Annotated in this window: 53 protein-coding genes, 1 pseudogene and 1 riboswitch (2 of these 55 only partly in view); of the genes and pseudogenes, 30 read left to right on the top strand and 24 right to left on the bottom strand. The window is 72.0% G+C overall.

What is annotated here, in order from left to right; translation table 11 throughout:
- Positions 1-481 carry the 5' portion of a Uma2 family endonuclease gene (locus ACFY9S_RS03920; RefSeq protein ID WP_391122452.1) on the bottom strand. Its footprint begins 86 nt before the window's first position, so only the first 481 of its 567 coding nucleotides appear in the window; its start codon is at positions 479-481; its stop codon lies off the left edge, out of view.
- Positions 482-612: 131 nt separating this feature from the next.
- Here ACFY9S_RS03920 and ACFY9S_RS03915 point away from each other — a divergent pair, with 131 nt between their 5' ends.
- The 4 genes from ACFY9S_RS03915 (at position 613) to eda (ending at position 3,500) form a co-directional block, all read left to right on the top strand.
- Positions 613-1,368 (top strand): MerR family transcriptional regulator, encoded by a 756-nt coding sequence (locus tag ACFY9S_RS03915; protein WP_391122449.1) that lies wholly within the window; start codon positions 613-615, stop codon positions 1,366-1,368.
- Complete coding sequence (locus ACFY9S_RS03910; RefSeq protein WP_391122446.1) at positions 1,365-1,955, top strand: hypothetical protein; 591 nt, start codon at positions 1,365-1,367, stop codon at positions 1,953-1,955. Before ACFY9S_RS03915 ends, ACFY9S_RS03910 begins: the two co-directional genes overlap by 4 nt.
- A gap of 43 nt (positions 1,956-1,998) precedes the next feature.
- Complete coding sequence (gene yaaA, locus ACFY9S_RS03905; protein ID WP_391122443.1) at positions 1,999-2,781, top strand: peroxide stress protein YaaA; 783 nt, start codon at positions 1,999-2,001, stop codon at positions 2,779-2,781.
- Between the two features lie 62 nt (positions 2,782-2,843).
- The gene (gene eda / locus ACFY9S_RS03900; RefSeq protein ID WP_391122440.1) at positions 2,844-3,500 is read left to right on the top strand and encodes a bifunctional 4-hydroxy-2-oxoglutarate aldolase/2-dehydro-3-deoxy-phosphogluconate aldolase; all 657 of its coding nucleotides are present in this window, start codon (positions 2,844-2,846) and stop codon (positions 3,498-3,500) included.
- Here the strand turns inward: eda and ACFY9S_RS03895 are convergent.
- The 3 genes from ACFY9S_RS03895 to ACFY9S_RS03885 are packed head-to-tail and all read right to left on the bottom strand — an operon-like array spanning position 3,475 to position 6,661.
- Positions 3,475-5,046, bottom strand: coding sequence for a bifunctional RNase H/acid phosphatase (locus tag ACFY9S_RS03895; protein ID WP_391122437.1), 1,572 nt, complete (start codon positions 5,044-5,046; stop codon positions 3,475-3,477). The genes eda and ACFY9S_RS03895 overlap by 26 nt on opposite strands.
- A 20-nt stretch (positions 5,047-5,066) precedes the next feature.
- Positions 5,067-5,810, bottom strand: coding sequence for a C4-type zinc ribbon domain-containing protein (locus ACFY9S_RS03890; RefSeq protein WP_391122963.1), 744 nt, complete (start codon positions 5,808-5,810; stop codon positions 5,067-5,069).
- The gene (locus ACFY9S_RS03885) at positions 5,807-6,661 is read right to left on the bottom strand and encodes a Nif3-like dinuclear metal center hexameric protein (RefSeq protein ID WP_102912881.1); all 855 of its coding nucleotides are present in this window, start codon (positions 6,659-6,661) and stop codon (positions 5,807-5,809) included. Before ACFY9S_RS03885 ends, ACFY9S_RS03890 begins: the two co-directional genes overlap by 4 nt.
- A gap of 199 nt (positions 6,662-6,860) precedes the next feature.
- Between ACFY9S_RS03885 and ACFY9S_RS03880 the strand changes: the two genes are divergently transcribed.
- Together ACFY9S_RS03880 and ACFY9S_RS03875 are read left to right on the top strand one after the other, a co-directional pair.
- Positions 6,861-8,153 (top strand): hypothetical protein, encoded by a 1,293-nt coding sequence (locus tag ACFY9S_RS03880; protein WP_391122434.1) that lies wholly within the window; start codon positions 6,861-6,863, stop codon positions 8,151-8,153.
- Positions 8,154-8,249: 96 nt separating this feature from the next.
- Positions 8,250-8,459, top strand: a complete 210-nt coding sequence (locus ACFY9S_RS03875; RefSeq protein WP_391122431.1) for a hypothetical protein — start codon at positions 8,250-8,252, stop codon at positions 8,457-8,459.
- 78 nt (positions 8,460-8,537) lie between these two features.
- On the opposite strand, the gene ACFY9S_RS03870 is transcribed toward ACFY9S_RS03875, so the two are convergent.
- The 6 genes from ACFY9S_RS03870 to ACFY9S_RS03845 all read right to left on the bottom strand — a co-directional run bounded on the left by ACFY9S_RS03870 (position 8,538) and on the right by ACFY9S_RS03845 (position 15,739).
- Positions 8,538-9,482 (bottom strand): 3-oxoacyl-ACP reductase, encoded by a 945-nt coding sequence (locus tag ACFY9S_RS03870; RefSeq protein WP_391122428.1) that lies wholly within the window; start codon positions 9,480-9,482, stop codon positions 8,538-8,540.
- A gap of 10 nt (positions 9,483-9,492) precedes the next feature.
- On the bottom strand, positions 9,493-10,569 hold the full coding sequence (locus tag ACFY9S_RS03865; protein WP_391122425.1) for an alcohol dehydrogenase catalytic domain-containing protein: 1,077 nt from the start codon (positions 10,567-10,569) through the stop codon (positions 9,493-9,495).
- Between the two features lie 32 nt (positions 10,570-10,601).
- Positions 10,602-11,459, bottom strand: coding sequence for a MaoC/PaaZ C-terminal domain-containing protein (locus tag ACFY9S_RS03860; protein WP_391122422.1), 858 nt, complete (start codon positions 11,457-11,459; stop codon positions 10,602-10,604).
- Positions 11,460-11,670: 211 nt separating this feature from the next.
- Positions 11,671-12,411 carry a methyltransferase domain-containing protein gene (locus ACFY9S_RS03855; protein ID WP_391122419.1) on the bottom strand — a complete coding sequence of 247 codons (741 nt, stop codon included), beginning with the start codon at positions 12,409-12,411 and terminating at the stop codon, positions 11,671-11,673.
- A gap of 378 nt (positions 12,412-12,789) precedes the next feature.
- A complete protein-coding gene (locus ACFY9S_RS03850; protein WP_391122416.1) occupies positions 12,790-14,298 on the bottom strand; it encodes a DHA2 family efflux MFS transporter permease subunit in 1,509 nt (502 codons plus the stop codon).
- A 4-nt stretch (positions 14,299-14,302) separates the two neighbouring features.
- Complete coding sequence (locus ACFY9S_RS03845) at positions 14,303-15,739, bottom strand: cytochrome P450 (RefSeq protein WP_391122413.1); 1,437 nt, start codon at positions 15,737-15,739, stop codon at positions 14,303-14,305.
- 267 nt (positions 15,740-16,006) lie between these two features.
- On the opposite strand from ACFY9S_RS03845, the gene ACFY9S_RS03840 reads away from it, so the two are divergent.
- From ACFY9S_RS03840 to ACFY9S_RS03810, 7 genes are all read left to right on the top strand, one after another.
- Entirely contained in the window at positions 16,007-17,746 is a 1,740-nt protein-coding gene (locus ACFY9S_RS03840) for an MFS transporter (protein WP_391122410.1), read from the top strand.
- A gap of 105 nt (positions 17,747-17,851) precedes the next feature.
- Positions 17,852-18,502 (top strand): class I SAM-dependent methyltransferase, encoded by a 651-nt coding sequence (locus tag ACFY9S_RS03835; protein WP_391122407.1) that lies wholly within the window; start codon positions 17,852-17,854, stop codon positions 18,500-18,502.
- A gap of 484 nt (positions 18,503-18,986) precedes the next feature.
- Positions 18,987-19,274, top strand: a complete 288-nt coding sequence (locus ACFY9S_RS03830) for a hypothetical protein (protein ID WP_391122404.1) — start codon at positions 18,987-18,989, stop codon at positions 19,272-19,274.
- Between the two features lie 63 nt (positions 19,275-19,337).
- Positions 19,338-20,291: an N-acetylmuramoyl-L-alanine amidase gene (locus ACFY9S_RS03825; RefSeq protein WP_391122402.1), complete on the top strand. Its 954-nt coding sequence runs from the start codon at positions 19,338-19,340 to the stop codon at positions 20,289-20,291.
- Between the two features lie 157 nt (positions 20,292-20,448).
- A complete protein-coding gene (locus ACFY9S_RS03820) occupies positions 20,449-21,291 on the top strand; it encodes a hypothetical protein (protein WP_391122399.1) in 843 nt (280 codons plus the stop codon).
- A 98-nt stretch (positions 21,292-21,389) separates the two neighbouring features.
- The gene (locus ACFY9S_RS03815) at positions 21,390-22,400 is read left to right on the top strand and encodes an LLM class F420-dependent oxidoreductase (RefSeq protein ID WP_391122396.1); all 1,011 of its coding nucleotides are present in this window, start codon (positions 21,390-21,392) and stop codon (positions 22,398-22,400) included.
- Between the two features lie 46 nt (positions 22,401-22,446).
- Entirely contained in the window at positions 22,447-22,740 is a 294-nt protein-coding gene (locus ACFY9S_RS03810; RefSeq protein WP_391122393.1) for a hypothetical protein, read from the top strand.
- 121 nt (positions 22,741-22,861) lie between these two features.
- Here ACFY9S_RS03810 and ACFY9S_RS03805 read toward each other — a convergent pair whose 3' ends face one another.
- From ACFY9S_RS03805 to ACFY9S_RS03795, 3 genes are read right to left on the bottom strand one after another with little or no spacing between them, the layout of a single operon-like run.
- Positions 22,862-23,929: a prenyltransferase gene (locus ACFY9S_RS03805; protein WP_391122390.1), complete on the bottom strand. Its 1,068-nt coding sequence runs from the start codon at positions 23,927-23,929 to the stop codon at positions 22,862-22,864.
- Positions 23,926-24,675, bottom strand: a complete 750-nt coding sequence (locus tag ACFY9S_RS03800) for a methyltransferase domain-containing protein (RefSeq protein WP_391122387.1) — start codon at positions 24,673-24,675, stop codon at positions 23,926-23,928. Before ACFY9S_RS03800 ends, ACFY9S_RS03805 begins: the two co-directional genes overlap by 4 nt.
- Positions 24,669-26,255: a glycosyltransferase gene (locus tag ACFY9S_RS03795; RefSeq protein WP_391122384.1), complete on the bottom strand. Its 1,587-nt coding sequence runs from the start codon at positions 26,253-26,255 to the stop codon at positions 24,669-24,671. Before ACFY9S_RS03795 ends, ACFY9S_RS03800 begins: the two co-directional genes overlap by 7 nt.
- Positions 26,256-26,465: 210 nt before the next feature.
- On the opposite strand from ACFY9S_RS03795, the gene ACFY9S_RS03790 reads away from it, so the two are divergent.
- Positions 26,466-27,125: a TetR family transcriptional regulator gene (locus ACFY9S_RS03790; protein ID WP_102912559.1), complete on the top strand. Its 660-nt coding sequence runs from the start codon at positions 26,466-26,468 to the stop codon at positions 27,123-27,125.
- A gap of 339 nt (positions 27,126-27,464) precedes the next feature.
- Here ACFY9S_RS03790 and ACFY9S_RS03785 read toward each other — a convergent pair whose 3' ends face one another.
- Entirely contained in the window at positions 27,465-27,698 is a 234-nt protein-coding gene (locus tag ACFY9S_RS03785) for a ferredoxin (RefSeq protein WP_391122380.1), read from the bottom strand.
- A gap of 2 nt (positions 27,699-27,700) precedes the next feature.
- A complete protein-coding gene (locus tag ACFY9S_RS03780; RefSeq protein WP_391122377.1) occupies positions 27,701-29,152 on the bottom strand; it encodes an aldehyde dehydrogenase family protein in 1,452 nt (483 codons plus the stop codon).
- 159 nt (positions 29,153-29,311) lie between these two features.
- Between ACFY9S_RS03780 and ACFY9S_RS03775 the strand changes: the two genes are divergently transcribed.
- The 6 genes from ACFY9S_RS03775 to ACFY9S_RS03750 all read left to right on the top strand — a co-directional run bounded on the left by ACFY9S_RS03775 (position 29,312) and on the right by ACFY9S_RS03750 (position 36,137).
- Complete coding sequence (locus ACFY9S_RS03775; protein WP_391122374.1) at positions 29,312-30,337, top strand: MBL fold metallo-hydrolase; 1,026 nt, start codon at positions 29,312-29,314, stop codon at positions 30,335-30,337.
- A gap of 105 nt (positions 30,338-30,442) precedes the next feature.
- Positions 30,443-30,581: riboswitch (cobalamin riboswitch) on the top strand.
- 110 nt (positions 30,582-30,691) lie between these two features.
- Complete coding sequence (locus tag ACFY9S_RS03770) at positions 30,692-31,906, top strand: prenyltransferase/squalene oxidase repeat-containing protein (protein ID WP_391122371.1); 1,215 nt, start codon at positions 30,692-30,694, stop codon at positions 31,904-31,906.
- The gene (locus ACFY9S_RS03765) at positions 31,903-32,529 is read left to right on the top strand and encodes an SCO2322 family protein (protein WP_391122368.1); all 627 of its coding nucleotides are present in this window, start codon (positions 31,903-31,905) and stop codon (positions 32,527-32,529) included. Before ACFY9S_RS03770 ends, ACFY9S_RS03765 begins: the two co-directional genes overlap by 4 nt.
- Complete coding sequence (locus ACFY9S_RS03760) at positions 32,522-33,613, top strand: CbiQ family ECF transporter T component (protein ID WP_391122365.1); 1,092 nt, start codon at positions 32,522-32,524, stop codon at positions 33,611-33,613. The genes ACFY9S_RS03765 and ACFY9S_RS03760 overlap by 8 nt, the downstream gene beginning before the upstream one ends.
- Complete coding sequence (locus ACFY9S_RS03755; protein ID WP_391122362.1) at positions 33,610-35,301, top strand: ATP-binding cassette domain-containing protein; 1,692 nt, start codon at positions 33,610-33,612, stop codon at positions 35,299-35,301. The genes ACFY9S_RS03760 and ACFY9S_RS03755 overlap by 4 nt, the downstream gene beginning before the upstream one ends.
- Positions 35,301-36,137: an ECF transporter S component gene (locus tag ACFY9S_RS03750; RefSeq protein WP_102910316.1), complete on the top strand. Its 837-nt coding sequence runs from the start codon at positions 35,301-35,303 to the stop codon at positions 36,135-36,137. Before ACFY9S_RS03755 ends, ACFY9S_RS03750 begins: the two co-directional genes overlap by 1 nt.
- Positions 36,138-36,341: 204 nt before the next feature.
- Here ACFY9S_RS03750 and ACFY9S_RS03745 read toward each other — a convergent pair whose 3' ends face one another.
- Positions 36,342-37,577, bottom strand: a complete 1,236-nt coding sequence (locus ACFY9S_RS03745; protein WP_391122358.1) for a cytochrome P450 — start codon at positions 37,575-37,577, stop codon at positions 36,342-36,344.
- A 218-nt stretch (positions 37,578-37,795) separates the two neighbouring features.
- On the opposite strand from ACFY9S_RS03745, the gene ACFY9S_RS03740 reads away from it, so the two are divergent.
- Positions 37,796-38,965 carry a steroid 3-ketoacyl-CoA thiolase gene (locus ACFY9S_RS03740; RefSeq protein ID WP_391122355.1) on the top strand — a complete coding sequence of 390 codons (1,170 nt, stop codon included), beginning with the start codon at positions 37,796-37,798 and terminating at the stop codon, positions 38,963-38,965.
- On the opposite strand, the gene ACFY9S_RS03735 is transcribed toward ACFY9S_RS03740, so the two are convergent.
- Together ACFY9S_RS03735 and ACFY9S_RS03730 are read right to left on the bottom strand one after the other, a co-directional pair.
- The gene (locus tag ACFY9S_RS03735; RefSeq protein WP_391122961.1) at positions 38,949-39,128 is read right to left on the bottom strand and encodes a DUF397 domain-containing protein; all 180 of its coding nucleotides are present in this window, start codon (positions 39,126-39,128) and stop codon (positions 38,949-38,951) included. The genes ACFY9S_RS03740 and ACFY9S_RS03735 overlap by 17 nt on opposite strands.
- Complete coding sequence (locus tag ACFY9S_RS03730; RefSeq protein ID WP_391122352.1) at positions 39,115-39,942, bottom strand: Scr1 family TA system antitoxin-like transcriptional regulator; 828 nt, start codon at positions 39,940-39,942, stop codon at positions 39,115-39,117. The genes ACFY9S_RS03735 and ACFY9S_RS03730 overlap by 14 nt, the downstream gene beginning before the upstream one ends.
- A gap of 93 nt (positions 39,943-40,035) precedes the next feature.
- Between ACFY9S_RS03730 and ACFY9S_RS03725 the strand changes: the two genes are divergently transcribed.
- The 4 genes and pseudogenes from ACFY9S_RS03725 to ACFY9S_RS03710 form a co-directional block, all read left to right on the top strand.
- A complete protein-coding gene (locus tag ACFY9S_RS03725) occupies positions 40,036-40,464 on the top strand; it encodes an ATP-binding protein (RefSeq protein WP_391122349.1) in 429 nt (142 codons plus the stop codon).
- Positions 40,465-40,616: 152 nt separating this feature from the next.
- A complete protein-coding gene (locus ACFY9S_RS03720) occupies positions 40,617-42,125 on the top strand; it encodes a cobalamin-dependent protein (protein ID WP_391122346.1) in 1,509 nt (502 codons plus the stop codon).
- A gap of 61 nt (positions 42,126-42,186) precedes the next feature.
- Positions 42,187-42,840 (top strand): leucine efflux protein LeuE, encoded by a 654-nt coding sequence (gene leuE / locus ACFY9S_RS03715; protein WP_391122343.1) that lies wholly within the window; start codon positions 42,187-42,189, stop codon positions 42,838-42,840.
- Positions 42,841-42,888: 48 nt separating this feature from the next.
- Positions 42,889-43,113: pseudogene (locus ACFY9S_RS03710) on the top strand (ATP-binding protein); the annotation flags it as partial.
- A 25-nt stretch (positions 43,114-43,138) separates the two neighbouring features.
- On the opposite strand, the gene ACFY9S_RS03705 reads toward ACFY9S_RS03710, so the two are convergent.
- Both ACFY9S_RS03705 and ACFY9S_RS03700 read right to left on the bottom strand, forming a co-directional pair.
- On the bottom strand, positions 43,139-43,549 hold the full coding sequence (locus ACFY9S_RS03705; RefSeq protein WP_391122340.1) for a peptidoglycan-binding protein: 411 nt from the start codon (positions 43,547-43,549) through the stop codon (positions 43,139-43,141).
- A gap of 80 nt (positions 43,550-43,629) precedes the next feature.
- Positions 43,630-45,678, bottom strand: coding sequence for a phosphatase PAP2 family protein (locus tag ACFY9S_RS03700; RefSeq protein ID WP_391122337.1), 2,049 nt, complete (start codon positions 45,676-45,678; stop codon positions 43,630-43,632).
- Between the two features lie 355 nt (positions 45,679-46,033).
- On the opposite strand from ACFY9S_RS03700, the gene proP reads away from it, so the two are divergent.
- Positions 46,034-47,419 (top strand): glycine betaine/L-proline transporter ProP, encoded by a 1,386-nt coding sequence (gene proP, locus ACFY9S_RS03695; protein ID WP_391122334.1) that lies wholly within the window; start codon positions 46,034-46,036, stop codon positions 47,417-47,419.
- Between the two features lie 85 nt (positions 47,420-47,504).
- Positions 47,505-48,176, top strand: a complete 672-nt coding sequence (locus ACFY9S_RS03690; RefSeq protein ID WP_391122331.1) for a class I SAM-dependent methyltransferase — start codon at positions 47,505-47,507, stop codon at positions 48,174-48,176.
- Between the two features lie 102 nt (positions 48,177-48,278).
- On the opposite strand, the gene ACFY9S_RS03685 is transcribed toward ACFY9S_RS03690, so the two are convergent.
- Positions 48,279-48,671 (bottom strand): hypothetical protein, encoded by a 393-nt coding sequence (locus tag ACFY9S_RS03685; RefSeq protein WP_102910306.1) that lies wholly within the window; start codon positions 48,669-48,671, stop codon positions 48,279-48,281.
- 96 nt (positions 48,672-48,767) lie between these two features.
- Between ACFY9S_RS03685 and ACFY9S_RS03680 the strand changes: the two genes are divergently transcribed.
- Positions 48,768-49,175 (top strand): DnaJ family domain-containing protein, encoded by a 408-nt coding sequence (locus ACFY9S_RS03680; protein WP_391122327.1) that lies wholly within the window; start codon positions 48,768-48,770, stop codon positions 49,173-49,175.
- Positions 49,176-49,220: 45 nt separating this feature from the next.
- Here ACFY9S_RS03680 and ACFY9S_RS03675 read toward each other — a convergent pair whose 3' ends face one another.
- Together ACFY9S_RS03675 and ACFY9S_RS03670 are read right to left on the bottom strand one after the other, a co-directional pair.
- Positions 49,221-49,895: a hypothetical protein gene (locus ACFY9S_RS03675; RefSeq protein ID WP_391122324.1), complete on the bottom strand. Its 675-nt coding sequence runs from the start codon at positions 49,893-49,895 to the stop codon at positions 49,221-49,223.
- Positions 49,896-49,899: 4 nt separating this feature from the next.
- On the bottom strand, positions 49,900-50,595 hold the full coding sequence (locus tag ACFY9S_RS03670; protein ID WP_391122321.1) for a hypothetical protein: 696 nt from the start codon (positions 50,593-50,595) through the stop codon (positions 49,900-49,902).
- 171 nt (positions 50,596-50,766) lie between these two features.
- Between ACFY9S_RS03670 and ACFY9S_RS03665 the strand changes: the two genes are divergently transcribed.
- On the top strand, positions 50,767-51,258 hold the full coding sequence (locus tag ACFY9S_RS03665; protein WP_391122319.1) for a GNAT family N-acetyltransferase: 492 nt from the start codon (positions 50,767-50,769) through the stop codon (positions 51,256-51,258).
- Between the two features lie 2 nt (positions 51,259-51,260).
- On the opposite strand, the gene ACFY9S_RS03660 is transcribed toward ACFY9S_RS03665, so the two are convergent.
- Positions 51,261-53,312 carry a DHA2 family efflux MFS transporter permease subunit gene (locus ACFY9S_RS03660; RefSeq protein ID WP_391122316.1) on the bottom strand — a complete coding sequence of 684 codons (2,052 nt, stop codon included), beginning with the start codon at positions 53,310-53,312 and terminating at the stop codon, positions 51,261-51,263.
- A gap of 159 nt (positions 53,313-53,471) precedes the next feature.
- On the opposite strand from ACFY9S_RS03660, the gene ACFY9S_RS03655 reads away from it, so the two are divergent.
- Positions 53,472-54,936, top strand: the 5' portion of a protein-coding gene (locus ACFY9S_RS03655; RefSeq protein ID WP_391122313.1) for a peptidoglycan-binding protein. The gene runs 128 nt beyond the window's last position; only the first 1,465 of its 1,593 coding nucleotides appear in the window; its start codon is at positions 53,472-53,474; the stop codon falls past the right edge of the window.

Below are 54,936 nucleotides of genomic sequence, written 5' to 3'. Positions count from 1 at the left end.
CGTAGTCGTTCTTCTCCAGCCCGGTGAACAGGGTTACCGAGGAGGCGTCGCGGTCGACGAGCAGGTAGAAGGGGATACCACCGCGGGCGTAGCAACGGCGTTTGGTCACACGGTCGATATCCGACCTGGTGAAGGTCACCTCCAGCACCATGGTGACTCCTTCGCAGGGCATCCATGGGGGCGCTCCCCGGAAGAGCCGTGGTGCGTGAGCAACGATCGTGCCATCCGGAATGACATGGTCCTGAGGATGCCCGTCCGCGTGCCCCAGCTTCAGGCCCTTGTTCCCCGAGAACTGGATGTCGAACTCGGAGCACTGGTGGAGCTGGCGCACGATCCTGCTGACGCAGTGCTCATGGTGCCCGTCCGGCAGCGAGGTAAGGACGAACTCGCCCTCGATCAGCTCCGCCCGGAAGCCCTCCGGGGTGTCCAGATCGACGAACCAGTCCAAGAGCAGCTTCTGCGTGTACGCGTCCTGCGCCATGGTGATGATGGCCCTCCGATGATCACTGACCAGAGTGGGACCCGGCGGAGGTCACGTCCGCGGGACGGGAGGTCGTTCCCTCGATCGTGTTCTCTTGACCTTGCCGCAGCGTCAACGTCTTCACTGGTCGTATGCGGATCGGAGAACTCGCCGCCGTCGTCGGCGTCACCACGCGGGCCGTGCGGCACTACCACCATCTGGGGCTGCTGCCCGAGCCCGAGCGGCGGGCCAACGGGTATCGGGAGTACGGGTTGCGGCATGCCGTCGTGCTGGCGCGGATCCGGCGGCTGACCGAGTTGGGACTGGGGCTCGCGGAAGTGCGGGACGTGCTCGCGGACGACGCCGGGAAGGACCTCGTCGAGGTGCTGACCGAGCTGGACGAGGATCTGGCGCGGCAGGAGGAGGCGCTGCGGGAGCGGCGGTCGCGGTTGCGGTCGCTGCTGGACGCGGAGGGCGGGGTGCCCGCGGAGGGGCCCGTGTCGCCCGAGTTGGCCGCGTTGTTCGCCGGGACCGCGCATCTGTCGGATTCGCCCATGGCCGTCAAGGACCGCGAGATCATGGCGTTCCTGGAGACCGCCATGCCGGCGGGGGCACGGGAGCAGATGGTGTCCTCGATCGGGGAGGCGCTGGGGAGTCCGGGGGCCGTGGCACGGGCCGGTGAGGCCTACGCGCTGCTCGACGCGCTCGCCTCTGCCGAGCCGGATGACCCGCGCGTCGACGAGGCGGCCCGGGCGCTCGCCGGCTGCATCCCGCCGGGGCTGTTCCCGGAGGCCGGTGAGCTGGACCGGGACGACGGCTTCCTGCGCGCGTTCTACGACGACCTCTCCCCGGCTCAGGCGGAGGCCGTCCGCCGTGCGCTGCGGATCCTCGCCGAGGAGCGGCGATGAGGGTCGGGGGGCTGCTGGTGCGGCACGAGGTGCGGTTGCTCGCGAGTCTTGTCCTGTGGGTGGCCCGGCGTACGCACGGGACCGGCGGGGGCCGGGCTTTCGGGTATGCGGGCGGGCAGGGGGCGATGATGGCCGGGTTCGGCTTCGTGTGCCTGGTCGAGACGGTCGCGATGTCCGTGCTGCTGCGGGACTGGCCCGCCGTGCACGCGGCGGTTCTCTTCCTGGACGTGTACACGATCGTGTTCGTCGTCGCACTGCACGCCTCGTCCGTCGTACGTCCGCATGTGCTGGACGAGGACCGCGGCGCGCTGCGGATCCGGCGATACGTCCATGTCGACCTGTGCGTGCCGCTGGAGCGGATCGCCTCCGTGCGGCGTGAGCTGCGGATGACGCACGAGCGGGTGGACGGTGAGCTGAGCGTCGAGGTCGGCTCGCAGACCACCGTCACGATCGAACTGACGGAGCCGGTCACGCACGCCAGCTTCCTCGGGCGGCAGCGTGATGTGCGGGTCGTCCGCTTCCACGCCGACGACGCCGACGGCCTCGTCCGCGCCGTCGGCGGCGCCCTCGGCCGGGCCCGCGTGTGAGCTCCCCGTACGCTGTCGGCGGAGTTCGATCGAAGGAGTACCCGTGCTCGTCCTGCTGCCGCCGTCCGAGGGCAAGGCCTCTTCCGGCCGCGGTGCCCCGCTGAAGCCCGAGTCGCTGTCCCTGCCGGGGCTGTCCGCCGCGCGGGAGGCGGTCCTCACCGAGCTGGTCGAGCTGTGCTCCGGCGACGAGGAGAAGGCACGCGAGGTGCTGGGGCTGAGCGAGGGGCTGCGGGGCGAGGTCGCCAAGAACGCCGGCTTGCTCACCGCGGGGACCCGGCCGGCCGGGGAGATCTACACGGGCGTGCTCTACGACGCGCTCGGGCTGGCGTCCCTCGACACGGCCGCCAAGCGGCGTGCGGCGCGCTCACTGCTCGTGTTCTCGGGCCTGTGGGGTGCCGTGCGGGTGACGGACCGGATCCCGTCGTACCGGTGCTCGATGGGTGTGAAGCTGCCGGGGCTCGGGGCGCTGGGCGCGCACTGGCGTACGCCGATGGCGTCGGTGCTGCCGGAGGTGGCCGGGGGTGGGCTGGTGCTGGATCTGCGGTCCGCCGCGTACGCCGCCGCCTGGAAGCCGAAGGGCGAGGTGGCGGGGCGCACGGCGTCGGTGCGGGTGCTGCACGCACCGACGCGGAAGGTGGTCAGTCACTTCAACAAGGCGACGAAGGGACGGATCGTGCGCGGTCTGCTGACCGCCGGGGCCGACCCGAAGGGACCGGCCGAGCTGGTGGAGGCGTTGCGGGATCTCGGGTACGTCGTGGAGGCGCAGGCGCCCGCGAAGGCGGGGCAGTCGTGGTCGCTGGATGTACTGGTGGACGAGGTGCACTAGCGGCTGTTGCAACATGCGCAATGACCTTTGCGCTCTGTGCAGACCGGCGGCAGGATGACGCCATGGCCTCCCCTTGCCCTCCCCTGCACGCCTCCGTGCTGGACCTCGCGCCCGTCGTCCCCGTCGTCGTCGTCGAGGACGCCGCCGACGCCGTACCGCTGGCGCGGGCCCTGGTGGCCGGCGGGCTGCCCGCGATCGAGGTGACGTTGCGGACGCCGGCGGCTCTGGAGGCGATCCGGCAGATCGCGCGGGAGGTGCCCGGGGCCGTGGTCGGGGCCGGGACGGTGATCGGCCCGGAACAGGTCGCGCAGGCGGTGTCCGCGGGGTCCCGCTTCCTGGTCAGTCCTGGTTGGACGGACGTCCTGCTGGCGGCGATGCGGGCGTCCGGGGTGCCGTTCCTGCCGGGGGTGTCGACCGCGTCCGAGGTCGTGGCGCTGCTGGAGCGCGGGGTGCGGGAGATGAAGTTCTTCCCGGCGCAGGCCGCGGGCGGCACGGCGTATCTGAGGTCGCTGTCGGGGCCGTTGCCGCAGGCGCGGTTCTGCCCGACGGGCGGGATCGGGCCGGACTCCGCCCCGGACTATCTGGCGCTGCCCAACGTGGGCTGTGTGGGCGGGAGCTGGATGCTGCCGCAGGACGCCGTCGCGGCCCGCGACTGGGGCCGGGTCGAGGCGCTGGCCCGTGCGGCGGCGGCGCTCAGCGCAGGTGGGACGTGTCGTTGAGGAGGCGGACGCTGGCGTTGCCGTCCGCGTAGTACGCGACGACCGAGAGGGACGCGGCGGACAGTTCCATGCGGAACAGGGACTCCGGCGGGGCGCCCAGGGCGAGCCGGACGAGCGTCTTGATCGGGGTCACGTGCGTGACGAGCAGAACCGTTCGGCCCGCGTGGGCCGCGACCAGCTTGTCGCGGGTGGCGGCGAGCCGGGTGGCCGTCGCCGCGAAGCTCTCGCCGCCGCCGGTGGGTTCGGCGTCCGGGGAGGCCAGCCAGGCGTCGAGGTCGTCGGGGTGGCGCTCGCGCACCTCGGCGAAGGTGAGTCCCTCCCAGGCGCCGAAGTCGGTCTCGCGCAGCCCGTCGTCGATGCCGACGTCGAGCCCGAGCCGGGCGGCGACGATCCCGGCGGTCTCCCGCGTACGGGCGAGCGGCGACGACACGACGGCCTGGATGGTGCCCCGCCGGGCCAGCATCGCGGCGGCCCGCTCGGCCTGCTCCCGGCCGGTGGCGGAGAGGGAGGGGTCGGTTCCGCCGCTGCCGGAGAACCGCTTCTGGGGCGTCAACGGCGTCTCGCCGTGGCGCAGCAGTACGAAGGTCGCCGGGGCTCCCATATCGGCGGGGGCCCAGCCGGGCGCGGCGACGACCTGGGCGGCCCGGGCATCGGCACCGGCACTGGCACCGGCACCAGCACCAGCACCAGCACCAGCACCAGCACCCGCAGTCGCAGCACCGCCGACAGCCTCCGCCGCACGCCCGGCCCGGGCATCGACACCGGCACCGGCACCAGCACCCGCAGTCACAGCACCGCCGACGGCCTTCGCCGCACGCACATCGGCGTCAGCCGTCGCCGAGCCGGAGACGGCCCCGTCGGAGACCGCCCCGCCGTCGACGGTCCACACATCCGCCTCGGCCCCAGCCTCGGCCGTCGTACCCCGCGTATCGGGCGGCGCCGCGGCCCGCGCGGCATCCGGGTCCGTGCCGGACGCCGTCGCCGACGCGCGGCCTGCGGCCAGAGCTCCGCGCACCCGCGCCGCACCCGCCGCGGCGTCACCGGGTGGGCCGGAGGGGGCGACGGCCTCAGCGCGCCCGGCACCCCCGGCGGCCGTGTCCAACTCGGCCGTGGAGGTCGACTCCGACCACCGCTCGCCCCTGGCCCCCGCGTCCATCGCCTCGTTGGCCAGCCGGTCCGCGTGCTTGTTCCGCGCCCTCGGCATCCACTCGTACGTCACCTGTCCGGGCGGGAAGACCCGGGCAGCCTGCGCCGCCAGTGGCTTCATGTCGGGGTGCTTGATCTTCCAGCGGCCCGACATCTGCTCGATGACGAGCTTGGAGTCCATCCGGACGTGGACCGTCGCGGCCGGGTCCAGTTCCCGGGCGGCGAGCAGGCCGGCGAGGAGACCGCGGTACTCGGCGACGTTGTTCGTGGCGACGCCGATGTACTCGGCGGTCTCCCGCAGGGTCTCCCCCGTCGCCGCGTCGCTGACCACGGCCCCGTAGCCGGCGGGCCCCGGGTTGCCCCGTGAGCCGCCGTCGGCCTCGACGATGAACTCCCGCACCGGAAGGGCTCCCTGAAGGCCTAGAGACCGGACTCGGACGTACGCACCAGGATGCGGCGGCAGTTCTCGCAGCGGATCACCGTGTCGGGCGCGGCCTTGCGGATCTCGGCCAGCTCGGTGATGGCGAGCTCCTGCCGGCAGCCCTGGCAGCTGCGTGCGTACAGCTTCGCCGCGCCGACGCCGCCCTGCTGCCCGCGCAGCTTGTCGTAGAGCTTCAGCAGGTCGGCGGGGATCGAACCGGCGATGACCTCGCGCTCCTTGGTGACCGTGGCGATCTCGCCGTCGATCTGCTCGAAGGCGGCGTCGCGGCGCGCGGTCGCGTCGTCGACCTTCGACTGGACGGAGGTGACGCGCTCGGTCAGCTCGGCGACCCGCTCCTGCGCGGATTCGCGGCGCTCCATGACCTCCAGCACGACGTCCTCCAGATCACCCTGCCGCTTGGCGAGGGAGGTGATCTCGCGCTGGAGGTTCTCCAGGTCCTTGGGGGAGGTGACGGCACCCGAGTCGAGGCGCTGCTGGTCGCGGGCGGCGCGCTGACGCACCTGGTCCACGTCCTGCTCGGCCTTGATCTGCTCGCGGGCGGTGTCGCTCTCCTCGGTCTGCGCGGCCACGAGCAGGTCGCGCAGCTGGGTGTGGTCCTTGGTCAGCGACTCGATCTCCGCGTGCTCGGGCAGCGACTTGCGCTTGTGCGCGAGCTGCTGGAGGCGGACGTCGAGGTCCTGGACGTCGAGGAGTCGGATCTGGTCGGCGGGCGCGGCGTTCAGTTCGGGGCTCCAAGGGGGTCGGAAGTGGCAGAGGCCGCGTGCGCGGTCCAGGGGTCGGTGACCGTCTTCGAGACGTGGACGCGCAGGTCCCATCCGTGCCGGTCGGAGATCTCGTCGAGCTGGCTCGCGGCCAGCTCGCACCAGGGCCACTCGGTGGCCCAGTGCGCCGCGTCGAGCAGCGCGAGGGGGCTGTGCGCGCGGGCCTCCGACACGGGGTGGTGGCGCAGGTCCGCGGTGAGGAAGGCGTCGACGCCGGCCGCGCGCACGTGGTCGAAGAGGCTGTCGCCGGAGCCGCCGCTGACGGCCACCGTGCGGACGAGCGCCTCGGGGTCGCCGGCGACGCGGATGCCCTGCGCGGTGGCGGGCAGCCGCTCGGCGGCGCGGGCGGCGAACTCGCGGACGGTCATCGGGTGGTCGAGGGCGCAGAGGCGGCCCAGCCCCCGGCGGCCCTCGGGGTCGGTGGGGTCCGGGACGAGCGGCCCGGTGACCCTGAGGTCCAGGGCACCCGCGAGGGCGTCGGAGACACCCGGGTCGGCGGTGTCGGCGTTGGTGTGGGCGACGTGCAGCGCGATGTCGTTCTTGATGAGGGTGTGGACGACACGGCCCTTGAAGTGCGTCGCCGCGACCGTCGTCGTGCCGCGCAGGTAGAGCGGGTGGTGGGTGACGAGCAGGTCGGCGCCCAGTTTCACCGCCTCGTCGACGATCTCCTGGACCGGGTCGACGGCGAACAGGACGCGCGTGACCTGCTGGTCCGGGTCGCCCGCGACGGTGCCGACCGCGTCCCAGGACTCGGCCCGCTCGGCGGGCCACAGGCTCTCCAGCGCGGCGATGACTTCAGACAGACGGGGCACGGGAGCAAGGCTACCCGCCTGATCTGTGGCGTTGTACCGCCACCGCCCGCTACCGGCACCCCTGGCCCCGCTCAGCACAATCGCCACCTTTTCCTCAGGCGAATCGTTCCTGGAACACCCTTATGTGTGAAGTCTGCCGCGGGGGAATTCCCCGCGTGTGCGTGCGAAACCTACGTTCGTCACTGGAGGTGACCGAACGATGACGGCCTGTGTGATCGAGCCTTCGGCGGGACACGAGGACGCGGACGAGGACGGGTCCCGGCCGCCAGGCTGCACGCTCACCGCGGACGGCGCCTACGGCGCGCGTCTCGCGTCGGCCGGCGGCTCCTGGTTCCCGGAGCGCTGGACCCTGGACGGCCATGAGCCGTACGCGGTGCCCCTGCCGCGCAACCAGCCGGAGGAACCCGGCACGGAGGTGCAGCCGATGGGCGACGGCCGGGTCCTCATCCACCGGGTGGTGGCGGGGCGGCACGCCTTCGCGCTGCTGTACCCGACCGGGCCCGGCACCGGTGAGCTGCCCCTGGGCGCGGTCGAGTGCCGGGACGAGACCGCCCGGCTGCGGCTGCTGCCGCCCGCCCCGGGCGGCGAGCGGGCCTACGCCCTCGCCGTCGGGCCGCGCACGACGTCGGTGTGGCTGGTGGCGGGCGGCGCCTTCGGCCCCGAGCGGCTCGCCGAGCTGCCCGGCCGCTGCTCGGGCGGGGTCTGGCTGGACCGGACGGCACGGCTGCTGGCGCTGGACCGGGAGACCGGCGGCCGTGTCAAGACCGTCGTGGTGGACCTGGAGGGCGGCGAGGTGTCGCCGCTGCTGCAGATCGCCGCCGAGAGCGACGACCGGCTGCTGCTCGCCGACCACGACAGCGGGCTGCTGATCGTCCGCTCGGACGCGCCCTCGCCGGGACGGGGCCGGCTGGGCTGGGGTGTCCTCGGCAGCACGCTGCCGGTGCGCTTCCCGGAGTGCCTGCGGGTGCGGGACTGCTCCGTGACACCGTTCGCGATCCAGCCGGGGCAGGTGCTGACGCCGGAGAGCTGCGCGGTGGCGCTGCGGGTGGACGGGCCGAGGGGCAGCTGGGTCGGGGTCTGGCGGCCCGCCGAGCGGCGGGTGCACCATCTCCGGGCGCCCGAGGGGTGGCTGGCGGGCACGGGCCTGTGGACGCCGGAGGGGGTGCTGCGGCTGCCGTACGCGACGGAGGCCGTGCCGTGCGGTGTGGCGCGGGTGAGTCCGCCCGGGGCGGTACCGCCGGAGCCGGACCCGGCGCCCCCGGTTCCGGAACCCCCCGGGGACCCCGAGCAGCCCCAGCACCCCCAGCACTCCGGACAGCCCGTGCACCCCGAGCAGCACCCCGAGCACCCCGAGCACCGTGGACACCCCGAACACCCCGCGGAGCACGAACCACCAGCCTCACCTGCGCAGTCCGCCCCGCCTCCCACCCCTTCGGCGCCCCGCCCTGTGCCCCTTCAGGAGGCGCCGTTGGGACGCCTTGTAACGAACTAGTGCCGGTTGGCGTGGCCGCCTGGATCCGAGGTCAGGGGTGCCGGTTAGACTCACCCGGCTGTAAAAAAGATCATGTTGACGGGGTGAATTCCACCGATGAACGACGCCAGCACGACCCAGCCGCGTACTGCCCCCAAGGACTCCGACGAGTTCCGTCCAGGGGGGACCTCCACCGTCCCGCAGACCTCCTCCTCCGGCCCCGGCCGGCACCGTGGTGAGGTCTCCACGCAGGACGGCGAGAGGGCTCCGCGCGGGCGCCACCGCAAGCCGGTGGCGGAGACCGAGCAGGCCGTGACCGCGGCCTGACGGCACGCCGGTCACCAGACGGCGAACGGCCCTTCCCGCCACAAGCGGGGAGGGCCGTTCCATGTCACCGACCGTAACTCACCCGCGTCTCAGCCCCAGCACCTCCGCCGCCGCGAACGTCTCCCCCGCGGGCCGGTCCGCGTAGTACGGCCCGAGGACGGATTCCAGTTCGTCGTACGTGAAGGTGTCCTGCTTGCTGTCGAACCTGGCGGCGACCCGCGGCCGTTCGACGACGGCGACCATCCCGCCGTGCACCACGAGGAGCTGCCCGTTGACGTGGGCGGCGGCGGGCGAGGCCAGATACCCGACCAGCGGGGCGACATGCTCGGGGGCGAGCGGGTCGAGGCCCGTGCCGGAGGGCTGCTCGACGCCCGCGAAGACGTCCTCGGTCATACGGGTGCGGGCGCGGGGGCAGATGGCGTTGGCCGTGACGCCGTACTTGCCGAGGGCGAGGGCGGTGGAGGTGGTGAGGCCGACGATGCCGCCCTTGGCCGCCGCGTAGTTGGGCTGCCCGGCGGAACCGGCGAGGAACGCCTCCGAGGAGGTGTTCACGATCCGTCCGAACACCGGCTCCCCGGCCCGCTTGGAGCGCTCCCGCCAGTGCGCGGCGGCGAACCGGGTGGTGTTGAAGTGACCTTTGAGATGCACGCGGAGGACGGAGTCCCACTCGTCCTCGGTCATCGAGAAGACCATGCGGTCGCGCAGGATGCCCGCGTTGTTCACGAGGATGTCGAGCGTGCCGAACGCGGCGACGGCCGACTCGACGAGCGTGCGCGCCTGGTCGAAGTCGGAGACGTCGCCGGTGTGCGCGAGGGCGGTGCCGCCCGCCGCACGGATCTCGGCGGCGACCTCCTCGGCGGGTCCCGCGGAGGACTCGCCCCTCCCGTCGCGGCCGGGCTGCCCGTAGTCGTTGACGACCACGGCTGCACCGAGCCGGGCGAGTTCCAGCGCCTCGGCCCGGCCGAGCCCGCGGCCCCCGCCGGTGACGATCGCGGACAGTCCCTGGAGCGGCAGCGGCGGCATGGGTCACTCCTCACATCTCGATGCACGTACGCAGGGCGGTCCCGGTCCGCATCTGGTCGAGGGCCTCGTTGATGCCGGCGAAGGGGACCCGGTGGGTGATCAGGCCGGCCAGGTCGATCCGGCCCGCGCGCCACAGGGCGATGGTGCGTTCGTAGGAGCGCAGCACGTCACCGCCGCCGTACATGGAGGGCAGGATCCGCTTCTCGTCGAAGAAGAGCTCGAACATGTTGAGCTGGAGGAAGTCGTCCATGGCGCCCGCGCCGACCACGACGAGGGTGCCGCCGCGCCGGGTGTTGTCGTACGCGGTGCGTGCCGTGGCGGACTTGCCGACGACCTCGAAGACGTAGTCGAAGCCCTCGCCCGCGGTGATCTGCTTTTTGGCGTCGGCGAGTTCGTCGGGCGCGACGGCCCGGGTGGCGCCGAAGCGGACGGCCGCCTCACGCCGGGAGACGACCGGATCCACGGCGACGATCTCCGCGGCGCCCTGGAGCCGGGCGCCCTGGATCACGGAGATGCCGACGCCCCCGCAGCCGATGACGGCCACCGACGAACCGGCCTGAAGGCCCGCCGTGTTGAGCGCGGCGCCGAGTCCTGTCGTCACCCCGCAGCCGATGAGGGCGGCGATGTCGAAGGGCACGTCGTCGGGTATCGGCACCGCGCAGCCGGCGTCGACGACGACCTCCTCGGTGAAGGTGCCGGTGCCGGCGAAGCCGAAGACGTCCCCGCCGGGGCGCTTGAAGTTGGGGGTGCCCGCGTTCATGAACCCGGCCAGGCACAGCTCGGTCTGGCCGCGCTTGCAGGCGGGGCAGGAACCGCAGGAGGGCAGCCAGCACACGACGACCCGGTCACCGGCCCGCAGATGGCTCACGCCCTCGCCGACTTCGAGGATCTCCCCCGCCCCCTCGTGCCCGGGGACGAACGGCGCGGGCTGCGGGAGCACCCCGCTCATCGCGGACAGGTCCGAGTGGCACAGCCCCGTGGCGCGCACCCGGATCCTCACCTTGCCGGGCCCGAACCCCACCGCCTCGACGTCGTCGAAGACCTCCAGCTTGTCCTGGCCGATCTCGTGCAGTACGGCTGCGCGCATGGTGCGGGCTCCCCTCGTACGGCGGTCTGGTCTCAGGTGTGTTCGACGACGGTGTCGGCGAGGACGGGCGCGTCGGCTCTCTCGGCCGCGCTGACGGCGACCCGGGTGGATCCGGGTGTGTGCCACATGCGGATCCGCAGTGTCTCCCCCGGGTAGACGACCCCGGCGAACCGGGTGGCGTAGGACCGCACCCGGGTCACGTCCCCGCCGAGCAGCGTGTCGACGACGGCCTTGAGCGTGATGCCGTAGGTGCACAGGCCGTGCAGGATGGGCCGTTCGAATCCGGCGACCTTGGCGAACTCCGGGTCGGCGTGCAGGGGGTTCCAGTCGCCGGAGAGGCGGTAGAGCAGGGCCTGGTCGTCTCGGACCGGCCGCTCCACGGTCCGGTCGGGTTGGCCGGTGGGGGGTTCGAGGCGGGCGGAGGGGCCGCGGTCGCCGCCCCAGCCGCCCTCGCCGCGGATGAAGATCTGGGCGTCGTTGGTCCACAACGGGCCCTCGGCGTCGGCGACTTCGGTGCGCAGCACGAGGACGGCCGCCGTGCCCTTGTCGTACACGGCGGCGATCCGGTGGGTGGCGGTGGCGGTGCCGGTCGCCGGGATGGAGCGGTGGACGAGGAGGCTCTGGCCGCCGTGCAGGACACGGGCCAGCTCGACCTCGATGCCGGGCATGGAGAGACCACCGGTCACCCCGGGTTTTCCGGCGCCCGCGACGGTGGCGAAGCTCGGCAGGACGTGCAGCCGGGACTCCAGGGTGTAGCGCAGTTCGTCGGGGTCGGTGGCGGGGCTGCCCGCGCCGATGCCGAGGTGGTAGAGCTGCACGTCCTTGTGGTCCCAGGAGAGCTCGGCGGTCCGGGGTCCGGCGGCGAGCGCCTTGGCTGCGTCGATGGGCATGGGGCTCCTGATCGCCGGAGGAATGACCTCGGTACGGCCGTCCGCACCGCCGGCCGCACCGAGGCCGTCTGGGGCCGGGCCGGGACGCGAACTGAAACGCGTTCCAGTCCCGCGCCCTCTGTATAGCCGAGGCCCCGGCACTTGTGAAGGCTCCTGACGCCGTGTCAGATCGGCGTGGCCTCGACGCCCTCGTCAGGACTGGCTCCGCGCGTTACGCCCGCCGGAACAACGCCGTCCAGAGGAAGGACTTCCCGAAGCGCTCGGACTCCTCCGGCTCGTCGCGCATCCGCCGCAGTTCGAGTTCGGTCAGGCCGGAGAAGATCTCCCGCAACGCCTCGGGCGTGTACGCGAGGCCGCCGTGCAGCCCGGCCCCCTCCCGGTAGAAGTCGGTGTCGGACAGTTCCGACCCCATCCCGCCGGGCCCGGCGGCGAAGCACGTGAGGCCGAAGAGCCCGCCGGGTGCCAGGAGTTGCTCCAGGAGGGCGAGATAGCTGACCCTGCGGTGCGGCGGCAGATGGTGGAAGCAGCCGGAGTCGTAGACGAGGTCGTACGGGCCGGTGAGGTCCCTGCCGGCGAGCGCGAACGCGTCCCCAAGGTGGAACCGCACGTTCTCGGCTCCCGTCTCGCGGGCCCGTTCCCTGGCCCAGTCGACGGCCGTCGAGGACAGGTCGACCGCGTCGACGTCGAAGCCGCGGGCCGCCAGGTACAGCGCGTTGCGCCCCGGCCCGCACCCCAGATCGAGCGCCCGTCCGCCGCTGAGCGACCCCCGCTCCACGGCGGCAACCAGGCTTTCGTCCGGTCGGGCCGCGAAGAACGGCACCGGCCGGGAACGGTCGGTGTAGAAGTCGTCCCACCAGGCGGCACCGCGCCCGGTCCACCGATCGGCCTCGGGTGCGAACAGGTCGTCGAGCAGGGCGAGCACGTCGTCGACGGTGCGTATGTTCCGGTCCATCCGGTCTCCCTTCCGCATCCGTTGACGGTAGGCGCGAAGGCGCTGAAAGGCCAGGTCAGGGCGGGTTACCCGACATCGGCGAGAGGCCGCGTCCGGGCCGCCGCCGGGCGGGGAGGGGCCCCGGCGACGGGTCACCCCGCCCCCGGGCCGAAACAGCGGCGGCGCACCCGTGGCGGGTCGTCACGCCCCGATTCCGGGCCGCGCCGGTCGCGCTGATTTCAGACGGCGCACTCATTTCAGGCGGCGTACTGCGGTCAAGCGGCGTACTGCCGCCAAGCGGCGCACTGTTGCGCAGGCGGCGTACTGCTTTCAAGCGCGCCACCGTCTTCAGGCGGCGCACCGATTCAGGCGGCGCACCGATTCATGAGGCGCACCGATTCAGGCGGCAGCCTCCCGCTCCCCCGCGGTCCGCGGCAGCCACAACCACATCAGTGCCACCCCGGCCGCCAGCACCCCGGCCCCCACCCGGAACGCGAGCGCGTAGCCCTCCGTCAGGGCCTGGGGAGTCGCGCTGCCCGCCGACTCGGCCGCCGCCAGGGTGGACATGACCGCCAGGCCCAGGGAACCGCCCATCGTGCGGGACGTGTTGACGAGGCCGGAGACCAGGCCCGCCTCCTGGGGGGCGGCGCCGGACGTGGCCAGGGAGGCCAGAGGGGTCGCGGCCAGGCCCGCGCCGAGCATCATGAGGACGCCGGGGACGAGGATCGCCGTGGCGTAGGAGCCGTCGGACGTCATCGTGGACTGCCAGGCGAAGCCGGCCACGGCGACCACGGTTCCGAGCACGGCGACGTTGCGCGGGCCGATCGGCCGCATCAGCCGGGGCGCGAGCTTGGAGCCGAGGATGACGGCCAGGGAACTCGGCACCAGGGCCAGGCCGGCCTCCAACGGGGTGTAGCCGAGGACGTTCTGCGCGTACAGGGTCATGAAGAACCACATGCAGAACATCGCCGAACCGCACAGGAACATCGAGACGTTCGCGGAGGAGACCGAGCGGATGCGCAGGAGGCCGAGCGGCATGAGCGGACTCGCCGTGCGGGCCTCGACCGCGAGGAACGCCCCGAGCAGGGCCGGACCGGCGAGCAGCGGCAGCAGGGTGGCCGGTGCCGTCCAGCCCGCCGCCTCCGTCTGGGAGATGCCGTAGGCCAGCGTGCCGAGCCCGGCCGTGACGAGCAGCGCGCCGGGCAGGTCGAGCCGACGCCCGTCACCGGCCCGGCCCTCGACGAGGAACCAGGCGGCCGCGCCCAGCACCACGGCCCCGACGGGCACGTTGATCAGCAGTACCCACCGCCACGACAGCGTCTCCACCAGCAGCCCGCCGACCAGGCCGCCCGCGGCGCCGCCGCCGGCCCCGACCGCCGTCCACGTTCCGATGGCCCGGGCCCGGGCCGCTCCCTCAGGGACCGACGCGGTGAGGATCGTCAGCGTCGAGGGCGCCAGCACGGCCGCGCCGAGGCCCTGCACGCCCCTCGCCACCAACAGCTGCCAGTCGTCCTGCGCCAAACCGCCGGCCGCCGAGGCCAGGGTGAACAGGCCGAGCCCCACGAGGAACATGCGCTTGCGGCCGTAGAGGTCCCCGGCCCGGCCGCCGAGCAGCATGAACCCGGCGAAGGCGATGGCGTAGGCGTTCACGACCCACTGCAGGCCCTGCTCGCTGAGCCCGAGTCCGGTCCGCATGGACGGCAGGGCCACGTTGACGACCGAGACGTCCAGCACGACGAGGAACTGCCCGGCACACGTGAGCGCCACGACGAGCCACATCGGCGGCGCCCCGCCCGGACACAGCCGGGACGGCCGGGGCATGCGGAAGGGGCGGGACCGGCGGGACCGGCGGGACGGGCTGGATGGGCTGGCGGTGGCGGTGTCGGCGGATTCAGGCATGGGTGTCATGCTCTCAACCGCCTTGCGCCCCTTGCATCGGGATTTCACCTGGCCGGTCCGGTCCCTCGGCCCCGGGACCTTCCAGAGGCCGGCCCGGCTGGGGGCGGTTCCGGGGGTGGACGGTCATCCGCAGGCTGCGCGGCCGTACGGTGAGCCGGGCGACCTGGCGGATGACCTGGCCCTCGGCGAGTTCCAGCCGTACCGAACGCAGCATCGTCGCGAGCGCCGTGACCATCTCGGTGAGGGCGAGACGGTCCCCCATGCACTTGTGCTTGCCGTCCCCGAAGGGCAGGAACGCGCCCGGCGGAGGCTCCTTCTGCGCGGGGTCCGTCCACCGGTCCGGGTCGAAGGCGAGCGGGTCGGGGAAGCGCTCGGGATCGCGGTGCAGGGCGTGCTGGCAGTAGGCCAGCTCGGTGCCGGCGGGCAGCGTCCACTCGCCGAGCCGGGTCTCCTGGGTACAGCGGCGGGTGACCAGCCAGCCGGGGTGGTGCAGCCGCAGGGTCTCGGTGATCACCCGGTTCAGGTACGGCAGCCGGGTCACGTGGTCGAAGGTGACCGACCGTTCGCCGAGGACTTCGTCCAGCTCGGCCAGGACCCGGGCCTCGATGCCCGGGTGGCGGGCGAGTTCGTACAGCGCCCAGGACATGACCGACGCGGTGGTCTCGGTGCCCGCCACGGCCAGGGTGAGGATCTCGGAGCAGATCTGGTGCCCGGTCAGCGGCTCACCGGTCTCCTCGTCGACGGCGCGCAACAGCATGGAGAGCATGTCCCCGGTGTCGTGCCCGGAGGCCTGCAGTTCCTCGACGGCGGCGTTGACGGTGGCGCGTACTCCGGCCTGGGCCCGGTCGAAGCGGCGGTTGAAGGGCAGCGGCAGGCGCTCGGCCCAGTCGGGCAGCATGATGCGCACACCGACGTCGTTCAGCACCACCGACAGGTCGCTGCGCAGCCGGCGGAAGACGGCGTCGTCGAGGCTGCCGGCGAACACCGTCTTGGCCAGCATGTCGAGACTGAGCCCGACCATCGCCTCGCGTACGTCGAGGCTTCGCCCGGGCTCCCAGCCGGCGACCGTGGCCGTCACCTCGGCGCGCATGATGTCGACGTACCGGCTGATCTCGGTGTGGGCGAACGCCGGTTGCAACTGGCGGCGTTTGCGTACGTGGTTGCGGCCGATGGCGGTGACGACACTGTCGCCCAGCAGCTGGCCCAGCTTGTCGTAGAGCCGGCCCTTGTCGAGGGTGGGGCCCAGCGCCTTGAGCATCTGGTGGATCAGGGCCGGGTCCTGGACCACGACGGTGCGCGTCCCCGGTTGCAGGATGATCTCGACCAGTGGTTCCCGCGTCTCGCGCAGCGAGTCGATGAAGCCGAGGTTGTCGCGCATCTTCAGAGCGTGGCCGATGAACGGAAACGATCCTGCGGCCCGGGGTATGGGGGGAGGCGCAGTGGACGTCACGGGTCATCCCTTCAGGGCAGTCGTGGACGCCCCTATGACTTCCCTGGACTTTCGCCGGCGCAATCCCGCCGCGAAGGTGTCCTGCGCCACGCCCGACGCCGGCCGGGGACACAGGCCTCGGGACCCGGGCCCGCCACGCAACCTCCCGGCAACACCAAGAGAAGGTCAAGTTTTCGTTAGGGTGCCGAAGCAACGGAATAGTTGCCTGGACATACGAGGTTCAGACTCCACGTAACCCGACGCTCCCCGGCCCGGAGGCCCTCCTCGATGACGCAGACGACGACAGACCGCCCCGCCGGCAGAGCGAGCGGGGCCGTGGTCCCGGTGCTCGCCTTCGCGGGCATCGTTGTCGCGGTGATGCAGACCCTGCTCGTTCCGGTGATCAAGGATCTGCCGCAACTGCTGGACACCGCACCCAGCGACGCCACCTGGGTCCTCACCTCGACCCTCCTGTCGGGAGCGGTGGCCACCCCCATCATGGGCCGCCTCGGCGACCTCTACGGCAAGCGCCGCATGCTGATCCTCAGCCTGGCGGTGATGGTCGTCGGCGCCCTGGTCAGCGCGCTCACCAGCGATCTGCTGATCATGATCACCGGCCGTGCGCTGCAGGGCTTCGCGATGGGCGCGATCCCGCTCGGCATCGGCCTGATGCGCGACACGCTGCCCCGGGAGAAGCTCGGCTCGGCGATGGCGCTGATGAGTTCCTCCATAGGCGTCGGCGGCGGCCTCGCCCTGCCCGCCGCCGCTCTGGTCGCCCAGCACAGCGACTGGCACGCCCTGTTCTACGGCGCCGCCGGCCTCGGCGTCCTCGCCATCGCCCTCACCCTGCTCGTCGTGCCCGAGTCCCCGATGCGCGCCCAGGGCTCCTTCGACCTGCCGGGTGCGATCGGCCTGTCCGCCGGGCTCGTCCTGTTCCTGCTGCCGATCACCAAGGGCAGCGACTGGGGCTGGGCCTCCGGCACCACCCTCGGCCTGTTCGCCGCCTCGGCGGTCGTGCTCGTGCTGTGGGGCGTGATGGAGCTGCGCCTGAAGGCCCCGCTGGTCGACCTGCGCACCACGGCCCGCCCGGCCGTCCTCTTCACCAACCTCGCCTCGATCATGGTCGGCGTCTCCTTCTACGTCGTCTCCCTGGTCCTGCCCCAGCTGCTCCAACTGCCGAAGTCCACCGGCTACGGCCTCGGCCAGTCGATGGTCGTCGCGGGTCTGCTCGTCGCGCCGCTGGGCCTGACGATGATGTTCACGGCGCCCGTCTACGCCCGGCTGTCCGCGAAGTACGGCCCCAAGGTCACCCTGATCCTCGGCCTGCTGATCATCGCGATCGGCTACGGCGCCGGCCTCGGGCTGATGAGCGCCGCCTGGCAGAGCCTGGTCATCTCGGTCCTGCTGGGCGCGGGCATCGGCCTTGCCTACTCCTCGCTGCCCGCCCTGATCGTCGGCGCGGTCCCGGCGTCGGAGACGGGCGCGGCGAACGGCCTCAACACGCTGATGCGTTCCATCGGCACGTCGGTGTCGAGCGCCGTGGTCGGCATGGTGCTGGCGAACACCGCGGACAACGTCGGCGGCGTCGAGATCCCGACCATGCACGGCTTCCGGGTCTCCTTCCTGATCGCTACGGGCGCGGTGGCCGTGGGCCTGCTCCTGGCGCTGTTCCTGCCGGGCGGACGGCCGTCGGACAAGCCGCGGTTGCGCGCGAGCAGCGAGGAGGACGCGGCGCTGGAGCGCGCCGAGCGGGTCCTGCGCGGCTTCCGCGGCCGGGTACTGGCCGCCGACGGTGTTCCGGTCGCCCGCGCCAAGGTCACGCTGATCGACCGCCGCGGCCGCCAGGCGGGCGCGACGCTCTCCGCCGAGGACGGCAGCTACGCGCTCGCCGTCCCCGCGCAGGGCGCCTACGTCGTGGCCGCACGTGCCACGGGGCACGGTCCGCTCGCCTCGTCCGCGACCCACGCGGGCGACGAGCGTCCGGTCGACCTGGACCTGCCGCTGCCGGGCGAGACGGTCTCCGCCTGACTCGCCCCCCACCCCTGCTACTCACCGGTACCCCCTGTCGCCCTGCGGCAGGGGGTGCGGCACGATGGGCGCCCTGACCGTCGTACGACCGAGAGGGGAGCCCCCATGCCCGCGGCCCCGAAGCCCGAGATCCTGGCCGCGTTCGAGGCGGCGAAGGGCTTCATGCCCGTCGGTGAGGGCCTGGCGTTGTACGCGGCGGCCGTGGAGGCCGGGCGGCTCGGGCTGCCGCTGCTGGAGGTCGGCACGTACTGCGGCCGGTCCACGATCCTGCTCGCCGACGCCGCCCGCGAGGCCGGGATCAGCGCGCTCACCGTCGACCACCACCGCGGCAGCGAGGAGCAGCAGCCTGGATGGGAGTACCACGACCCGGAGACCGTCGACCCGGAGATCGGGCTGATGGACACGCTGCCCACGTTCCGCCGCACGCTCCACGGGGCGGGCCTGGAGGAGCACGTGGTGGCGCTGGTCGGGCGTTCCCCGCGCATCGCCGCGTTCTGGCGTACGCCGCTGGGGTTCGTCTTCATCGACGGCGGCCACACCGACGAGCACGCCACCGCCGACTACGAGGGCTGGGCCCCGCACGTCGCCGAGGGCGGCCTGCTGCTCATCCACGACGTCTTCCCCGACCCGCGGGACGAGTTCACCGGCCAGGCCCCGTACCGCGTCTACCTCCGGGCGCTGGCGTCCGGCGCCTTCACGGAGGTCTCGGCGACGGACTCGCTGCGGGTCCTGCGCCGCACCGGCCCGGGCATCTGAGAGAACGGCTGAGCGTACGGATCCCGCCTCGCACCGGCCCGGGCATCCGAGGGAACGGCACGCGACACAGCCGGGCATCCGAGAGAACGGCTGAGCGTACGGATCCCGCGCCGCACCGGCCCGGGCATCCGAGGGATCGGCACGCGACACAGCCGGGCATCCGAGAGAACGGCTGAGCGTACGGATCCCGCGCCGCACCGGCCCGGGCATCCGAGGAAACGGCACGCGACACAGCCGGGCATCCGAGAGAACGGCTGAGCGTACGGATCCCGCGCCGCACCGGCTCGGGCATCCGAGGAAACGGCACGCGACACAGCCGGGCATCCGAGGAAACGGCTGAGCGAGCCAATCCCGCCCCGCACCGGCCCGAGCATCCGGGGAAACGGCTGGGCGGGTGAACTGCGCCCTCCGCACCCCTCCCGGTCGGCCCACGGGCGGCGTGGCGCGGCGGCGGGCGACCGCTGCTGCCCAAGGATCCGGGCGCGTGGCACACACCTTCGCAGAGCTCGTGGAGAAGCAGCGCGCGGCGGACGAGGCGTACGCCCGCGTGCGTCATCTGCAGGACGCGTACGGGCCGCCGACCCAGACCAAGTGGAGCGACCAGCAGACCACCACCTGGGAGACGGCCTGGCGTGCCTGGCGGGATCTCGCCCGGGACGTCCAGGCGGCGGTGACCGGGTACGCGAAGCAGGAGGGCACCCCGCGCCAGGAGGTGGAGGCGCGGGTGAAGGAGGCGGTACGGCACGGGGAAGGCGGCGGGAACGGGACGTAGCCGCCGTCCGATCGGGCCGTCCTCGGCCCGTCGCACCCGCTGACGGCCGCTAGGGTGGCGGGCGTGTCGTACGCAGGCCCGGACTTCGAACCTCCCCAGAACCGCCGCCCCCGCCGCGGCCCCCTGACCGTCGCGCTCGCCGCGCTGGTGCCGGGGGCGCTGCTCGGCTGGCTGGTGTACGAGACGGTGGGCGGCCCGGGGGACGACGGGGATTCGGGGCGGGCGGCCGTACGATCCTCCCCGCCCGCCGCGTCGAGCGCCGCGCCCTCCGACGACGCCAAGGAGTCGAGCGCCTCCCCGGAGCCCACGGACACTCCCCCGGCGTCCGCGCCCGCCGCCTCCGGCCCGCTCAAGGGCAAGGTCGTCGTCATCGACCCGGGGCACAACCCGGGCAACTTCCGGCACGCGTCCGAGATCAACCGCCAGGTGGACATCGGGACGAACCGGAAGGAATGCGACACCACGGGCACGTCCACCAACGACGGTTACACCGAGGCGAAGTTCACGCTGGACGTGGCGCACCGGATGCGCACGCTCCTTCAGGAGCAGGGCGCCACGGTGAAGCTGACGCAGGACGGCGACCGGCCGTACGGGCCGTGCGTTGACGAGCGGGCCCGGATCGGCAACCAGGCGAAGGCCGACGCCGTCGTATCGATCCACGCGGACGGCTCGGGCGCCGGCAACCGCGGCTTCCACGTGATCCTGCCCGGTGCGGTCAGGGCGGGCGCCGCGGACACCCGGGCGATCGTCGCCCCTTCGCGCGATCTCGGCGAGAGCGTCGCCGGCCGCTTCGTAGCGGTCACGGGCACCGCGCCGTCCAACTACGTCGGCGACGGCGGCGGTCTCGTCACGCGTAAGGACCTGGGCGGTCTCAATCTGTCAACGGTTCCCAAGGTGTTCATCGAGTGCGGCAACATGCGCGATAGCAAGGACGCGGCGCTGCTCACCAGCGGCGCGTGGCGACAGAAGGCGGCGCGAGGGATCTCCGAGGGAATCGTGAGTTTTCTGCGCGGGTAGTCCCGGACCGGCAGATCCCGGCGGACACCCCGACCGGGCGGACGATAGGGTCCTCCTACGATGAGGGGCCACCCCCGCGCTTCACACCGAGTCCGGACGGCGGCATGGTGACAGCGACGCCTCTACCGACGATGAGACGACCTACGAAGGACCTGAAGTGAATATCCGCTCCCTCACTCGGGGCGACGGCGTGGTGATCGGAGCAGCGGTATTGCTGTTGATCGCGTCGTTCCTCGACCTCTACTCGTTCGACAATGTCCCCGACAGCGTCGACCTCCCCAGCCTGTGGGGCAGCGGCCCGGTCGTGTTCAGCGTCGTGCTGGCCGGGATCATCGGCGCCGCCCTCGTCGTCGTCGCGCGGGGTCTGCCGCAGGCCCCGAAGATCGCGAGCCTGGAACTCGCCCCGTTCGGCATCGCCTTCACGGTGTTCGCCGCGTGGAGCGCGCTCGGCAACATCTTCGACGTGCCCGGCGGCTTCGACAACATCGGCGAGAACGGCAGCGTCAACGCCCCGAGCCCCGGCATCGGCATGATCCTCGCCCTCATCGCCACGCTGCTGATGGCCGCCGCCGCCCTCGCGACCCCCCTCGTCCCGGCACTCAAGGGCGCCCTGCTCCCGGCCCCCCGCCCGGCCGCCCCGCAGCCCTACGGCGCCCAGCCTCCCGGTGGTTACGGCTACCCGGGCGCGCAGCAGCCCGGCGGTTACGGCCAGCCGCAGCCGGGGCAGCCCGGGCAGCCGTTCGGCGGGCAGCCCCAGCAGGCTCAGGCCCAGCCGCAGCAGCCGCCGCAGCAGCCTGCGGGGGACTTCTCCCCGTTCTGGTTCGCGGTGCCGGTGCCGCGGCCGCTGTTCGCGGAGGACGGCTCGCCGACGCCGATCGCCGAACTCGCCCCGGGTACCTGGTACCTGGCCGTCGAGCAGCGCGGTGCGACCCTCGTCGCCCAGACACAGGACGGCCGCCGCGGCGTCCTGCAGGACACGTCGGGCATCCAGCGCGGCTGAGCCTCTCAGCGCCTCTCGGCCCCTCGCCCTTCCGGGCGGGGGGCCGTTGTCGTACAGTCGGCGTCCCCCGTCAGCTGACACACCGTCAGGAGGCAGGCATGCGGCTCGGTCTCGCGCTCGGCTACTGGGGCCGCGGCCCCTCCCTGGGCCACGTGCCCCTGGCGCAGGAGGCGGAGCGGCTCGGCTACGACTCCGTGTGGACGGCGGAGTCCTGGGGCTCGGACGCGTTCACCCCGCTCACCTGGATCGCGGCCCACACCTCCCGCATCCGGCTCGGCACGGCCGTCGCACAGATGGCGGCCCGATCGCCGGCCACGACCGCGATGCACGCCCTGACGCTGGACCATCTGTCCGGCGGCCGCATGATGCTGGGCCTCGGCCTGTCCGGCCCGCAGGTCGTCGAGGGCTGGTACGGCCGCCCGTTCCCCGCCTCGCCGCTCACCGCCACCCGCGAGTACGTCGACGTCCTGCGGCAGGTGCTGCGCCGCGAGGCCCCCGTCGAACTGGCGGGCCGCTTCCACTCCCACCCCTACCGGGGCCCGGACGCCACGGGCCTCGGCAAGCCCCTCAAGCCGATCACGCACCCGCTCCGTCCGGACCTGCCGATCCTGCTGGGCGCGGAGGGGCCGAAGAACGTCGCCCAGACGACGCGGATCGCCGACGGCTGGCTGCCGCTGTACTGGTCGCCGACCCGGCCGGAGGTCTACGGCCCGGCCCTGGCGGAGCTGTCCGAGGGGTTCCTGGTCGCGCCGATGGCACAGGCCCGGGTCTGCGACGACGTCGCCCAAGGCCTGCTGCCCGTCAAGGCGATGCTGGGCTTCTACATCGGCGGCATGGGCCACGCGGCCCGCAACTTCCACGCCGACCTGATGGCCCGCATGGGCTACGAGGCCGAGGCCCGCCGCATCCAGGAGCTGTTCCTCGCCGGCCGCAGGGAGGAAGCCGTGCTGGCGGTCCCCGACGCCTTCGCCGACGAGATCTCCCTGGTCGGTCCGCGCGAACGGATCGCCGAGCGGCTGGAGTCGTGGCGCAAGGGCCCGGTGACGGACCTCCTCGTGCTCAGCCCCGACCCGCACACCCTGCGGGTACTCGCCGAGTTGAACTCCTGAGCGAATCCCCTGGTTTCATCCAGAGTTCAAGGGCAATCCGGAAGGTATGTCCCCTCGATATCGCAACGGTGCGAATCAAGTCGGCACGATCGTGGCGGTCGTGGCCGACATCATGGCCCTGATCCTGGGTCTCTGGATCCTGATGTACCTGCTGGACGCCAACCCCGGCAACTCGTTCGTCCAGTTCATCCACGACGCGGCCCGCTGGCTCGCCGGCTGGTCGCACGACCTGTTCACGTTCGACGAGGCCTGGGCCCGAGTGGTCTGCGGCTACGGCCTGGCAGCGGTGGTGTACCTGTTCGTCGGCCACGCCATCGCGAACCGGGCCCAGCGTCACTGAACACGCCTTCAGGGGCTCGTCCTCAGGGGCGCGGGCCGTGTTCGACATGCGGCTCCGCCGCGTGGGCGCGATCAGCCGCGCACCACCCGCGCCCGCACAACTGGCGAAACCCCCCGAACTCCTAGGCGCAGCAGTCCGACTCAAGTCCCACAGGCAAGTCCCCGCCGAACACCTGACACGTGGCCTCGTGGCCCCCGAGCGCGGCCACGGCCAGCAACAACGACCCCGCGGTCCACGTGGTCAGCTCCCGAGGCCAGACCGCGTCGTCGTCGAAGACGTACCCCGTCCAGTACAGCCCGCTCTCCGGATCCCGCAGATGCCGGATCGACTGCAGGATCTCCAGTGCCCGGTCGGACTCCCCCATCGCCCAGAGCGCTAGCGCGAGTTCGGCGGACTCGCCCCCCGTCACCCACGGGTTGGGAACCACACACCGCACGCCCAGCCCGGGGACGACGAACCGGTCCCAGTCCTCCTCGATCCTGGCCTTGGCCTCCGCACCGGTGAGCGCACCGCCGAGCACCGGGTAGTACCAGTCCATCGAGTACCGGTTCTTGTCCAGGAACCGCTCGGGGTGGCGCCGTATGGCGTGCCGCAGCGCACCCGCCGCCAACTCCCAGTCGGGTTGCGGCTCTTCCCGCTGCTCGGCGATGGCGAGTGCGCAGCGCAGCGCGTGGTGGATGGAGGAACTCCCCGTCAGCAGGGCGTCCGTCGTCTCCGTACCGTCGTCGTCGCGCCGCCAGCCGATCTGCCCGTCGGGCTGCTGGAGGCGGAGCACGAACTCCACGGCCGCGTACACCGCCGGCCACATCCGGTCCAGGAACGCGTCGTCACCGGTGGAGAGGTGGTGGTGCCAGACGCCGACGGCCATGTAGGCGACGAAGTTGGTCTCCCGGCCCCGGTCGGTGACCGCGTCGGGCTCGCCGTCGGTGTAGGCGGCGTACCAGGAGCCGTCCTCGTTCTGGTGCCGGGCCAGCCACAGGTAGGCGCGCTCGGCGGCCTCGTGTTCTCCGGCCGTGTCGAGGGCCATGGCCGCCTCGACGTGGTCCCACGGGTCGAGGTGGTGTCCCCGGAACCAGGGGATGGCGCCGTCCTCGCGCTGCACGGCGAGGATGCCGGCGACGGTCGCGGCGGCCTCCTCCGCGGTGAGGACCCCGGGCAGGACCAGATGTTCCGTCCGGGGAGTGGTCACTTGGTGTCCGCCCCGGTGTCGGCCAGACGCGGCAGGTGCGGCTTGGTCGCGTACGCCACGAAGCTCTTGCCGATCAGCGGGTTCAGCGCCTGCTCGGCGACCTGGGTGGCCAGCGGTTTCTTCATGATGTCCCAGACGAGCAGCTTGTGGTACGCCCGCACCGGCAGCGCCTTGTCGTTGTCGACGCCGAAGGCGCACTTGAGCCACCAGTAGGGCGAGTGCAGGGCATGGGCGTGGTGCGAGCCGTACGGCTCCAGGCCGGCCTCGCGGATCTTCTCCACCAGCTCGTCGGCCTTGTAGATGCGGATGTGGCCGCCCTCGACCTCGTGGTAGGCGTCGGAGAGGGCCCAGCAGACCTTCTCGGGCCCGTAGCGCGGGACGGTGACGGCGATGCGCCCGCCGGGCTTCAGCACCCGCACCATCTCCGCGAGGACGCCCTTGTCGTCCGGGATGTGCTCCATCACCTCGGAGATGATCACGACGTCGAAGGACTCGTCGGGGAAGGGCAGCGCGAGGGCGTCGCCCTCCATGGCCGTGGCGGTGGCGCCCTCGGGGGCCTCGCCGGCCTCCTTCATCGCGGCGAACCACTTCGCGACCTCGCGGATCTCCTCGGCGTTCTGGTCCAGCGCCACGACCTGCGCGCCACGCCGGTAGCACTCGAAGGCGTGCCGGCCGGCACCGCAGCCCAGGTCCAGGACGCGGTCGCCCGGGGCGAGCGGGAACCGGGAGAAGTCGACGGTCAGCACGTGGCCCTGCTTTCGGAGTTGACGCCTTCTACATCTGCCGGGGCCGCGGGGACAGCACCCGCTGTACCCGCCGGGGCTACGCCCACAGCACCTGCCGTACCTGCCGGGGCCGCAGGGCCAGCACCACCTGCTGTACCTGCCGGGGCCGCGGGGACAGCACCACCTGCTGTGCCTGCCGGGGCCGCGGGGACAGCACCACCTGCTGTGCCTGCCGTGGCTACGGCCACAGCACCCGCCGAGGGGGCCGAACGGCCGGACGCCCGCGGGACGGTGCGAGCCCCGGCCCGGTCGATCGCCTCGCGGTAGCGGGCCACCGTGCCCTCAGCGGCCCTGGCCCAGGTGAAGTTCCGCAGGACCCGTTCACGCCCCGCCGCGCCGAGGCGGGCGCGGAGCTCCGCGTCGCCCAGCAGCCGGCCCAGGCCCGCGGCGAGCGCGCCCGCGTCGCCGGGCGGTACCGCGAGGCACGTCTCGCCGTCGCGGCCGGCGACCTCGGGTATGGCGCCGCCGGTCGTGGCGAGCAGGGGCGTGCCCGTCGCCATGGCCTCGGCGGCCGGAAGGGAGAAGCCCTCGTAGAGCGACGGCACGCACGCGACCTGCGCCGAGCGGACCAGGTCGACGAGTTCCGCGTCGGAGATGCCCTTGACGAACTCGACGGCCCCGGCGAGGCCGTACCGCTCCATCGCCTGGGCGACCGGCCCTTCGGTGGGCCGCTTGCCGACGACGACGAGATGGGCGCCGGGGTGCTCGGTCCGCACCTTGGCCACTGCCTCGACGAGATGCACCAGACCCTTCAGGGGCACGTCGGCGCTGGACGTCGTCACGATCCGGCCCGGCACGACCGGCACCGAGGGGTCCGGCGAGAACAGGTCGGTGTCGGCGCCGATGTGGACCACGTGGATGCGGTCCCGCCGGACGCCGAGGTGGTCGATGATCTCCTGCTGCGAGGTGCCGGACACGGTGAGCACGGACGGCAGCCTTCGCGCGACGCGCTTCTGCATGCGTGTGAAGGCGTACCAGCGCCGCACCGACAAGCGCCGCTTGCGTCCTTCCGCGGCGTCCAGCTCCAGCCGCCGGTCGACGGTGATGGGGTGGTGGATGGTCGTCACCAGCGGTGCGCCGACATCGCCCAGCAGGCCGTAGCCGAGGGTCTGGTTGTCGTGCACGACGTCGAACTCGCCGCGGCGGGCGCGCAGATGGCGGCGGGCGCGCAGCGAGAAGGTCAGCGGTTCCGGGAAGCCGCCCGTCCACATCGTCGCGACTTCCAGCGCGTCGATCCAGTCGCGGTACTCGCCGCGCCCCGGCGTGCGGAAAGGATCCGGCTGGCGGTACAGGTCGAGGCTGGGCAGCTCGGTGAGGCTCAGCCCGTCGTGGCCCTCGTCGAGGACGGGGTACGGCTGGGCGCCGATGACCTCGACGCGGTGGCCGAGGCGGGCCAGTTCGCGGGAGAGGTGCCGGACGTAGACGCCCTGTCCGCCGCAGAACGGGTTCCCTTTATAGGTGAGGAGCGCGATGTTGAGCGGTCGCAAGCCGTCGGCAGCGGGGCCCTCCGTGGCCCCGGCCTCCCTGGCCTCAGCGGTCACTCTCGGCCCCCTTCTCCCTGCACTGTCCCGCGAGATTACGCCGGGACGCTAATCTAGAACAAGTTTCAGACTTGATCGTTCGGAGGCTCTGAATCTACCGGCAGGTAGGGGTGCTGTGAGCAGTGGATCAGGTGATTCACGCCACGACGGCACCGTGCCATGCTGTGTGATCACTCGTCCTCACGGACGGTCACGGAACGGGACCGACCCATGCCCGCGGAAGCCAAGGTGAGCGCCAAGGTGAACAAGCCGGCCAAGGTGGAAGCCAGAGCGGCAGCCCCCGTCTCCCCGCCCCTCACGGAGCGGCAGGAGGCCCGCCGCCGCCGCATCCTGCACGCGAGTGCGCAGCTGGCCAGCCGGGGCGGCTTCGACGCGGTGCAGATGCGCGAGGTCGCGGAGTCCTCGCAGGTGGCGCTCGGCACGCTGTACCGCTACTTCCCTTCCAAGATCCATCTGCTGGTCGCCACCATGCAGGACCAGTTGGAGCACATGCACGGCACGCTGCGGAAGAAGCCCCCGCAGGGCGAGACGGCGGCCGAGCGGGTCGCGGAGACACTGATGCGGGCCTTCAGGGCACTGCAGCGCGAGCCGCATCTGGCCGATGCGATGGTCCGCGCGCTGACCTTCGCCGACCGCAGCGTGAGCCCGGAGGTCGACCAGGTCTCCCGCCAGACGACGGCGATCATCCTGGACGCGATGGGCCAGGAGAACCCGACCCCGGAGCAGCTCTCGGCGGTCCGGGTCATCGAGCACACCTGGCACTCGGCGCTGATCACCTGGCTGTCGGGCCGCGCCTCGATCGCCCAGGTGAAGATCGACATCGAGACGGTGTGCCGTCTGATCGACCTGACGGCACCGGCCGCTCCGTAGGCCCCCGGACACGACGAGGACCTACGAGACGGGTTCCCTTCGCCGGCATGGTCCGGATCAGGTACTGGGGGTCGCCTTCCGGGCGCCCGGCCTTACGGCCCTGCGTCCTTCCGGCCTCTCAGCCCTACCGTCGCAGTCGGCACCAGCGGAAGCCGAAACTTCCCGCCGACGTCGGCCGCTCCGGTCGGACTCCCTCACTCGCCTCGTAGGCCGATTTCCAGGATAAAACGCCAGCAAGGGAATGCAACCCCGACTATCCAAGATTTTTCGGGCGCTGCGGGCGCTACCGGCTCTACGGGCACTACGGGCCCTACCGGGCGCCAACGGCCCTACCGGGCGCTACTCCTCCGGCGGGAACACCGCCTCCCCGCTGTCACGCAGCGTGATCGTGATCGCCTCCGCCGGGCAGCATTCGGCCGCCTCCAGCACCCGCTCGTTCGCGTCCATGTCCGGGGCGGCCGGACGGGACTGGCGGGCGGCGTCCAGGCGGAAGCCGTCCGGCGCGTGGTGGAGGCACTGCGCGGAGCCGATGCACAGGGAGCGGTCGACCTCGACGTGCCAGCGGTCGCCCATCGCTACGCCTGCGCCGGGAGGTGGATCATCTTGTGCTCCAGGTACTCGCCGTACCCCTCGGGCCCGAACTCCCGCCCCAGGCCCGAGCTCTTGTAGCCGCCGAACGGGCCGAGCATGTCCAGGCTGAAGGTGTTGACGGAGTACGTGCCCGTGCGGACCTGACGGGCGATGTCGATGCCGTGCTCGACGTCGGCGGTCCACACGCTGCCGCTGAGCCCGTAGTCGGAGTCGTTCGCGATCTTCACGGCGTCGGACTCGTCGTCGTAGGGCAGCAGGCAGATCACCGGGCCGAAGATCTCCTCGCGGGCGATGCGCATGGAGTTGTCGACGTCGCCGAAGAGGGTCGGCTCGACGTACCAGCCGCGGTCCAGGCCGGCCGGGCGTCCGCCGCCGGTGAGGATCTTGGCGCCCTCCTCCTGACCGATGCGGATGTAGTCGAGGTTGCGCTGCTGCTGCCGCCGGGCCACCAGCGGGCCCACCTGGGTCGCCGGGTCCAGCGGGTCGCCGACCTTCAGGGCGCCCGCCGCGGCGGCGAAGGCGTCGGCGAACTCGTCGTAGCGGGAGCGCGGCAGGAGGATGCGGGTCTGGGCGACGCAGGCCTGGCCGTTGTTCATCCAGGCCGCCGGGGCGATGCCCGCGACGGCCGTCCCGACGTCGGCGTCGGGCAGGACGACGGCCGCGGACTTGCCGCCCAGTTCGAGCGTCACGCGCGTGAGGTTGCGGGCGGCCACCTCCATCACGCGCTTGCCGGCCGCGACCGACCCGGTGAAGGACACCTTGTCGATGCCGGGGTGCCCGACCAGGTACTCACTGACGTCCCGGTCGGCGGGCAGGATCGACAGCACGCCCTCCGGCAGCCCGGCCTCGCGGGCGATCTCGCCGAGCAGATAGGCGTCGAGCGGCGACTCGGGCGACGGCTTGAGGACGACCGTGCAGCCGGTGAGCAGGGCCGGGGCGAGCTTGGCGGCGGCGACGAACTGCGGGACGTTCCATGGGGCCACGGCGGCCACGACCCCGACGGGCTCGCGGCGTACGAGGATCCTGCCCAGCACACCGTCGCGCTGCTCCTCGTAGGTGAAGTTCCGGGCGACGGTGATCGCCGAGTCCCAGACCAGCACCGCGCCGAGCGCCTGGGCGAGGACGCTCCAGGAGTACGGCGAGCCGTTCTGGGCGGAGATCACGCGGGCCATCTCGTCGTGCCGGAGGGCGATGGCGTCCTTGATCCGGCCCACGACCTCGATCCGCTCGTCGAGGCTCATGCGCGGCCAGGGCCCCTCGTCGAACGCCCGCCGGGCCGCCGCCACGGCCCGGTCCACATCCGCCGTCGAGGCGTGCGGGACGCGCCCGATGACCTCCTCGGTGTGCGGTGAGACCACCTCGATGACGTCCTGGCCCAGGGGGTCGGTCAACTCCCCGCCGATGAACAGCTGTCCGTGTTCCACGAGCTCGGTCATGGCCGACTGCCTCCCCGGGGACGCTCTCTGACGATGCATCAGGTAAGCCCACTGATACCAGCCCCGCCCCGAGGAGTCCACGGACCGCGCACCACGAGGAGACTCCTCGCTGTAACCCGTTCTAGTTATAGTGACGGGGAGCCGGCGACAGGGGAGCCCATGACACAGGTGACCGACCACGGCGGAGGCGTCCGGTCCCTCCGGGTCCCGATCCCGGACAACCCGCTCGGCCACACGCTGGTGTACGTCGTCGACACCGACCGCGGCCCGGTGCTGATCGACACCGGCTGGGACGACCCGGAGTCCTGGGACACCCTCGCCCAGGGCCTCATGGCCTGCGGCACCTCGGCGGCCGAGATCCACGGTGTGGTCATCACCCACCACCACCCGGACCACCACGGCCTGTCCGGCCGGGTCCGTGAGGCGTCGGGCGCGTGGATCGCGATGCACGCGGCGGACACCGCGGTCGTACGGCGGACCCGGGAGGCCCGTCCCGAGCGCTGGTTCTCCTACATGGTGGCCAAGCTCGCCGCGGCCGGCGCTCCCGAGGAGCACATCGCCCCGCTGCGGGCGCCCCGGTCCCGCGCCCTGCCCGGCCTCTCCCCCGCCCTGCCCGACCGCGACATCGTCCCCGGCGAACTCCTGGAGCTGCCCGGCCGCCGCCTGCGCGCGATCTGGACCCCGGGGCACACACCGGGCCACGTCTGCCTCCACCTGGAGGAGACCCACCCGGCCCAGCTCCCTGGCCGTGGCCGCCTGTTCTCCGGCGACCACCTGCTGCCCGGCATCACCCCGCACATCGGCCTGTACGAGGACCCCGAAGAGACCACTGTCACCGACCCCCTGGGCGACTACCTCGACTCCCTGGAGCGCGTCGGCCGGCTGGCCCCCGCCGAGGTCCTCCCGGCCCACCAGCACCCGTTCCCGGACGCCGCCGCCCGCATACGCGAGTTGCTCACCCACCACGAGTCCCGCCTGACCGCCCTGCTCGCGCTGCTCGCCGAGCCCCTCACTCCCTGGCAGCTCGCCGAGCGCATGGAGTGGAACCGCCCCTGGGACCAGATCCCGTACGGTTCCCGCACCATCGCCGTCTCGGAGGCCGAGGCGCATCTGCGGCGGCTGGTGAAGCTGGGCCGGGCGGAAGCGGTGCCGGGGAGCGACCCGGTGACGTACGCGGCGGCGTGAAGACGGCGCAAGCGCAGGGCAACGCGAGGAGCGGGGGCATCGGCCGGGCCGACAGCGGGGCACGTCGGCACCCCGGCGGCAGCCCGGCCGCCCCCTCGGCCGAATTTCACGTGCAGGTACAGTAAGCGGGTCGTCATCACACCGTACGGGGGGAAGCCGGTGCAATTCCGGCGCTGACCCGCAACCGTGAAACCGTCCACCGCGGCGGTGAGCCGGATCGCCTCGTACGGTTTCGTGACCGGCTCACGTGCCCGGCAGACCGCCGGTGCGCGGCACCGTCGAGGTTTACGGAGCCGAGCCGCCGGGATGTCCCGTGCTGCCCGGCTCCCCCACAGGGAGAGGCACCCGCCGATCATGAACGTCCGCCGCAGCGCCGCGGTCCTGGCCGCCGTCGCCGTGATCGGCGCCGCCACCCCGGCCGCCGCCGACCCGTCCCCGTCGCCGTCCCAGGCGTTCCCCTCCGCCCTGTACGGCGACAAGGACCCGAAGTTCGACGGCGTCTGGCGTCAGTCGCTCGCGCTGCTCGCGCAGGACACCGTGGGTGTGAAGCCGGCGGCGAAGTCCGTTGAGTGGCTGACACGGCAGCAGTGCGAGGACGGCGGCTTCGCCTCCTACCGCTCCGATCCCACCACCGCGTGCGACGCCAAGACCATGCTCGACACCAACGCCACGTCGGCGGCCGTGCAGGCCCTGGCCGCGCTCGGCGGGCACGACGACACCACGCGCAAGGCCGTCGGCTGGCTGAAGTCCGTCCAGAACGAGGACGGCGGCTGGGGCTACTCGCCCGGCGGGGCCAGCGACACCAACTCGACGTCGGTCGTCATAGGCGCGCTCGCCGCCGCGGGCGAGAAGCCGGAGCAGGTCGAGAAGGACGGCAGGTCGCCCCACGACGCGCTGCTGAAGCTCGCCCTGCCGTGTGGCGGGGACGGCGACGGCGCCTTCGCGTTCCAGCCGGACAAGAAGGGCAAGCTCGCCGCCAACGCGGACGCCACGGCGGCCGGTGTGCTCGGCACGCTGGGCAAGGGCATGGTCGTCGAACCCGGCGAGAAGTCCGACGCGACCTGCGAGAAGGCCGCGACGCCACAGCAGGCGGCGGCGAACGGCGCGGGCTACCTCACCGCCGCCCTCGCCAAGGACGGCAACCACCTCATGTCCGCCCTGGCCGGTGCCGAGCCGCAGCCCGACTTCGGCAACACCGCCGACGCGGTCGTCGCGCTCGCCGCGCGGGGGGACACCGAGCAGGCGGAGAAGGCCGTGCGGTGGCTGGAGAAGAACTCCGCGTCCTGGGCCGCGCAGAGCGGCCCGGCCGCCTACGCCCAGCTGATCTTCGCCGCCCACGCGACGGGCACGAACCCGCGTGACTTCGGCGGCGCGGACCTCGTCAAGCAGCTGGGCGCGACGGGCCCGGCCCCTCAGACCGCCGAGAAGACCAAGACAAACGCCTCGGACGAGAAGGAGGACTCCGGCTCGGACTTCTTCGGGGTCTGGTGGTACGTCGGCGTCTGCCTGGTCGCCGGCATCGGCATCGGGTTCCTGTTCACCGGCCGCAAGAAGCAGCGGCAGCTGTGATCCGCAGGGCCCTTCTCCTCCTCCTGGCCGCGCTCCTGCTGTGCACGGGGGCGGGCCAGGCCCAGGCCGCCGGTTACCGGTACTGGTCGTTCTGGGAGCGCGACGCCGGCCGCTGGGTCTACGCCACCCAGGGCCCGTCCCTGGCCCGCCCCTCCGATGGCGACGTCCAGGGCTTCCGCTTCGCGGTGAGCGAGGACTCCGCGAGCGCGGTCCGGCCGCGCGGCACGGCCGACTTCGCGTCGATCTGCGCGAAGACGCCCGCGCTGGAGGGCAGGAAGCGGGTGGCCCTGGTCATCGACTTCGGCACCCCCTCGGACGCCCCGGGGGGTGAATCCCCGCCCGCCGCCCGCACGGCCTGCGCCCGGGTCTCCCCCGACGCGACGACGGCCGAGGCCCTGGCGGCGGTGGCCAAGCCACTGCGTTACGACACCAACGCCCTCCTGTGTGCGATATCGGGCTATCCGGAGAAGGGCTGCGGCGAACAGGTCTCCCAGAAGCAGCAGCCTGCGGCGGAGAAGAGCTCCCCGTCGGACGGCGGGCCGTCCCTGGGCCTGGTCGCGGGTATCGCCGTGGTGGTGCTCCTGGGAGGGGCGGCGATCTGGCAGGTACGACGGCGTGGCTAGCGGTATCCGGCGCCGGAACCGTGCCCAACTGCACCCCGGCGCCTGGTGGCTCTGGGCGCTGGCCCTCGGCACCGCCGCCACCCGCACCACCAACCCCCTGCTCCTCGCCCTCCTCATCACGGTCTCCGCCTACGTCGTGGCCACCCGCCGCCCCGACACCCCGTGGTCCCGCTCCTACGGCGCCTTCGTCAAACTCGCCCTCGCCGTGATCCTCATCCGCCTCGTCTTCGCGATCGTGCTCGGCTCCCCCATCCCGGGCACGCACACCCTCCTCACCCTCCCCGAAGTGCCCCTCCCCGCCTGGGCCCAGGGCATCCGGCTCGGCGGCGAGGTGACCGCGGAGGCCCTCACCTTCGCCCTGTACGACGGTCTGCGGCTGGCCACCCTCCTCATCTGCGTGGGCGCCGCGAACGCCCTCGCCAACCCCTCCCGTCTCCTCAAGTCCCTCCCGGGCGCCCTGTACGAGATGGGCGTCGCGGTCGTCGTCGCCCTCACCTTCGCCCCGAGCCTGATCGCCGACGTCCAGCGGCTGCGCGCCGCACGCCGTCTGCGCGGGCGCCCGGACCGGGGCATCCGGGGCCTGCTGCACGTGGGACTCCCGGTCCTGGAGGGTGCTCTCGAGCGTTCCGTCGCCCTGGCCGCCGCGATGGACGCCCGCGGCTACGGCCGTACCGCACAGGTCCCGCCCGGCGTACGCCGCACCACAGCCGCCCTCACCCTCGGCGGCCTGCTCGGCGTCTGCGCGGGAACGTACGGTCTCCTCACGGCCGAGGGCGCCGCCTACGGTCTCCCCGTGCTCCTCGCGGGTCTCGCCGCCGCCCTCGCCGGCCTCAAGCTCGGCGGCCGCCGGTCACTGCGCACCCGCTACCGCCCGGACCGCTGGGACGTGCGCGCCTGGCTGGTCGTCGCCTCCGGCGTCGCGGTGGCGGCCCTGCTCGCCCTCGCCGCGGTCCGCGACCCCGCCGCCCTGCACCCGGGCGTGGTCCCCCTGGTCGCTCCCGCCCTCCCCCTCTGGCCGGCCGCGGCCGTACTGCTCGGCCTGCTGCCCGCGTTCGTCGCCCCTGATCCCAAGGAGCTGTCGTGATCCGCTTCGAGGACGTCTCCGTGACCTACGACGGGGCCGCCGAGCCCACCGTCCGGGGCATCGACTTCGAGGTCCCGGAAGGTGAACTCGTCCTGCTGGCGGGCCCGTCCGGCGTCGGCAAGTCCACCGTCCTGGGCGCGGTCAGCGGACTCGTCCCGCACTTCACCGGCGGCACCCTGCGCGGCCGGGTCACGGTCGCCGGGCGCGACACCCGCACCCACAAGCCGCGCGAACTGGCCGATGTCGTGGGGACGGTCGGCCAGGATCCGCTCTCCCACTTCGTCACGGACACCGTCGAGGACGAACTCGCCTACGGCATGGAGTCGCTGGGCCTTGCCCCGGACGTGATGCGCCGCCGCGTCGAGGAGACGCTCGACCTGCTGGGTCTGGCCGGTCTGCGCGACCGGCCGATCGCCACGCTCTCCGGCGGCCAGCAGCAGCGCGTGGCGATCGGCTCGGTCCTCACCCCGCACCCGGGCGTCCTCGTCCTGGACGAGCCGACCTCCGCGCTGGACCCGGCGGCCGCCGAGGAGGTGCTGGCCGTCCTCCAGCGGCTGGTCCACGACCTCGGCACGACGGTCCTCATGGCCGAACACCGCCTGGAGCGCGTCATCCAGTACGCCGACCAGGTCGTCCTGCTTCCGGCCCCGGGCGCACCCCCCGTCCTGGGCGACCCGGCCGAGGTGATGGCCGTTTCCCCGGTGTACCCGCCGGTGGTGGCCCTGGGCCGCCTCGCTGGCTGGGCCCCTCTGCCCCTGACGGTCCGCGACGCCCGGCGCAGGGCGGCGGATCTACGCGCACGACTCGGGGTACGCGAGGGCATCGAACCTCAGGGGCGCGGGGCTGTGATCGATATGCGGCTGCCGCCGCGCGGGCGCGACAAGCCACGGACAACCCGCACCCGCGAGCGGCCGGCACGGACCGGCCCCATAGGCGAAGTACGAGCCCTCTCCGTACTCCGCGGCCGCGTCCAGGCCCTGAGCGACATCGACCTGACCATCACCCCCGGTGAGACCATCGCCCTCATGGGCCGCAACGGCGCCGGAAAGTCCACCCTGCTCAACGCCCTGGTCGGCCTCGTCAAGCCCAGCTCCGGAACCGTCCGCCTCGGTGAGGCCACCCCTCACCGCACCGCACCGAGGGACCTCGTCCGCAAGGTCGGCCTGGTCCCCCAGGAGCCGCGCGACCTGCTCTACGCCGACACCGTCGCCGCCGAGTGCGCGGCGGCGGACCAGGACGCGGGCGCGGACCCCGGCACCTGCCGCGCCCTGGTCACCGAGCTGCTGCCCGGCGTCTTGGACGACACCCACCCCAGGGACCTCTCCGAGGGGCAGCGGCTCGCCCTCGCGCTGGCCGTCGTGCTGACCGCCCGGCCCCCGCTGCTCCTGCTGGACGAGCCGACCCGGGGCCTGGACTACGCGGCGAAGGCGCGGCTGGTCACGGTGCTGCGCGCGCTGGCCGCCGAGGGGCACGCCATCGTCCTGGCCACGCACGACGTGGAGCTCGCGGCCGAGATCGCTCACCGGGTGGTGCTGCTGGCCGAGGGCGAGGTGATCGCGGACGGCCCGACGGCCGATGTCGTGGTCTCCTCGCCGTCCTTCGCCCCGCAGGTCACCAAGATCCTCGCGCCCCAGCACTGGCTCACGGTCTCGCAGGTCCGCGAGGCCCTGCGCCCCGAGGCCGGCTGATGGGCACCTCGGCCACGATCCAGCGACAGGCCCGGGCCGTCCGTCTCGGCCCCCGCTCCCTCGCCGCCCTGGCGCTGGTCAGCGCGGTGGGCGTCGCCGGCTTCGGCTGGCCCTTCCTCGCCCCGCCCGGCTCGCGGATCGGCGCGCACGCGCAGGACGCGCCCTGGCTCTTCGCGGGCCTGCTGGTGCTGCTGGTGGCGGTCGTGGCGGCCGCGATCTCGGAGTCGGGTCTGGGCCCGAAGGCGGTCGCGATGCTCGGCGTGCTGGCCGCCACGGGAGCGGCCCTGCGGCCGATCGGCGCCGGTACCGCCGGGATCGAGCCGATGTTCTTCCTGATGGTGCTGAGCGGCCGGGTGCTCGGCCCGGGCTTCGGGTTCGTCCTCGGCTCGGTGACGATGTTCGCGTCCGCGCTGCTCACGGGCGGGGTCGGGCCGTGGCTGCCGTTCCAGATGCTGGCGATGGGCTGGTTCGCGATGGGCGCGGGCCTGCTGCCGGGCCCGGACCGGCTGCGCGGCCGGGCCGAACTCGGGATGCTCGCCTGTTACGGCTTCGTGGCCGCGTTCGCCTACGGCACGGTGATGAACATGGCGGGCTGGCCCTTCATGAGCGCCCTCGCCTCGAACGTGGCCTTCGATCCGCACGCGGCGGTCGCCGCGAACCTGGCCCGTTTCGTCGCGTACTGCGTCGCGACGTCGCTCGGCTGGGACCTGGGGCGGGCCGTCGTCACGGTCGTCCTGACGCTCGCCCTCGGCCCGGTGGTCCTCAGGGCGCTGCGCCGGGCGACGCGCCGGGCGGCCTTCGAGACGCCGGTCACGTTCGAGGCGCCCCGGCAGTGAGGCCCCCCACATGACCCGCGTCACGTACGAAGCGGGTTCGTAGACGTCCGGTCCCGGTCAGACGCCCGGTGCCGCGCCGGACATGCGGCCCGGCCTAGTAAGACAGGGCTTTGCCGGTACGGGCGGGCCCTGTTTCCCTGGACGACCAGGCGACGGCCCCCTGATCCCCGGGGCCGTCGCCTGTGCCATGTCCGGACCGGTACGTCAGCCCGTGCTCACCGGAAGCTCCTTCACTCCGTTGATCCACGCCGAGCGCAGCCGGCGCGGGTCCCCGACCAGCTTCAGCCCGGGCATGGCGTCGGCGATCGCGTTGAAGATGAGGTTGATCTCCAGCACCGCGAGGGACTTGCCCAGGCAGTAGTGCGGACCGCCGCCGCCGAAACCGAGGTGCGGGTTGGGGTCGCGGGTGACGTCGAAGGTCTCCGGCTCGTCGAAGACCTCGGGGTCGTGGTTGGCCGAGGCGTAGAACAGGCCCAGCCGGTCCCCCTCGCGGATGCGCTTGCCGCCGAGTTCGGTGTCCTGGGTGGCCGTGCGCTGGAAGGCGGCGACCGGGGTCGCCCAGCGCACGATCTCCTCAGCCGCCGTCTCGGGGCGGTCGCTCTTGTACAGCTCCCACTGGTCGGGGTGGGTGAGGAAGGCGTGCATGCCGTGGGTGATGGCGTTGCGGGTGGTCTCGTTGCCCGCGACGGCCAGCATCAGCACGAAGAAGCCGAACTCGTCGGAGCTGAGGTTGCCCTCGTCCTCCGCCGCGACGAGCTGCGTGACGATGTCGTGGGCCGGGCACTGTTTGCGGTCGGCGGCCATGTTCATCGCGTAGGCGATGATCTCCGTGGCCGACTCGGCGCTGACCTCCTCGGTGATGGCGTACTCGGGATCGTCGTACGCGATCATCTTGTTGGACCAGTCGAAGATCTTGTCCCGGTCCTCCTGCGGGACGCCCATCAGCTCGGCGATCGCCTGGAGGGGCAGCTCGCAGGCGACCTGGGTGACGAAGTCGAACGGCCCGGAGTGCGCGCGGGCGTTTTCGACGATGGAGTGGGCCCGGTCGCGCAGCCGCCCTTCCAGCGCCCGGATCGCCCGGGGCGTGAACCCGCGCTGCACGATCTGCCGGACCCGGGTGTGCTCCGGCGGGTCCATGTTCAGCAGGATCAGCCGCTGCGCGTCGATGGAGTCGCGCTCGATGTGCTCGTTGAAGCGGATGATCGCCGTGTTGAGGGACGACGAGAACAACTCCGGGTGCGTGGAGACGTACTTGACGTCGGCGTGCCGGGTGACGGCCCAGTAGCCCTCGTCCTGGAAGCCGGCGAGTCCGGCCCGCTGCGCCACCCAGCAGACCGGTTCGGCCCTGCGCAGCTCGGCGAACTCCGGCAGGGGCACGCGGTGGTGCAGCAGGTCGGGGTCGGTGAAGTCGAACCCGTCGGGCAGCGCGGGACAGGGCATGGGCGGCTCCCACCACTCGTACCGACTCTGAGGTCTGACGGCCCATCAGCTGTGCGGAGTTGCGGTGACGGTAGTAACGGGTTCTACAAGTAGCAAGAGGCACGGCCCCGCCAATTGCCCGCACGACTATTGCGGTCACCGAGCAGCCCTCAGCACACTACTCACAGAACTAGAACGCGTACTAGCTCCGCTGAGCCTCCCGGAGAGGACCCGCACCCATGGCTGCCGAACCCGTGATCGTCGAAGCCGTACGCACCCCCATCGGCAAGCGCGGCGGCGCGCTCGCCAACCTGCATCCCGCCTACCTCCTCGGCGAGACCTACCGTGAACTCCTCGGCCGCACCGGCATCCCAGCCGACTGCGTCGAGCAGATCGTCGGCGGTACCGTCACGCACGCCGGCGAGCAGTCCATGAACCCCGCGCGCTCGGCCTGGCTGACCATGGGGCTCCCGTACGAGACGGCAGCGACGACCGTCGACGCGCAGTGCGGATCGTCCCAGCAGGCCTCGCACATGGTGGCCAACATGGTCGCGGCGGGCGTGATCGACGTCGGCATCTCGTGCGGGGTGGAGTCGATGTCGCGGGTGCCGCTGGGGTCGGGGTCGAAGCACGGGCCGGGCAAGCCGTTCCCCGACGAGTGGAACGTGGACCTGCCCAACCAGTTCGAGGCGGCCGAGCGCATCGCCCGCCACCGGGGCCTGACCCGCGAGGACGTCGACGCGCTCGGTCTCGCCTCGCAGGAGCGGGCCGCGCACGCCTGGGCGGAGGAGCGCTTCAAACGGGAGACGTTCGCGGTTCAGGTCCCCACGACCGAGGCGGAGCAGCACGCCGGGCAGGGCATGTGGCGCCTGGTCGACCGGGACGAGGGTCTGCGCGACACGTCGGCGGAGGCGCTGGCCGCCCTGAAGCCGATCATGCCGACGGCGGTGCACACGGCCGGCAACTCGTCGCAGATCTCCGACGGGGCGTCGGCGGTCATGTGGGCGTCGAAGCGGATGACGCGGGCGCTGAAGTTGCGCCCCCGGGCCCGGATCGTGGCCCAGGCACTGGTGGGGTCCGACCCCCACTTCCACCTCGACGGCCCGATCGACGCGACGAACGCCGTGCTGGGCAAGGCCGGGATGTCGTTGAAGGACATCGACCTGGTGGAGATCAACGAGGCGTTCGCGTCCGTGGTGCTGAGCTGGGCGCGGGTCTTCGACCAGGACCTGTCCAAGGTCAACGTCAACGGCGGCGCGATCGCGCTCGGGCACCCGGTGGGAGCGACCGGGGCCCGGCTCATCACGACGGCACTTCACGAACTGGAGCGCGCGGACAAGGAGTTCGCGCTGATCACCATGTGCGCGGGGGGCGGTTTGGCCACCGGCACGATCATTCAGCGGATGTAGTCGTCCAGTTGATAAACGTGGTGAACGTGGCGGGGTCGAGCGTGAGGATCGGTCCCGCCGGGTTCTTTGAGTCGCGTATGGCCACAGCGGTCTCCGCAGTATGTGCGACTTCGAGGCACTGGCCGCCCTGGTCGCCGCTGTACGTCGACTTACGCCACTGCATCTCCATAGCGATCCTCCATTACGCGCCGGATGAGCTCCGCCGAGTCGGTGAGGGAAAGCGCGGCGGCCCGGAGGTGATCGTAACGGAGCGAACACTCTCTGACCGTGTCCGGGTTCGCGGTCGGATGCCCGCTGCCATACCCCTCCGTGTAGACGATGGTGGGGTCGGTCGAAAATCGGTAGACGTCGAACGAGCCTTGCAGACCCGGGTGCGCACCCGCCGAGAACGGCAGCACCTGGATGTTGAGCCGAGGGTTGCTCTCGAACGACAACAGGTGCGCGAGTTGCTCTCGCATCACCTCCGGGCCACCGATCTCCAAGTACAACGCGGCCTCACTCAGGACTGCCCAGAAGACCGGCGGCTCCCCCTTCTCGAAGACGCGTTGACGAGCCAGGCGGACTGCCGTGCGGTCTTCGAGGTCGCTCCTGTCAAGCGCGCCGAGCACAGCCTGCGCGTATCCCTGGGTCTGAAGCAGCCCGAGGACCATGTGCGTCTGGAAGGAGCAGATCTCGGTTGCCCGGATCTCCAGCTCGGCCACCTGCTGGAACCAGGCCGGGAGCCGACTGCGCAGCACCAGTTCGACCAGCCGGGAGAACAGGCCGTCCGTGCCCAGCGCCGCATCCGCCCGTTCACTGAACTCCGGCGTCGGAACCTTCCGTGCTGTCTCGATCTGGCCCACCAACGAGCCGGTGTAGTTGAGGATTCCCCCGAGCTGCTTCAGCGTCAGGCCAGCCGCCTCTCGATGGCGTCGTAGCTCGAAACCGTAATAGTCGAGCGGTGAGGCACCCGGATCAAGGGCGTTGATGTGGGTCACGGCAGAAGCCCCTCTCACGCAACCCGGTCCACAACGGAACCGGTTGTATCCGTTCTGTAGCCGAGGGTAGTCACCGCACGTCAGCCTCGTCTCGTGAACGAATACATTCCCGCCCAGTACGCGATGCGCCTCACCGTCGGCTCACACGCCCCCCGGCACGTCCGCCGTATCGTCCGCTCCTTCCTCGAAGAGTGGCGCATGCCCGAGCTGTCGGACGCGGTGGAGCTGGGTGTGACGGAGCTGCTCGCGAACGTCGTACGGCACGTCCCGGACCGCCGCTGCGCACTGCTGTTGCTGCGGCAGCCCACGGGCGTACGGGTGGAGGTCACGGACGGCAGCGAAGAACTGCCGTGCACACCGGACGGGTTGGACACCGAGGCCGAGAACGGCCGCGGGCTGCTCCTGCTCGACGCGATGGCCGACAAGTGGGGCGTGTCGCTGCGGTCCGGGGGCGGAAAGACCGTGTGGTTCGAATGCGGGGCCGACTCCTCCCGTGAACGACAGGCCGCTTCGATGTCTTGATCTTCCCCCCCTCTGGCCGAATGGAATCGGAGGATCCGGTTTCAGCCCCCCGCTGGCCGGTTGGTGTCTTCTGAAGACACTTCCCGCATGCAACCGTTCATGATCCGTCCGTGCGGCGGGACTTTTGTCGGCCCGTCCACTTCGCTCTTCCAGTGCCAGGTGATGAAACGACGTTGAAGGTACTGCTTGCGAACGCCCCCAACCCCACGGCGAACAGGAACGCCTCGAACTACGCCTGCTATCCGCACATCGGGGTGGTCCAGCTCGCCACCGCCACGCGAGAGGCCTTGGGCAGCCGGGTCGACATTCGAGTCGTCGACGGCGGCATCAGCAACACCGAGACCGTGCAGCAGGCCGTTCGGGCCTTCGAGCCCGACGTCGTCGGGATCAGCGCGCTGACACCGACTTACTCGGAAGCCCTGAGGATCGCCGAAACCGCGAAGGCATGCGGGGCCAAGGTTGTCCTGGGTGACGACCACGCAATCTTCTTTCCTGAAATGATCCTCCGCAACAGGCCGCAGATCGACTATGTGATAGCCAACGACGGTGGCGAGATCCCGTTTGTGGAACTGGTCCGCGCTCTGACCGACGGCACCAGCGTGACCGAGGTGTCCTCGCTCGCCTACCGGAACGAGGGCCGGATCCACCTCAATCCGGCACCGAAGTACGCACTGTCGCTGCGCAACACCATTCCGGACCTGTCCTTCATCGACGACGTGCTCGACGTCTATGCCCACAACTACCGCTCGCAGTTCGGCCATCTGCACGGCCACCAGGTGCGACCCGTGACGGTGAACAACGCACGCGGGTGCGAGAACGGACACAAGCGCTGCACCTACTGCTCCATCGCCGACCTGACCGTCAACACGGGGGACCCGCGGGGTTTCTGGTTAACGCTCGACCGGTACCACCGCGAGCACGGGATCAACCTGTTCTTCGAGGTCTACGACAGCTTCACCGCGAGCCCCCGCTACGTGGACGCCCTCATCGACGCCACCCCGCCGCATCTGAAGCGCCGTATCGACGACGGTGAACTCCAGATCATGGTCTACGCACGCGCCCTCGGGCTGACCAAGCGCAACAACGTCGACAAGCTCCGGCGTCTGGGCGTCACGCGCGCCAACATCGGCCTGGACGCGGCTGACCCCGAAATGCTTGAGGCGCAGCGGAAGAACAAGACAACAGGCGAGACCAATCTCGAAGCCATCCGCATGCTGAACGACGCGGATATCTCGGTCCATGCCTCGTACATCGCCGGCGCCCCCGGAGAGCGGCCGGAGACGCTGGATCGCACCATCGCCGGCATCCGGCAGATGCTGGGCGAGGTCGAGCTCTCCTCGGTCGAGTTCTCGCGCTTCATCCCGTTGCCGAACAGCCCGGCATGGGATCTGCTGGTCGACTACGAGCGGCCGAACTTCTTCAGGAGCAGCGCCGAGATCGACAGTTACCTGGCCGCTCTGGGGATCACGGTGACGCGCGAGGAACGGGAGAAGATGTTCGCCAGGTTCGGTGACAAGGACTTGCTCGACATCGACGAACTGGGAGCGTTCTGGGCGGACAACTTCACACACATCAGTGAGGAGCACGCTCTGGAGCGCATCGGCGAGGTGGACGAGATGGTGAGCGCGCACAACGTGCGCACGGGAAACAACGTCGGATAGCCGTGGACCCCGGGGGCCCGTCCGATGCCGGGCCCGCGAGGGCGAAGAGGAAGGTGCCGGAATGCTGGGAGTGGAGAACCTGCTCACCTATGCTCTGGGCGCTGCGCTGATCATTGTTCTGCCGGGGCCGAGTTCCCTGTTCACGCTGTCGGTCGCGGCACGGCTGGGAGTCAGGGCCGGATATCGCGCCGCGGCAGGAGTGTTCCTGGGCGAGAGCCTGCTCATGATGGCAACAGCGGCCGGTCTCGCTTCGCTGCTCCAGACCAACGAGCTGCTGTTCGCCATCGTGAAGTACGCCGGGGCCGGCTATCTGACCTGGATCGCCGTGGGCATGCTGCGGGCGGCATGGGCTATGTCGCGACGCCGCGACGAGAAGAGCGGGGAGGACGCGCCGGCCCGGGAGCCGTCGACGGGTGGGCGGTTGTTCCGGCGCTCGTTGGTGATCACCATCCTGAACCCGAAGGCGATCTTGTTCTTCATCTCGTTCTTCGTGCAGTTCGTCGACCCCGGCTACGCCTACCCGGGGTTGTCCTTCGGCCTGCTCGCACTCGTCTACCAACTCATCAGCGTCGCGTACGTGTCGGCGCTGATCCTCGGCGGCACCTATCTCGCCGCGCAGTTCCGCCGTCGCCGAAAGCTGACGGCAGGCTTGACGACGGGGGCGGGAGCGGTGTTCCTCGGTTTCGCGGCGAAGCTGGCCACGACAAGCAACTGAGGGCTGCCGGTGAGTACTGGATCAGCTCGCAGTACGGTCCTTCCGCAGATCCGCCGCCTCACCGTCGGCTCGCACGCCCCCCGCCACGTCCGCCGTATCGTCCGCTCCTTCCTCGAAGAGTGGCGCATGCCCGAGCTGTCGGACGCGGTGGAGCTGGGTGTGACGGAGCTGCTCGCGAACGTCGTACGGCACGTCCCGGACCGCCGCCGCGCACTGCTGTTGCTGCGGCAGCGCACGGGCGTACGGGTGGAGGTCACGGACGGCAGAGAAAGACCGTGTGGTTCGAACGCGGGGCCCGCTAACAGAAGGGAGCACCCGGCGCGTTGGCCCAGAAGGAGAGGAACGACCAGGTCTGCGCTCCGATGCGCCCGTCCACGACGATGCCGGCGCACTGCTGGAAGGCCCTGGTCGCGGACTGCGTGACTCGGCCGAAGTCCCCGTCCTCGTCGAGGCCCGCGCCGATCGCCTGGTTGAGGTAGCACTGGGCTTGCCGGACCGCCGCTCCGGACGATCCCAGGCTGAGGGACGGCCGGCTGTCGGTGAAGTCGCAGATGTCATGCGGCCCCTGGGTCACGAGGACTGTTGGACGATTCACCTTCTCTACGACCTGGGCCTGCTTGACCTCGTCAGTCGCCGAAGCCGCAGCCGGTGCTCCCGCGAGGGAGATGGGGAGAGCCAGCGCCGCTACGGCGATGAGCACACGTCGCATGCCGTTCACCTCCAGAGAGGGTGCCTTGCTCTCATCGTGCGCGGCCCTCACCCGGGCTGCATCTCGGGCGGGTTGCATCGTCAACCAGTCACCCGCGTACGGTCTTTCGGGTCAGCACGTGGTTGCCGCTCGGCCGCCGCGGTGGTGACCGTCCGAGGGCCGGACAGCAGGTACGTGAGTCCGAAGCCCGCCGCCACCACCACCGCTCCCCCGGCCGCGTCCAGCACCCAGTGGTTCGCCGTCGCGACGATCGACAGGGCGGTGAGCAGCGGATGCAGCAGGCCCAGCGCCTTCATCCACCACCGTGACGCCAGGACGGCGATCATGACACCGCACCACAGCGCCCAGCCGAAGTGCAGGGACGGCATGGCCGCGTACTGGTTGGTGAGGGCCGTGAGCGTGCCGTAGTCGGGCTGGGTGAAGTCCTGTGTGCCGTGCACGGTGTCGATGAAGCCGAGCGTCGGCATCAGCCGGGGCGGGGCCAGGGGGTAGAGCCAGAAACCGACGAGGGCCAGCAAGGTGGCGAAGCCGAGGGTGGAGCGGGCCCAGCGGTAGTCGCCGGGGCGACGCCAGTAGAGGACCGCGAGGACCGCCAGCGGCACGACGAAGTGGAACGACGTGTAGTAATGGTCCGCGAAGTCCCGCAGCCAGTCGATTCCGACGACGGTGTGGTTGACCCAGTGCTCGATGTCGAGCCGCAGGGTGCGCTCCAGTTCGTAGATCTGCATGCCGTGCTCCTCGGCCTCGGCGCGCCCGGCCGAGTTGCTGCCGCCGGTGGCGGCGAGGCGGACCTGGGAGTAGGCGGCGTAGGTGACGCGGAGGAGGAGCAGCTCCAGGAGGAGGTTGGGGCGGGTGAGGACACGGCGCAGGGCCGGCAGCAGCGGCAGGTGCCGGAAGCGGGCCGGAACCGCGGGGGCGTGGGCGGCCGGCAGCGGCGATCGCCAGGCCGGCGAGGTGCGGGACAGGAACGGCACGGCGGTGGCGGCGGCGAGCGCGGTCAGCAGGACGACGTTGTCCCGCACGGGGCTCAGGGACGCCATGTTCGGCAGGATCATTTTGGCCGGCAGGGTCATGACCAGGACGACGGTGACCGGCCACACGTACCGGTCCGAGGCGCGTCTGCCGGCCCGGCCGACGACGGCGAGCAGCACCCACAGCAGCTGGTGCTGCCAGGCCGTCGGCGAGACGACGATCGCGGCGCAGCCGGTGATCGCGACGGCGAGCAGCAGTTGACCGTCGCGGAAGCAGCGCACGGCCCTGCGCAGGGCCAGGACGGCGACGGCCGCGCCGAGCGCCAGGAAGAGCGCGATCTCCAGGGGGCCGTTCAGGCCGAGCCGGAGCAGGGCGCCGTGCAGGGACTGGTTGGCGAGGTCGTCGGCCGGGCCGCCGAGGCCGACGCCGGCCATGTGGTGGACCCAGTAGCGGTGGGAGTCGTGCGGCATCGCCGCCCAGGCGAGGCCGGTGCAGGCGGCGAAGGAGACGCCGGTGGTGAGCGCCGCGCGTCTGCGCCCGGTGCACCACAGCAGGGGCGTGAACAGCAGCAGGGTGGGCTGGAGCGCCGCCGCGACGCCGATGAGCAGGCCGCTGGTGCGCTGGCCGCGGGCGGTGAAGCAGCCGAGCAGGACGAGCAGGACCGGGATGATGCTGGTCTGGCCGAGCCACAGGGTGTTGCGGACGGGCAGGGACAGCATCAGCAGGCTGACGGCGACGGGTGCGGCCAGCTGTGCGGTGCGGCGGCCGACCGGCTGGGGCAGGGCGCGGGCGGCGATCAGGCCCAGGGCGACGACGAGCAGCAGCGTGCCGAAGGTCCAGCCCCAGCCGAGGGCCTGTTCGGCCGAGCGGGTGAGCGGCTTGAGGGCGAGGCCGCCGAAGGGTGTGCCGGTGAAGCGGGTCGAGTCGTAGAGCGAGCCGTTCATGTGCAGGACGCCGTTCGGCCCGACCCAGGTCTCCAGGTCGGTCAGCCGCTCACCGCGCGGGGTGGCGAGGACGACGGCCACCTGCCGGACGGCGAGGAGGGCGGCGACCAGCCACAGCCCGAGGCGGGCGGCGCGCAGGCGTGGGTGAGCCCCACCGGTGGCCGTAGCTCCGAAGCCTTCCGGCGGTCGTCCGCCGTGATCCGCATGCGCCACGTCTCGTCGGCCTCTCGCACCAGTTCATCCCGCATGTCCTGAATGCGGGAATTCCTCCTGCGAACCCTATGAGGAATGCACGGTTCCGGAGAAGAGGACGCGGGCGGCGGCGACCGTGCGCGAGCGGGGTGAGCACTCCGCGCGGACGCGATATGGATCACATGAAGAGCGGTGGTGAACCGCTTTCCGTCGGGCAGAAACACCAGCACAGCCGCGATTTACGTGCAGTATGCAACGAAGAACGTACCGCCCGTAAGCGGAGCAAATCCGCCTATCATCGCTCTTTCGGCCCGTACGACAGCGCCGCCGCGCGGGACCGCGTCCCTGTCCCCGTCGAAAGGTAGGCGAGCGAGTCTTGTCGACTGCCTCAGTCGTCGCCCCCGCGTCCCTCGTGAAGACCCGCACGGCGAAGACCCCCGACCCCACCGTCACCGACCCCGCGCTCGTCAGGCGCGCCGTGAAGGCGGCCGCCCTGGGCAACGCGATGGAGTGGTTCGACTTCGGCGTCTACAGCTACATCGCGGTCACGCTGGGCAAGGTCTTCTTCCCCTCCGGCAACCCCACCGCCCAGCTGCTGTCCACGTTCGGCGCCTTCGCCGCGGCCTTCCTGGTCCGCCCGCTCGGCGGCATGATCTTCGGCCCGCTCGGCGACCGTGTCGGCCGCCAGAAGGTCCTCGCCCTCACCATGATCATGATGGCGGCCGGCACCTTCGCGATCGGCCTGATCCCGTCGTACGCGACGATCGGCGTCGGCGCGCCGGCCCTGCTCCTGGTGGCCCGCCTCGTGCAGGGCTTCTCCACCGGCGGCGAGTACGCGGGCGCCTCCACGTTCATCGCCGAGTACGCCCCCGACAAGCGGCGCGGCTTCCTCGGCAGCTGGCTGGAGTTCGGCACGCTCGCCGGCTACATCGCCGGCGCGGGCCTGGTCACGGTCATGACCGCCCTGCTCTCCACCGACGACCTGACCTCCTGGGGCTGGCGCATCCCGTTCCTGATCGCGGGCCCGATGGGCATCATCGGCCTCTACCTGCGGCTGCGCCTGGAGGAGACCCCGGCGTTCGCGGCCGAGGCGGAGAAGGCCGAGAACGACCGCCCGAAGACCCCGCTGCGCGAGATGGTCGCCGGCCAGTGGCGCGCGCTGCTGCTCTGCGTCGGCCTGGTGCTGGTCTTCAACGTCACCGACTACATGCTCCTGTCGTACATGCCGAGCTACCTGACCGGCCAGCTCCACTACGACGAGACACACGGTCTGCTGGTCGTCCTCGGTGTGATGGCCGTGATGATGATCGTCCAGCCGTTCGCCGGCGCCCTCACCGACCGGGTCGGCCGCCGCCCGGTGATCGCCGCCGGCTGCGCGGGCTTCCTGCTGCTGTCGGTCCCGGCCCTGCTGCTGATCCGCGAAGGCAGCCTGCTCGCTGTCGCGCTCGGCATGGGCGCGCTCGGCATGCTGCTGGTCTGCTTCACCGCGTCGATGCCCTCGGCGCTGCCGGCGCTGTTCCCGACGAAGGTCCGCTACGGCTCGCTGTCGATCGGCTTCAACGTCTCGGTGTCCCTGTTCGGCGGCACCACTCCCCTGGTGGTCACGGCCCTGATCGGCGCCACCGGGAACATGATGATGCCCGCGTACTACATGATGGCCGCGGCCGTGATCGGCGGATTCGCGGTGTGGCGCATGGCCGAGTCGGCGGGGCGTCCGCTGCCCGGATCGGCGCCCTCCGTGGCGGGTCGACACGCCGGGTGAGATCCCGCTGACAGCGATCCGCACCACTATCTTCGTCAGCGCCAGTAGTCAGGGATGCCAACCATGCTGACGAAAGTAGAGGTGCATGAGCGAGTCGCACGTCTGGGACGAGGTCGACGCCTACTTCACCGCCCACCTCGCCCCGGACGACGAAGCCCTGGCGGCCGCCCTGCGCGACAGCGACGCCGCCGGGCTTCCGCACATCAACGTCGCGGGCAACCAGGGCAAGCTCCTCCAGCTCCTCGCCCAGATCCAGGGCGCCCGTCACATCCTGGAGATCGGCACGCTCGGCGGCTACAGCACCATCTGGCTGGGCCGCGCCCTGCCCGCCGACGGACGCCTGGTCTCCCTGGAGTACGACCCCCTGCACGCCGACGTCGCCGTCCGCAACATCGCCCGCGCCGGCCTGGACAAGCTGGTCGAGGTGCGGGTCGGCCCGGCCCTGGAGTCGCTGCCCAAGCTGGCGGACGAGAACCCGCCCCCGTTCGACCTGGTGTTCATCGACGCCGACAAGGCCGACAACCCGCACTACGTGGAGTGGGCGATCAGGCTCACCCGCACGGGCAGCCTGATCGTCCTCGACAACGTCGTCCGGGGCGGCCGGGTCGTCGACGCCGCAAGCACCGCCCCGGACGTCACGGGCACCCGCACCGCGATCGAGCTGATCGCCGGCCATCCGAGGCTGAGCGGCACCGCGATCCAGACGGTGGGGATGAAGGGCTACGACGGGTTCGCGCTGGCCCGCGTGCTGGCGTGAGGCCCCGCCGGCACAGTGCATGCGGTCCGGCCGTCGCAGTGCGTGCGGTCCCACCGGCACAGTGCATGCGGTCCGGCCGTCGCAGTGCGTGCGACCTCACCGTCACACCTCGTGGTAGAAGCCGACGTTGACGCTGCGCGGAGCAGTGCGGTCCTGGATGATGATCTCGCCGCTGCCACCCCTGGGCAGCGGGACGGTGCCGCCGTAGGCGAGCGGCTGGGCGTACTCCCCCGTCGTCAGCCGCACTTCGGAGGACGGGTCGGGCTGGGAGCCGCGCAGCCACGTCACCTGCCAGGTCCCCTCCGGTCCGCACAGGAACTCCAGGTGGACGCGGGAGACGAACAGCCAGTCGTCCGGCGTGCTCAGCCGGCACACGGACTTGTCGCGGCCCACCCGCAGCACCGCACCCGGCTCGCTGGGCGCATCGGCCATGAGCATGCCGGCCGTGGCGCCCGCCTCCGCCTCCGCGACGGTGGCCATGGTGAGTTCGAGCACGTGCGCTCCTCCTGAGATGTCCCGGCGGGCCAGACAGGTTCTTGGCCCGCCGCATGATAAAACGCCCGGCCACACGGTGTCCGGCACAATGGATTCATGACCGAGCGAAAGCCACCAGGCGTCGACTTCGAGTCCTGGGTCGACAAGCAGATCCGTGACGCGGAGGCGCGCGGGGAGTTCGACCGGCTGCCGGGCGCGGGCGCACCGCTCCCGGCCGACGTCGAGAGCACCTACGACGAACTGTGGTGGGTCAAGCGGAAGATGGCCCGCGAGGGCTTCTCCGTCCTCCCGCCGGCGCTGGCCCTGCGCAAGGAGGCGGAGGACGCGCTGGAGGCGGCGCTCGCGGCCCCCTCGGAGCGGATCGTCCGGAAGATCATCGACGAGGTCAACGTCAAGATCCGCGACATGATGTTCAAGCCGCCGCCCGGCCCCCCGCTGGGAAAGAAGCCGTACGACGTCGAGGACGTCGTACGGCAGTGGCGGGAGCGCCGGGCGGACCGGTGATCCGGGGATTCCTCCGGCTCACCCGTCCGGAGGAATCCCCGCTGCTCACACGTGCAGCAGCCGTTCGGCCAGCTCGCGGTAGTCCTTCAGGGCCAGCCGGAGCTGCTCGGTGTCGGCCGACGACACGGACCTGCTCTCGCCGCCCTCGACGGACTGCCAGGAGTGTCGCAGGGTGCGGCGGCGCTGCGTCACGGCCTCGGTGAAGCGGGCCGCGATCTCCTCCAGCACGTGGTCCGCCTCCTCTACGGCGGCCCGGGGCCCGTCGACGAACCCGGCGACGGCGTGCTGCAACTGCGAGCCGAGCTTGTCGGACTCGTCGTGGGCGAGGAGGTGGGCTCGGTCCTTGGCAGGACCGGCCTTGCCGGGGCCGGTGCCGGTGCCGTGGTCCCCGCGGAGGGTGTCAATGGCGTCCCGGTCCGTGCCGTGACGGTCCGTGCCGTGACGGTCCGTGCCGGGGAGGCCGGTGCCGGGCACATCGGTGCCGTGCGCCGTGGCGCGGTCGGCGTCGGTGGCGGGTGGGACGCCGTGGCCGGTGTCGGTGCCGTGCTCGACGCCGCGGTCCGTAGGGAGGTCACGGGCTGTGCCGCGGTTCGTTTCCAGGCCCCGGGCCGTCTCGCGACGGTCGGTGCCCGATGCGGCCGGGCGGTGGCCGGTGCCCGGGGCGCTGTCGCCGCGGGCATCCGGCGACTGGTCGCCGGGCGGTCGGGTCATGTCGGTCATTGCCTCAACTCTCCTTCGCCTGACGTCGGTTCATCGCCCACGGCAGGTGTCCGCCACGGGCGTGGGCCTTGCGGCCGCCGTTCGCAGCGGCGTGCTCGCGGCCGTTGTCGTGCCGTCCGCCGGTGTGGCCGCCGCCGTCGTGGCGGGCCGGCTTCACCAGCTCCTCGAACAGGGCGCGGGCCGCCACCATGGCCTCACGCATGTCTTCCGTACCCTGGCCGCCGTCACGGGCGTCCTCCGCGCGCAGATGCGCGGCGCGGTGGACCCGCCGGTAGCCGTCCACGTGGTGGGCGTGGTGCACGGACAGCGCGGACAGCTGTTCCTCGTACTGCCCGCCGTCCGGGAAGCCCCGGGCACCGGCGAGCTCGGCGAGCAGCCGGTCCGCCTCGGCGACGGCGTCGCGCGGTGAGTCGACGAACCGCTCCTGGGCGGCCGTCCAGCGCGCCTCGTACTGTTCGCGCTGCGTCGGCTCCAGCGGCCGCTCGCGCAGTTCGCCGTGGCGCTGCACGCGCTCGGTCAGTTCGCGCTCGGCCGCTTTGGCGTCACCGTCGTGCCGGGCCACGGCCCGGTCGTACTCGGGTCCGAAGCGCCGCTTCAGGCTCGGGCCCCGCCGAGGCCCGCGGGCGCGCAGGGTCATGACGGCCGCGATGATGACGACCGCCGCGATCACGATCAGAGCAATGATCAGGCCAGTGGACATGAGTGCCTTCCGGGTTCTCGGCCCAACCGGCTCTCCTCGCGAGCCGGTTCGCTCGTCGGGTTGCCCCAATCCCGGTGTCCAAACGGCGCCCGGGCGCAACCGGGGCGCGAACACACGGCCGGGACTATTCGGTTGCGTGACCGGTGGGGTGCCTGCGCACCATGCGGTTTCATGACGTGGACCGTGACTCCGGAACCGTACGACTCCCCCGTCGCCGCCGCTCTGTGGCGGGCGTACTACACCGAGGTCAGCGACCGTTGGTACCTGCTGCACGAGGGGCGCCGGACCGACCCGGCCGAGCTGGAGCGGGAGATCGCCGCCCAGCCCGGCGTCGATCTCGCCCCGCCGGACGGGCTGTTGCTCGTCGCCCGGTACGGCGGTGAGCCGGCCGGCAGCGCGGGCGTACGGCTGGTGGACGGCACGACGGCCGAGCTCAAGCGGGTGTTCCTGCGCGAGCCGATGCGCGGCAGAGGGGGTGCCCCGCTGCTGGTCTGGGCGGCCGAGGGAGCCGCCCGTGCGCTCGGCGCCACCCGGATGATCCTCGACACCCGCAGCGATCTCGTCGAGGCCCGCGGCCTCTACGCCCGCCTCGGCTACGGGGAGACCGGACGCCACAACGACGATCCGTACGCGGAGCACTGGTTCAGCAAGGAACTGGCCTGAACTCAGCCCTTCTCCTTCGTGGAGGGCATGCGGTACGGCCGCTCCTGCCGGGACCCGCACAGTTCACCGTTGAGCTCACGCACGAGCTGTTCCAGTTCGGTCGGCCGGTCCGGCCCCCACCAGTCGCCGAGCAGCTCCGCGAAGGACTCCTCGCGGGCCTCGGCCAGCCGGGCGGCGATCTCGCGTCCCTGCTCGGTCAGGACCATGTCGACGCCCCGGCGCACGGCGAGACGGCGCACCTCGGCCTGCCGGGCGGCCTCCATGATCACGGTCAGGGGCACGGGCATGGTGTCGGCCAGCACGCCGGGCTCCACGGAGCCGTAGCGCCGCATCCGCAGCAGCAGCCAGCTCGTCGCGGGCAGCAGGTCGTAACCCGCCCGGGCGGTGATGTGCCGGTAGATCTCCCGGCGGCCCGCACGGGTGCCGAGCACCGACAGCGCGCGGCACACCTCGTCGTACGAGGACCGCTCGACGGGGTTGCTGGCCAGGGTCTCGGTGACGTCCGGCGCGGTGACCGAGCCGCGCAGCCGGTCCTCCTTCAGGAACCAGGCCAGGACGAAGCCGAGGAGCGCGACGGGGGCCGCGTACAGGAAGACGTCCGTGATGGAGACGGCGTAGGCGTGCAGGGCCGGCGGGCGCAGGCCGGGCGGCAGGGCGGCGATGCCGCGCGGGTCGGCCTCCAGCGCCTCCACCGAGACGCCGGGCGGCAGCCGGACACCGCGGAAGGCGTCGGAGAGCTGCTCCCCGAGGCGGCCGGCGAAGACCGTGCCGAAGACGGCGACGCCGAACGAGGCGCCGATGGAGCGGAAGAAGGTCGCGCCGGAGGTGGCCACGCCGAGGTCCTCGTAAGGGACGGCGTTCTGCACGATGAGCACGAGGACCTGCATCACCAGGCCGAGACCGAGCCCGAAGACGAAGAAGAAGCCGCTCAACTCGGCGGTGGAGCTGTGCTCGTCGAGCCGGTGGAGCAGGAGCAGCCCGAGCGCGGTGATGCCGGTGCCGACGATCGGGAACACCTTCCAGCGGCCGGTGCGGCTGACGATCTGCCCGGAGCCGGTCGAGGCGAGCAGCAGGCCCAGCACCATCGGCAGCATGTGCACACCGGACATGGTCGGGCTGATGCCCTGCACGACCTGGAGGAAGGTCGGCAGGTAGGTCATGGCACCGAACATGGCGAACCCGACGACGAAACTGATCACGGCGGCGAGCGTGAAGGTCCGTACGCGGAACAGCTTGAGCGGCAGGACGGGTTCGGCGGCCCGCCGCTCGACTGCCACGAAGGCGACGGCGAGGACGACGCCCAGGACCGCGAGGCCGACGATCTGCCAGGAACCCCATGCCCAGGTCGTCCCGCCGAGCGAGGCGACGAGGACCAGGCAGGTGGCGACGGCGGCGATGAGGAAGGTGCCCAGGTAGTCGATGACGTGCCGCTGCGCCGTGCGGGGGATGTGCAGGACGGCCGCGATCACGGCGAGCGCCACGATGCCGACGGGCAGGTTGACGTAGAACACCCAGCGCCAGCTCAGGTGCTGGGTGAACAGCCCGCCGAGCAGCGGCCCGAGCACGCTGGTCGCGCCGAAGACGGCACCGAACAGGCCCTGGTAGCGGCCGCGTTCACGGGGAGACACCAGATCGCCGACGATCGCCATCGACAGCACGATCAGTCCGCCGCCGCCGAGCCCCTGCAGGGCCCGGAACGCGATCAGCTGAGCCATGTCCTGAGCGGCGCCGCACAGCGCGGACCCGACCAGGAAGATCACGATCGCCGTCTGGAACAGCCGTTTGCGCCCGTACTGGTCGCCGAGTTTGCCCCACAGGGGGGTCGCGGCGGTCGCGGCCAGCAGATACGCGGTGACCACCCAGGAGAGGTGATCCAGACCGCCGAGATCGCTGACGATCGTGGGCAGCGCGGTCGACACGATGGTCTGGTCGAGGGCCGCGAGCAGCATGCCGAGGAGCAGGGCTCCGATGGAGACCAGGACGTTCCCTGACACCTGCTCCTGCGAGGCCGCGCCCTCGGACGTCAGCGTGGTGGCGTTGCCGTCCCCGGCCATGCGACCTCCCGAGTCTCCTGTGACTTTTTCCATCGTGACCGCTGTGACCTGTTATAGCCCGCTGGGCCCTTTTGGAGGCTGTGGTTCCGGGGGCTCCTCGTCCGCACTGTGGAGAAGATCTGGATAATCTCTGGAGTTCGCGAGGGGAGGGAGGAACGCGTGGAACCGCCGAACGGCCACCCGTGCCCGGAGTGCGGCGCACCCAGACAGCGGGACAACACCCCCGCCTGCGGCTGCACCGACCGGGCCGCCGAGGCTCTCCGCGACGCCCGCACCGCCCAGGCGGCGGCAGCGGAGGACTTCGACCCGCTGCGGATCCGCCCGTACGTGGAGATCGCCCAGGGGACGCCCTCCATTCCGGGGGCGCCTTCCGCGCCGAGGACGTCGTCCGCGCCGGGGACGCCCTCCATGCCGGGGACGCCCTCCATGCCGGGGACGCCTTCCGCGCCGGGGACGTCGTCCGCGCCGGAGGCGCAGCAGGACCAGCGGCGTCCGCCGGGGTACGACACCCCACGCTCCGACCACGACGGGCGGGCCACGCCCCCGCGGCCGGGCCTCTCGCACACCGACGGAGCAACGCGCTCACCCGAGGACGCACGGCCTCCGGCGACGCCGACCGACCCGCCCCCGGGCCACGCGCACACCCGCAGGCCCACGCAGTCCCCGGAAGACGCCCGGCCCACACCGACGCCGACCGACCCTGCCGAGGCCACGCCGCCCCCCGCCCACGAGGGCAGTGACGGGACCCCAGGGCCGGGAGAGGTCCCCCACGAAACCGGGACCGTTCACGCGGCACGGCCTGGTGGCTCCCGGCCGGTGGCCGGCGGCGCGCCCGGTCGGGACGCGGCGGCCGTCGACGGCGCCGCGCTCCCGCACGCCGAGGCCTCAACCCCCAGGCGTGCCGCTCAGCCACCCTCCCCCGCCGACCTCACCATGCCTCTGCGGCCGGTCGGACCAAACGGTCCGGACGGTCCGGACGCGACCGTCGTGCTGCCGGCCACCCCCGCCACCTCGGCGCTTCCGACTCCCCTGGCCCCCGCCCCGACCGAGCCGAGCGTCACCGACCTGCGGATGTTCGACGGCACCGTGGCGACACCCCTGGGGGCGCCGGCAGGCGGCCGGTCGGGGAGGCGCCGGCCGCGTCGGCGCAGCACCCTGCTCCTCGCCGCCGCCGGTGCCTGCGTCGCCGTCGTCGCGGCGGCCGGGTACGCGAGTGGGCTGTTCTCCTACGAGAGCCCGTCCCGGGACACCGCACTGCCGGACGACATCCGCGCGAGCGTGCCGGACGCCCCGAGCAGCGCCGCGTCCACGCCCCCGAAGGGCAGCGCTTCCGCGGCACCCCCGGCCCCGGCCGCGCCGCGACAGTCGCCGTCCCGCACCGCGAGCCCGTCCGCCTCACCGTCGCCGTCCGGACCGAGCGCCTCGGCGAGCCCGTCGCAGTCGCCCTCCCCGTCGGCATCGCAGCCGTCGGCATCGGCGACCGGCCCCGGGCAGGCACCTCCGGACAACTCCCGCCAGAACAAGGGCCCGGCTGTCCTGCGCCTCGGCGACAGCGGCCCGGAGGTCACCGAACTCCAGCTCCGTCTGCGGCAGTTGTATCTGTACGACGACGATACCGACGGCA

Origin of the sequence: Streptomyces sp. NPDC012474 (genome assembly GCF_042955185.1) — a bacterium.
Classification (GTDB): Bacteria; Actinomycetota; Actinomycetes; order Streptomycetales; family Streptomycetaceae; genus Streptomyces; species Streptomyces cahuitamycinicus.
Note: the sequence above shows the minus strand (reverse complement) of the source record. Positions and strands in the feature narration are given on the sequence as shown.

Excerpts from the sequence above, each read along its gene's own strand:
- ACFY9S_RS03915 (WP_391122449.1), top strand. The coding sequence starts at position 613 with ATGCGGATCGGAGAACTCGCCGCCGTCGTCGGCGTCACCACGCGGGCC.
- ACFY9S_RS03910 (WP_391122446.1), top strand. The coding sequence starts at position 1,365 with ATGAGGGTCGGGGGGCTGCTGGTGCGGCACGAGGTGCGGTTGCTCGCG.
- eda (WP_391122440.1), top strand. The coding sequence starts at position 2,844 with ATGGCCTCCCCTTGCCCTCCCCTGCACGCCTCCGTGCTGGACCTCGCG.
- ACFY9S_RS03880 (WP_391122434.1), top strand. The coding sequence starts at position 6,861 with ATGACGGCCTGTGTGATCGAGCCTTCGGCGGGACACGAGGACGCGGAC.
- ACFY9S_RS03875 (WP_391122431.1), top strand. The coding sequence starts at position 8,250 with ATGAACGACGCCAGCACGACCCAGCCGCGTACTGCCCCCAAGGACTCC.
- ACFY9S_RS03870 (WP_391122428.1), bottom strand. The coding sequence starts at position 9,482 with ATGCCGCCGCTGCCGCTCCAGGGACTGTCCGCGATCGTCACCGGCGGG.
- ACFY9S_RS03865 (WP_391122425.1), bottom strand. The coding sequence starts at position 10,569 with ATGCGCGCAGCCGTACTGCACGAGATCGGCCAGGACAAGCTGGAGGTC.
- ACFY9S_RS03860 (WP_391122422.1), bottom strand. The coding sequence starts at position 11,459 with ATGCCCATCGACGCAGCCAAGGCGCTCGCCGCCGGACCCCGGACCGCC.
- ACFY9S_RS03855 (WP_391122419.1), bottom strand. The coding sequence starts at position 12,411 with ATGGACCGGAACATACGCACCGTCGACGACGTGCTCGCCCTGCTCGAC.
- ACFY9S_RS03850 (WP_391122416.1), bottom strand. The coding sequence starts at position 14,298 with ATGACACCCATGCCTGAATCCGCCGACACCGCCACCGCCAGCCCATCC.
- ACFY9S_RS03840 (WP_391122410.1), top strand. The coding sequence starts at position 16,007 with ATGACGCAGACGACGACAGACCGCCCCGCCGGCAGAGCGAGCGGGGCC.
- ACFY9S_RS03835 (WP_391122407.1), top strand. The coding sequence starts at position 17,852 with ATGCCCGCGGCCCCGAAGCCCGAGATCCTGGCCGCGTTCGAGGCGGCG.
- ACFY9S_RS03815 (WP_391122396.1), top strand. The coding sequence starts at position 21,390 with ATGCGGCTCGGTCTCGCGCTCGGCTACTGGGGCCGCGGCCCCTCCCTG.
- ACFY9S_RS03810 (WP_391122393.1), top strand. The coding sequence starts at position 22,447 with ATGTCCCCTCGATATCGCAACGGTGCGAATCAAGTCGGCACGATCGTG.
- ACFY9S_RS03790 (WP_102912559.1), top strand. The coding sequence starts at position 26,466 with ATGCCCGCGGAAGCCAAGGTGAGCGCCAAGGTGAACAAGCCGGCCAAG.
- ACFY9S_RS03785 (WP_391122380.1), bottom strand. The coding sequence starts at position 27,698 with ATGGGCGACCGCTGGCACGTCGAGGTCGACCGCTCCCTGTGCATCGGC.
- ACFY9S_RS03780 (WP_391122377.1), bottom strand. The coding sequence starts at position 29,152 with ATGACCGAGCTCGTGGAACACGGACAGCTGTTCATCGGCGGGGAGTTG.
- ACFY9S_RS03775 (WP_391122374.1), top strand. The coding sequence starts at position 29,312 with ATGACACAGGTGACCGACCACGGCGGAGGCGTCCGGTCCCTCCGGGTC.
- ACFY9S_RS03770 (WP_391122371.1), top strand. The coding sequence starts at position 30,692 with ATGAACGTCCGCCGCAGCGCCGCGGTCCTGGCCGCCGTCGCCGTGATC.
- ACFY9S_RS03750 (WP_102910316.1), top strand. The coding sequence starts at position 35,301 with ATGGGCACCTCGGCCACGATCCAGCGACAGGCCCGGGCCGTCCGTCTC.
- ACFY9S_RS03745 (WP_391122358.1), bottom strand. The coding sequence starts at position 37,577 with ATGCCCTGTCCCGCGCTGCCCGACGGGTTCGACTTCACCGACCCCGAC.
- ACFY9S_RS03740 (WP_391122355.1), top strand. The coding sequence starts at position 37,796 with ATGGCTGCCGAACCCGTGATCGTCGAAGCCGTACGCACCCCCATCGGC.
- ACFY9S_RS03735 (WP_391122961.1), bottom strand. The coding sequence starts at position 39,128 with ATGCAGTGGCGTAAGTCGACGTACAGCGGCGACCAGGGCGGCCAGTGC.
- leuE (WP_391122343.1), top strand. The coding sequence starts at position 42,187 with ATGCTGGGAGTGGAGAACCTGCTCACCTATGCTCTGGGCGCTGCGCTG.
- ACFY9S_RS03705 (WP_391122340.1), bottom strand. The coding sequence starts at position 43,549 with ATGCGACGTGTGCTCATCGCCGTAGCGGCGCTGGCTCTCCCCATCTCC.
- ACFY9S_RS03690 (WP_391122331.1), top strand. The coding sequence starts at position 47,505 with ATGAGCGAGTCGCACGTCTGGGACGAGGTCGACGCCTACTTCACCGCC.
- ACFY9S_RS03680 (WP_391122327.1), top strand. The coding sequence starts at position 48,768 with ATGACCGAGCGAAAGCCACCAGGCGTCGACTTCGAGTCCTGGGTCGAC.
- ACFY9S_RS03675 (WP_391122324.1), bottom strand. The coding sequence starts at position 49,895 with ATGACCGACATGACCCGACCGCCCGGCGACCAGTCGCCGGATGCCCGC.
- ACFY9S_RS03670 (WP_391122321.1), bottom strand. The coding sequence starts at position 50,595 with ATGTCCACTGGCCTGATCATTGCTCTGATCGTGATCGCGGCGGTCGTC.
- ACFY9S_RS03665 (WP_391122319.1), top strand. The coding sequence starts at position 50,767 with ATGACGTGGACCGTGACTCCGGAACCGTACGACTCCCCCGTCGCCGCC.
- ACFY9S_RS03660 (WP_391122316.1), bottom strand. The coding sequence starts at position 53,312 with ATGGCCGGGGACGGCAACGCCACCACGCTGACGTCCGAGGGCGCGGCC.